Here is a 55,059-nt window from a genome sequence, read left to right as displayed (position 1 = left end):
GGTTGGTGGGTGGGTGTGCGGCGTATGTGATGTATACGTCGGGGTCGACGGGGCGTCCGAAGGGGGTGGTGGTGACGCATGGGGGGTTGGCGAATTTGGTTGAGGAGGTGCGGGTTCGGTTTGGTTTGTGGTCGGGGTGTCGGGTGTCGCATGTGGCGTCGCCGAGTTTTGATGCGTCGGTGTACGAGTGGTTGATGGCGTTTTCGGTGGGGGCGCGGTTGGTGGTGGCGCCGCCGGGGGTGTTCGGGGGTGCGGCGTTGGGGGAGTGGTTGGCGGTCAATGGGGTGACGCATTGTTTTGTGACGCCGTCGGTGTTGGCGACGGTGGAGGAGGGGGCGTTGGGGTCGGTGCGGGTGTTGGTGGTGGCGGGGGAGGTGTTGGGGCCGGAGTTGGTGGCGCGGTGGGCGCCGGGGCGGGAGTTGTTCGATGCGTATGGGCCGACGGAGGTGACGGTTCAGGCGACGGTGAGTGATGCGTTGGTGGCGGGGGGTGTGGTGACGGTGGGTGGTCCGGCGGTGGGGGTGGAGGTGGTGGTGCTGGATGGGTGGTTGCGGCCGGTGCCGGTGGGTGTGGTGGGGGAGTTGTATGTGGGGGGTGCGGGGTTGGCGCGGGGGTATTTGGGGCGGGCGGGGTTGACGGCGGGGTCGTTTGTGGCGGATCCGTTCGGGGGTGTGGGTTCGCGGTTGTATCGGACGGGGGATTTGGTGCGGTGGGATGGGTTGGGGTCGTTGGTGTTTGTGGGGCGGGCTGATTTTCAGGTGAAGGTGCGGGGGCAGCGGGTGGAGTTGGGGGAGGTGGAGTCGGTGTTGGGGCGGTGTCCGGGGGTGGCGGCTGCGGTGGTGGTGGTGGGTGAGGGTGGTCGGTTGGTGGGGTATGTGGTGCCGGAGGTGGGGGTGCGGGTGGATCCGGGTGTGGTGGTGGAGTTTGCGGGGTCGGTGTTGCCGGGGGGTGTGGTGCCGTCGGTGGTGGTGGTGTTGGGGGAGTTGCCGGTGACGGCGAGTGGGAAGTTGGATCGTGCCGCACTCCCCGCACCGGACGCTCCGGTGCGCCGATTCCGTTCTCCGGCAACCCCGTTCGAGGCCGTCGTCGCCGAAGTGTACGGCGACGTCCTCGGTGTCGACCGCGTCGGTGCCGACGACGACTTCTTCCGGTTGGGCGGAGATTCGCTGTCGGCCACCCGGGTCGTCGCACGGGTCGATGCCGCTCTCGGCGTCGACGTCGGCGTGCACGCCCTGTTCGAGGCGCCCACCGTGGCCGGGTTCGCGGAGCGCGCGGCGAAAGCCGGAGTGCTGACGCACCGGCCGGAGTTGCGGGCAGCGCCGCGCCCCGAGCGTATTCCCCTGTCCCTGGCCCAGACCCGCATGTGGTTCCTCAACCAGTTCGACACCTCTTCGCCCGCCTACAACATCGCCATGGCGTTCCGGCTCACCGGCGCACTCGACCTCGACGCACTGCGGGCCGCGATGACCGATGTGGTGGAGCGCCACGAATCGCTCCGAACCCGATTCCCGATGGCCGGCGACGAACCGGTGCAGGTGATCCTCTCCGCTGCGGATTCGATGCCGGACCTGCCTGTCACGACCGTGTCGAGCGACGAGGAGTTGCGGGAACGGCTGGCGGCGGCTGTCTCGGAAGGGTTCGACGTCACCGGGCAGATCCCCTTGCGGGCAGCCGTATTCGAGACCTCCCACACCGACCGGGTGCTGTTGGTCGTGGTCCACCACATCGTCGCGGACGGCGTGTCGATGGTCCCGCTCGCACGCGACATGATGGTGGCCTACACCGCGCGGGCGGCCGGGCACGCCCCGGAGTGGCACCCGCCGACAGTCCAGTATGCCGATTTCACGCTCTGGCAGCGTCAACTCCTCGGATCGGAAGACGATCCGCAGTCGATGGTGTCGCAGCAACTGGACTACTGGCGCACCACGCTCGCCGGTCTCCCCGCCGCCCTGGACCTGCCCTCCGACCGCCCGCGGTCGATGGAACGCACACCCGACGGGAGCAGGGTCGGATTCGAGATCGAGGCCGGCCTGCACCGCCGGCTGCTGGCGACGGCGTCGGCGCACCAGTCGACCGTGTTCATGGTCGCGCACGCCGCCCTGGCCGCCTTCCTCGCGAGGATGTCCGGTACCGAGGACATCGCCGTCGGCACCCCGGTGGCCGGGCGCGGCGAGGCCGCACTCGACGACGTCGTCGGGATGTTCGTCAACACCGTGGTGCTGCGGACCGTCGTCTCCGACGCGAGCCGGTTCTCCGAACTGCTCGAACAGGTGCGCGACGTCGATCTCGGTGCGTACGCCCACGCCGAGGTGCCGTTCGAGAAGGTCGTCGAAGCGCTCGATCCGCCCCGCTCGACGGCACATTCACCGCTGTTCCAGGTGCTGCTCGAGTTCCAGAACGTCGAGCGCCCCGACCTTTCGCTGCCCGGCGTCGAGGTCGAGGGCATCGACCTCGGTGCCACGATCGCCAGGTTCGACCTGCAACTGACTTTGTCCGAGGAGTACACGGACGACGGAACGCCGGCAGGCATCACCGCCGGTTTCACCTACGCCACCGACCTTTTCGACGCCGAAACCGTCGCCGGCCTGGCCGACCGGTTCGTCCGGATGCTCGATGCGGCCGTGTCCGATTCGTCGATCAGGGTCGGCGACCTCGAGATCCTCGACGCCCTCGAACGGGACGAACTCGTGCCCATGCGAGGCTTCCCCGCGGTCGCGGAACGCACCCTCCCGGACGTCCTCACCGCGGGCGCCGCGCTCGCCCCGGGGGCCACCGCGGTGTCGTGCGACGGCGTCACCGTGTCGTACCGGGAACTCGACGAGCGGTCGAACCGGCTGGCCAGGGCGCTGATCCGTCGCGGTGCCGGCCCGGACTCCTTCGTCGCGATCGGCGTGCCGCGATCGATCGAATGGGTGCTGTCGGTGTGGGCGGTCGCGAAATCGGGGGCGGCCTACGTGCCGGTCGATCCCGCCCTGCCGCCCGCGCGCACCGGCGGCATGCTCGAGGATTCGGGTGCGGTGCTCGGGTTGACGGTGACGGAGCACCGTGACCGGTTGCCCGGGGTGGTGCCGTGGCTGCTGCTCGACGATCCCGACGTGGCGAACGGGTACTCGAGCGACCCGGTGACCGACGCCGACCGTCTGCGTCCGCTGAGAGTCGAGCACGCCGCGTTCCTGCTCTACACATCGGGATCGACGGGAACACCGAAGGGCGTCGTGATCACGCACGGCGGTCTCGCGAATCTCGCTGTGGAGGAACGGGAACGGTTCGCGTCGATGCACGGTGCCCGGGTGTCGCACCTGGCGTCGCCGAATTTCGACGCGTCCGTGTTCGAACTGCTGATGGCGTTCGCCGTCGGCGCGACTCTGGTGATCGTGCCGCCGAGAATCTTCGGGGGAAGGGAACTGGCCGAACTGCTCGAGGCCGAGCACGTCACGCACGCCTTCTTCACACCCACGATCCTGGACACCCTCCGCCCCGAGGACCTCCCCTCCCTGCGGATACTCGCGATGGGGGGCGAACGGTTCCCCCCCGAGTTGGCGGACCGCTGGACCCCGGGGCGCTTCGTCTTCAACGGGTACGGCCCGGCCGAGGCCACGGTCCAGACGACGATCAGCGAGGTGCTGTCCCCCGACGAACCGGTGAACGTCGGAGGCCCCGGGCGGGGCGTCGAGGTGATCGTGGTGAACACGTGGTTGCAGCCCGTTCCGGTGGGCGTGATCGGGGAACTGTGCGTCGCGGGGCCGGGGCTCGCGCGCGGCTACCACCGGCGGTCGGCGCTGACGGCCGCGTCCTTCGTGGCGAACCCGTTCGGCGAACCCGGCTCCCGCATGTACCGGACCGGCGACCTCGTGCGGTGGAGCGAGGTCGGCAGGCTGGAGTATGTGGGACGCAACGACTTCCAGGTGAAGATCCGGGGCCAGCGGGTGGAACTCGGCGAGATCGAATCGGTGCTGGCCCGCTGCGACGGCGTCGGCCGCGCGGCGGTCACCGTGCACAGCGGCACCGGCGACCGGCTGGTGGGATACGTGACCGCCGAAGCCGGTGCGAGCATCGACACCGCCGAGGTGCTCCGATACGCCGGATCCCATCTCGCCCCGTACATGGTGCCCACCCAGCTGGTGGTGCTCGACCGGCTGCCCGTCGGCCGCACCGGCAAGCTGGACCGGCGAGCGCTACCCGCACCGGTGCTCGCGCCCAGAGAGTTCCGGGCACCCGCCACCCCGGTCGAGGAGGCGGTGGCGGAGGTCTTCGCCGACGTCCTCGGCATCGACCGCGTCGGGGCCGACGACGACTTCTTCGAACTGGGCGGGAACTCGCTCGTCGCGACCCGGGTGGCGTCCGCGCTCCGCGACCGGCTCGGCACCGACGTCGTCCTGCAGTGGATTTTCCGCAACCCCACGCCGGAGGGCCTGGCCCGCCGCATCGTCGACCCGTCGGCGCTCGGAAGCATGCCGGCGGACGACGTGCTGAACGTCGTCGTTCCGTTCCGGTCTTCCGGTGCGCAACCCGCGCTGTTCTGCGTGCACCCGGCGGGCGGACTCGCGCTGGGATACGCCGGACTGATGAAGTACGTCTCACCCGACCGTCCGGTGTACGGGCTGCAGCTGCCGATCCTCAGCGGCGGAACGACGTTCGAGTCGATGGAGCAGCTCGCCCACCGGTACGTGGTCGAGATGCGCGCAGTGCAGCCCGAGGGGCCCTACCACCTGCTGGGCTGGTCCCTCGGCGGTGTCATCGCCCAGGCCGTCGCCGTCGAACTCCGCGAGTCCGGCGCCGAGGTCGGCACGCTCGCGATGATGGACAGCTACGTCGCGGAGGGCGAAAACTTCGGTGACCTCGAGGTGAACGCCGAGGAGTGGCTGCACGGGCTGGGTGTCGAGTTCGAGGGTGCGGGCGAGGGCGGCACGTCGTACCGCGAGCAGCTGGTCGAGGTGCTCGGACGATCCTTCGGCCGCGACCCCGCGTTCGCGTCGACCCTCCTCGGTCGCATCAGCACCGGCCTGGAGAACTCGAAGCAGATCTCCACCGGATACCGGCCGCGGGTGTTCGACGGCGACCTGGTGTTCTTCAGCGCCGCGCAGTCCGCCGACGGGGAGGAAGGCGAACGGCCGTCGCCGAGCGTCTGGCAGCCCGCGATCACCGGCGTGATCGTCGAGCACAAGGTGGAATGCGACCACCTGCGGATGACCACGCCGGAAGCCCTCGCGGTCATCGGGCCGATCCTGGAACACTCCCTGGGGTCACGCCCCGATCGCACTGCCGATGACGGGCCAGGACTCCCGTAACTCGGTCTCGAACAGCCCCCACGAATGCGTGCCCTGCGAGACGTAGGCGAACGTGGCGGGAATCCCCAGCGAGTGCAGCCGCGACTGGAACGCGGCCGCACACACGTTGGTCACCATCTCGACGACGCTGCCGCCGATCGTCTGGGGCACCACCAGCACGGGGTCGTGGTTGTCGATGCTGCCGGGAAGCCCGTTGCCGCTCGAGACGAACAATTCTGTGCCGCGCAGTCGTTCGGCATTCAGCATCGGGTCGTGTACCCGCCATCGCGGATCCATGGCGGAGCCCCACATGTTGGCCGCATTGCCGCCGCCCCGCAGTTCCACCATCGACCGCACCATCGCCTGACCCAGCAGTCCGCTCGTCGCGGCACACCCGCTGTACGAGCCGACGGCCCGATAGAAACCCGGAGCCTGAATGGCGAGGTCGAGTACCGCGCCGCCCGCCATCGACACCCCGCCGATGGCGTTCGCCCCGGTGGTCTCGAATCGGCTGTCGATGGCTGCGGGGAGTTCACTCGTCAGGTACGTCTGCCACTTGTTCCGGCCGAGGACCGGGTCGTCGGCATCCCAGTCGGTGTACATGCTGTACTGGCCGCCGATCGGCATTACCACGTTGACGTGCTTGTCGGCGAAGAAGTCCCGCACACCGGTGTTGTTGAACCAGGAGATCCCGTCCGACCCGCCACCGATACCGGTGAGCAGGTAGAAGGTCGGCGCCGGACCGCCCGATGCGGGAGAGATGACGTCGTTGGCCACCCACCGGCCCATCGACTCCGAATACACGTCCACCCTGGTGATGCGGGGCTCCGCCGAAACCGACGGCGGGCCGAGCGCCGCCCACCCGGAAACGACCAGCAACATCACCGCCAGCACACGCAGAGAGAACGCGGATCGCAGAGCTTCGAACGGTCGCATGGACGCCCCCTGGCTGTGGCCTGCCCTTCCAATCTAGAACTGCGGGGGACCTGCTTGGTGCGGTTCCCGTGAACCGGTGTAAAGATGATTCGGTGACCGACAACGACCGGCCCGACGAACGTTTCACCCTCGCAAGCGAGCGGACATTCCTCGCCTGGATGCGGAGTTCGCTCGCACTCCTGGCCGGTGGCATCGCGATGATCCACCTGGTCCCCGAATTCAGCACCGGGTGGGTGCGGACGACCCTCGGCCTGATCCTGATCGGCCTCGCCGCGGCAGCCGCCCTCGTCGGCATGCGGCGGTGGTCGCAGGTCGAGAAGGCCCTGCGCGACGGCGCACCGATGCCGCCGCCTCACGAGTTGTGGCTGTTCGCGGTGACACTGACGGTGGTGGCACTGGGAGCGGCGCTCGCCAGCCTGGTGGCCGCGCTCTAACCTGCAGAAGAGGTTTGCATCTCGCGAACCGGACGTGAAGACGAAGGAGTACACGGTGGCCCACGAACTCAAGCTCGGTTACAAGGCGTCCGCGGAGCAGTTCGGTCCGCGGGAGTTGGTGGAGCTGGGTGTTCTGGCGGAGGCACACGGTATGGATTCGGCGACCGTGTCGGATCATTTCCAGCCGTGGCGGCACGAGGGCGGTCATGCGCCGTTCTCGTTGGCGTGGATGACGGCGGTGGGGGAGCGCACGGAGCGGTTGCAGTTGGGGACGTCGGTGATGACGCCGACGTTCCGGTACAACCCGGCGGTGGTAGCGCAGGCGTTCGCGACGATGGGGTGTCTGTACCCGGGGCGGATCATGCTCGGCGTGGGTACCGGTGAGGCGCTCAACGAGATCGCGACAGGCTTTGCGGGGGAGTGGCCGGAGTTCAAGGAGCGGTTCGCGCGGCTGCGGGAGGCGGTCCGGTTGATGCGTGAGCTGTGGCTCGGCGACCGGGTCGACTTCGAGGGTGAGTACTACACCACGAAGGGGGCGTCGATCTACGACGTGCCCGAGGGTGGGATTCCGGTGTACATCGCGGCCGGTGGTCCGGTGGTGGCCCGATACGCCGGTCGGAGCGGCGACGGGTTCATCTGCACGTCCGGTAAGGGCATGGAGTTGTACACGGAAAAGTTGATGCCAGCGGTCGCGGAGGGGGCGGCGAAGGCCGGCCGTGATGTGGCGGAGATCGACAAGATGATCGAGATCAAGATTTCGTACGACACGGATCCGGAGTTGGCGCTGGAGAACACGCGGTTCTGGGCGCCGTTGTCGTTGACGCCGGAGCAGAAGCATTCGATCGATGATCCGATCGAGATGGAGAAGGCGGCGGATGCGTTGCCGATCGAGCAGGTGGCGAAGCGGTGGATCGTGGCGTCGGATCCGGATGAGGCGGTGGCGCAGATCCGCCCGTATCTCGATGCCGGGTTGAACCACCTGGTCTTCCACGCTCCGGGCCACGACCAGAAGCGGTTCCTGGAACTCTTCGAGCGGGATCTGGCGCCGCGGTTGCGGGGGTAGGCGGCTTCGCCGCCCGTGCGCCTTTTTGGTAGTGGGTGCTACCAGAAAGGCGCACGGGTGCGGAGCGCCTCAGAGCATGTTCACACGCTTGTAGAGGTGCCGGGAAGGACCGCCCAGCAGGTCGGCGTCGTCCAGGAACCGCATGAGCGGCTGCGAACTCTCGCGAATCTTCTCGGCCCGGAATCGGTTGTTCTTCGCCTCGCGGAGCGCGCGTTCGGTGTCAAGTCCGGCTGCCGCGTAGACGGCGGGATTGATCATGCTGGAGACGATCAGATTGGACGCGATCGCGATGCAGGCGCGGCTCGCAGCACGGTGCGCCTTGCTCATGCCCTGGGCCCGTCGCAGGGTCTCCTCCCGGGCGAAGCGCATGTGCCGGGCTTCTTCGACCACGTGAATCTTGCTGGTGACGCGGACGATCGGCTGGACGCGTGTGTCCTTCATCCAGTCGCGCTGCATGACGTCGAGGATCTCCTCGGCGACGAGAATGCCGGCGTACGCGACCTCCCCCGAGGCGAGCGCCTTGAACCCGCGACCCAGCGTGACCACCGACTTGCGTGGAACGTAGGAGGGGCAACCGAACTTCTCGGCGGTGCGAGCGAACATCACCGAGTGCCTGCACTCGTCGGCTACCTCGGTCAGCGCGAACTGGAAGTGGGCCTGCGACGCGTCCTTGGCGTACATGTCCCGGATGACCATCTGCTGGAGGATCATCTCGAACCAGATTCCGGTGCCCATGATCGAGGACACCTCATGCTTCGTCAGCGTGATCTGCTGCTCGAACGTCATCTCGTCCCACATCGGCGTGCCGTACAGCGAGGACCACTCGGGGGTGAGGCCGTACAGGTCGTCGGGGACGGGCGCGTCCCAGTCCACCTCGACCGTCGGGTCGTACGACATGCGGGCGGAGGACTGGAGGAGCCGGGCGCCGGTGTCCTGGCGATCCGTGATCTTCGGATTGCGGATATCGAGCGTCGAGCGTGCCATGAAATTCCTCCATGTCAGTGTGACCGGCAGTTACACCTAATCATGTCGAAGAAGTCTCTTGACGTCAATGCCTCTGGTGTACAAACAGTGGACAAAAGTCGGGTCGTTCTGCGTACGTCAAGGCCTCGGTGATGATCCCCACAACTCCGACGCAAGGCTTGCTCAAAATTTGCCGATCGTCTGTAGTGAGTTCTCGGCAGCGGGCCCGGATGATCCCTTGCCCCGGCATCACCCTGCAGAAAGCGGAATGAACCCATGTCTGATCAGAAGAGTGCCGCCCAGCCCCACAGCCCCGACGTCGTCGTCGGCGCTCGCGTCCGGGTCCGCCGCGACTCCGATGCTCCCGCGCCCGGTGTCGTGATCGAGGATTTCGCGGACCTGTCCCAGTCGGAGGGACTGCTCGGACGTGATTGGGCGCCCGTGCACCGCTGGGCCGTCGCTCTCGACGACGGACGCCTCGTATTCGCCGACGACGGCGAACTCGACCTCGAAGCACCGCAGGCGGCGCGCGGCTGATTCAGCCGAGTCCGTCGGCGACATCCTGAAGTTGCTCGACGGTGCCTGCGGCGATGGTCCGCACATGTTCGGTAACGATGGAGATCGGCCAGTCCCACCACGCGATCCGCACCAGCGCGGCGATCTCGGTTTTCGAATAGCGGTCCTTGATGTGGACGGCCGGATTCCCGCCCACGACCGCATAGTCCGGCACGTCCCGCGTCACTACCGAACCGGTCGACACGATCGCACCGTGCCCGATGCGGACGCCGGGCATGATCGTCGCGTTGCCTCCGATCCACACGTCGTTGCCGACGACGGTGTCGCCGCGCGACGGTAGGTCGGCGAGTAGATCGGAATGCTCGGCCCACGACCCTCCGATGATCGGAAACGGGAAGGTCGAGACTCCGCTCATTCGATGATTCGCGCCGTTCATGATGAACGTCGTCCCGGTCGCGAATGCGCAGAACTTGCCGATGATCAGCCGGTCCGGCCCGTAATGGTGCAGGACATTGCGCGTTTCGAACTCGTCCGCGAACTCGGGGTCGTCGTAGTAGCTGTACTCCCCGACCACGATCAGCGGGTTCTCGATCAGAGGTTTGAGCAGGACCACCCGAGGCTGACCCGAAACAGGGTGCAGGGTCATCGGATCCGGTGCGGCATTCGTGGGCAACTACTTCTCCATTCCTCGGCGCAGGCGTGCGCGATCTCTTGTATAGCGCCGTACGGTCCTGTGCTGCACGCACTTTTATCGGCGTGCGGCTATTGCCATTGTTCACGAACTGTTGCTAGAGTCGAACATGCATTCGAACGACCTTGGGGGAGGATTGGTTGTGGGGGAATCGATGGCGCCGGATCTGGATGAGGTGCGTGCGTTCGCGGCGCGGTTGCCGGTGGTGTCTGCTGACGGGGATGCGGGGTTGGGGATCGAGTGGCTCGATGCGCTCGAGGTGTTGAAGTCGGTCGGGTGTGCGGTGCAGGCGGTGATCACCGATGGCGTCGCCACGTGTATCCGTGCGGATCGCAGGGCTCGGGGGTTGCCGCGGGTGGAGTGGGACCGCGGCATTGCCTCGCAGATTGCGTTGGCGCGCAAGGAGTCCCCGAACCGTGGTGGTCGGCATCTGGGTTTCGCGCAGGCGTTGGTGCACGAGATGCCGCACACCCTGGCGATGTTGCGGACCGGCCGGCGAGCGACGTTGTTGGTGCGCGAAACGGCCTGCCTGTCGGCTGCGGATCGGGCGATCGTGGACCGCCGGTTGTGTTCGGACCCGGCCACTCTCGACGGGGTCGGCGACCGCGGTCTGATCGCACGCGCGAAAGCGTTGGCCGTCGAACTCGATGCCGCAGCGGTCGTGGCCCGGCACCGCAAGGCGGTGTCGGAGCGTCGGGTCACGACACGGCTGGCGCCGGACTCGATGGCCTACCTGAGTGTGTTGATGCCGGTGGAGCAAGCGGTGTGTGTGCAGGCCACGCTGGGTCGGGATGCCGACAGTCTGATCGCCACCGGCAACAGCGGCGGCCGCACCCGCGGGAATTGCCCGGCAGTTGGTGGCCGCCGCCGTCGACAGTGACACCGAGACGACGCTTCAGCGGGTGTACGCGTGCCCACAGTCGGGGGCGTTGACGGCGATGGAGTCGCAGTCGCGCACGTTCCCGAAGAGCCTGCGAAAGCTGATCGACCTCCGGGACCGCACCTGCCGCACGCCGTGGTGCGATGCGCCGATCCGGCACCACGACCACATCCGCTCACACCGAGAATCCGGTGCCACGACGGCGGACAACGGGTCCGGCCTTTGCGAGGCATGCAACCACGCGAATGAAGGCGACGGATGGTCCGCCCGCCCCGTACGCAACCCCGGCCGCACCCACCTCATCGACCTCGGCACCCCGACCGGGCACCATTACCGGTCGGCGGCCCCACCGCTCCCGGCCCCGGCACGGCGCTCGGCTCACGACGCGGTGAGAGCGAACACCCGCATCGTGCGGTTCGTTCGGTGCTCGTAGACGCCGTAGACGCGCACCATCTCGTCGAATTCGCGGTAGATCCGTGTCCGCTCCGGTTCGGCGAGGAGGGTCGCGGTGACGGGGATGTCCTTCCCTCCGATTGTGACCTTCGCGTCCGGCTGGGCGAGGAGGTTCCCCGACCACGCCGGGTGGTGATCCTGCCCGAAGTTGCTGCCCACGACGAAGATCTGCTGTCCCTCGCGGTAGTACAGGAGCGGGCTCGTCCGCGGTGCGCCCGACTTACGACCCGTCGTCGTCAGCAGGACCACCGGTGCGGCGATCGGACCGAGGATCGTGAAGCGTCCTCTGCTCTTCTGGAGGAGCCGGCGGTCGACTCCGGCGAGATTCCGGATCACCCACGATCCGGGTCGGGTGGCGGCAAATTTCGCGGCGGGTTCGCGGAGGAAGCTGTTCTCGCTGCCCCACCGGACGTCGGGGAAGGGTGATTCGGCCATAGGTCATCTGACCGCCGGGCGGGTGCGGTGTCAATCGCCGGGCGGCGGCGGCCGGATACGCTATGGCCATGGCTGCGCCAGCGACACCCTCACCCGTGAATCCGCCCGCACGTCCCCAGCCGTCGAGCGTCTACATCGCCTCACCGGAGGGGGACACCGGCAAGTCCACCATCGCGCTGGGTGTCCTGCAGATGCTGTGTGCGTCCGCGGCGAGGGTGGGCGTCTTCCGTCCCATCGCCCGATCGACGCAGGAACCCGATTACATCCTCGAGCTGCTCCTCGAACACACGACGGCCGACGTCGGCTACGAGGAGTCCCTGGGGGTCACGTACGAGCAGGTCCACGCCGATCCCGACGGAGCGCTCAGCGAGATCGTCTCCCGGTATCACCAGGTGGCGGCGCAGTGTGACGCCGTCGTGGTGATCGGCAGCGATTACACCGACGTAGCGAGCCCGAGCGAACTCGGCTACAACGCGAGGATCGCCGCCAACCTGGGCGCACCCGTGCTGCTCGCCGTGAAGGGAGCCCGGCGCACCCCCGAGGAGGTCGCGCAACTCGCCCATCTCGCGATCGGTGAACTGACTTCTCACCACGCCCATCCGCTCGCTGTGGTCGCGAACCGCTGCGACCCGGATCAGCTCGATGCGGTCACCGCCGCGTTGGCGTCCACCGGTGTGCCCGCGTGGAGCCTGCCCGAGATCCCGCTGCTGGTCGCACCGACCATGGCCGAACTCCTCGAGTCGATCGACGGCAGCCTGTTCAGCGGCGACCCCGAGCTTCTCCACCGCGAGGCGCTGCGGGTGATGGTGGGCGGAATGACGGCGGAGCACATTCTCGAACGGTTGACCGAGGGCACGGTGGTGATCGCCCCGGCCGACCGTTCCGACGTGCTACTGGCGATGGTGAATGCGCATGAGGCCGAAGGTTTCCCGTCGCTGGCGGGCATCATCATGAACGGTGGCCTGATGCCGCACCCGGCGATCGCGAAGCTGATGGCCGGCCTGAAGCCGCGGTTGCCGATCCTCACCACCGGACTGGGCACGTTCGACACGGCCAGTGCGGCCGCGCAGACCCGTGGCCGGGTGGCGGTCGGTTCGCAGCGCAAGATCGACACCGCCCTGAGCGTCATGGAACTGCGGGTGGACGCACCCACCCTGCTGGAGCGGTTGAAGTTGCCGATCCCCTCGGTGGTGACTCCGCAGATGTTCGAATACCAGCTGATCGACCGTGCCCGCCGCGACCGCAAGCACATCGTGCTCCCGGAAGGCGACGACGACCGCATCCTCCGCGCGGCTGGGAGACTGTTGCAGCGGCAGGTGGCGGCTCTGACCATTCTCGGCGACGAGGTGCAGGTGCGGCGCCGCGCGGCGGAACTCGGCGTCGACCTCGGTGACGCACAGGTTCTCGACCCCCGGACGTCCGACCATGCGGGGCCGTTCGCCGAGGAGTACGCGCGGCTCCGCGCCCACAAGGGCATGACCGTGGAGCGGGCCCGCGAGGTGATGGGCGACATCTCGTACTTCGGAACCATGATGGTGCACTTGGGAATCGCGGACGGCATGGTTTCCGGTGCCGCGCACACCACGGCGCACACCATCCGGCCGTCGTTCGAGATCATCAAGACGCAACCGGGGGTGTCCACGGTGTCGAGTGTCTTCCTGATGTGCCTGTCCGATCGGGTGCTCGCGTACGGGGACTGCGCGGTGGTGCCCGACCCCACCGCCGAACAGTTGGCCGACATCGCGATCTCCTCGGCGCAGACGGCGGCTCAGTTCGGCATCGATCCGCGCATCGCGATGCTGTCGTATTCGACCGGCGACTCCGGCAGCGGCGCGGACGTCGACAAGGTGCGCTCCGCGACGAAACTCGTCCGCGAGCGTCGCCCGGACCTGCTGGTGGAGGGCCCCATTCAGTACGACGCCGCCATCGAGCAGAGCGTGGCCGACAAGAAGATGCCCGATTCGGCGGTGGCCGGGAAGGCGACGGTCTTCATCTTCCCCGACCTCAACACCGGGAACAACACGTACAAGGCCGTGCAGCGCAGCGCCGGCGCGATCGCCGTCGGACCGGTGTTGCAGGGCCTCGACAAACCCGTCAACGACCTGTCGCGAGGGGCGCTGGTCGAGGACATCGTGAACACCGTGGCCATCACCGCGATCCAGGCGCAGGGAGCAGAGCAGTGACCGAGGGGTCCGTACTGGTAGTCAATTCCGGTTCGTCGTCGATCAAGTTCCAGCTGATCCACCCGGACACCGGTAAGGCCTCGGCGTCCGGGCTCATCGAGAGGATCGGGGAACCCGAGGGGCGCATCGTCTACCACCACCGCACCGGATTGGCGGAGCGCCACGTTCACATCGCCGACCACCGGGTTGGGCTGAAGATGGTGTCGGACATCGTCGCCGAGGTGGGCCGACCGCTGAGGGAGGCCGGGATCGTCGCGGTCGGTCATCGCATAGTCCACGGCGGCGACGTGTTCTTCGAACCCACGATCATCGACGACGCGGTGGTGCAGTCCATTTCGGATCTCTCGAACCTTGCACCGCTGCACAATCCGGCGAATGTGATCGGGATCGAGGTGGCGCGGGAGGAGCTGCCGGACATCCCGCACGTCGCGGTGTTCGACACCGCGTTCTTCCACACCCTGCCCGCGGAGGCGTCGACGTATGCGATCGACCTGCAGGTCGCGAAGGAGCACTCCATCCGGCGGTACGGCTTCCACGGCACGTCGCACCAGTACGTGTCGGCGCGCGCGGCCGAGTTCCTCGGCAGGGACCTGTCCGAGCTGAACCAGATCGTGTTGCACCTGGGGAACGGCGCCTCGGCGTCCGCGATCCGCGGGGGGCGGGCCGTCGACACGAGCATGGGGCTGACCCCGCTCGAGGGGCTCGTCATGGGCACCCGGTCCGGGGACGTCGATCCCGGTGTCATCCTGCACCTGCACCGCAGCGGGATGGGTGTCGATCAGATCGACGACCTCCTGAACCGGCACTCCGGACTCAAGGGCCTGTCGGGGGTCAACGACTTCCGGGCGCTCCTGACGCTCGTCGGTGAGGGTGACGAGGCCGCGGCGTTGGCGTACGACGTGTACGTGCACCGACTCCGCAAGTACATCGGCGCCTACCTGGTGGAACTGGGTGATGTCGACGTCATCACGTTCACCGGGGGAGTCGGTGAGAACAATGTCGACGTCCGCTGCGACAGCCTGGCCGGGCTGGGGCGGCTCGGCATCGTCGTCGACGACGACCGCAATCGGGCGGATTCCCGGGACGCACGCCGTATCTCGGCGGACGAGTCCGACGTGCAGGTGCTGGTCGTGCCCACCAACGAGGAGTTCGCGATCGCCCGTGCCGCGGCGGACCTGATCGGGGCCTGAGCGTTACAGCAGGCTCTTGGGCCGGATGGCGTTGGCCAGATCCACCAGCGTGTACCGGTGAGTGCGCTCGGGGGCGTTGCGGGCCAGCGCCCGCAGGCCGGCCTCGGCGCCCTTGCGGAGGCCCCGTTCGGTGAACGGCACACCGAGGATCTGTTCGCGTTCGGTCGCCGACGTGTGACCGGCACGCATCCAGTCCAGTGCGGTGCCCAGTACGAGCGTGCGCATCTGCAGTGCCCGGCTCTCCTCGGGTGCGAGCGCGGCGACACGGAGTGCAGCCTCCCGGAGGGCTGCTTCGTCGATCTCCTCGATCGGCTTGCCGGACAACAGCATCAACACACTCGTCATCCGGGCCATGGTGAAGTGCCGGGAGGTCGCGGGAACCTGATCGAGGGCGGCGATGGCACCGGGCAGGTCGCCGCGTTGGGTGAGTTGCCGCGCCAGCCCGAATGCCGCACTCACCATGCTGTGGTCGGTCCGCCACACCGTCCGGTAGTACTTCTCGGCGAACGTCCGCCACTGATGGGGATCGGAACTCTCCCAGTGCTGCAGAATCAGTTCGGCGGTGGCGGCCAGCGCAAGCTTGGGAGCCGTCTCCCCGGGCATCGCCTTCAGCACGGATTCGAAGCGGGAGAACGCCGTCTCGTACTCGCCGGCGATGAGCGTCGCGAGTCCGGCGTACCAGTCGGCGCGCCAGTTCCCGCCCATGTCTCCCGCCACGTTGCGGAGGAGTTCGGTGGCGGTGGCGGCGTCACCGAGATCGAGGTGCGCCTTGATCTCGGCGAGCGTGAGTTCCCGGGAGAACGACACGTCCAGCTCACCGACGACTCGTTCGATACCGTTCTCGCGCGCGTGCCGAATGGACTCCAGTGTCTGCTGCGGTTCGCTGTGCACCGCGGCGGCCAGGAGTGGGGCGTTGGGATCGGTCGGGTCGATCAGGGGCACCGCCAACGCCTGCGCCACGGACTGCGGATCGAGATTCTCGTCCCGTTCGACGCCGTCGACGTACACGTCGGTCTGCTCGACGGCCTCGTTCGTGCCGAACGTCGTTCTCTGCTTGCTGAACACGGTCGACAGTCCGGGATGCTCCTCGCCGGTCTGCTGCGCGAGCACCTCCCGCAGTACTGCCGTGAGCTGCCCCGCCATCTCCTCGGCGGACGCGAAACGCCGATTCGGATCGGGGTCGGTGGCGCGCAACAGGAGTCGGTGGAAGAACTCGTATTCCGCGAGGAGCGGCGCCTGCTCGGGGGACGGGATCCCGTCGAGGTACCGGCCCTTGTCGGACGGCATGTCGAGCGTCAGGACGGCGAGTGTGCGCCCCACCGTGTAGATGTCGGACGCCACGGTCGGGCCCGTCTTGACGATCTCCGGCGCCTGAAACCCGGGTGTGCCGTACAGGTAGCCGTAGTCCTCGATGCCCGCGACGGCCCCGAGGTCGATCAATTTGAGGGCGTCCTCGGTGACCATCACGTTGTCCGGTTTGAGGTCGTTGTATACCAGGCCGGTGGAATGCAGATACGCCAGTGCGGGAAGGATTTCGAGCACGTAGGCGATGGCCTGCTCGACCGGCATCCGCTCGGGCTTCTCGTGCGTCGACAGGACGTCCCGCAGCGAGTGACCGCCCACGTACTCCATGACGATGTACCCCATCGGGGTCCCGTCCGACCGGGGATGCTCCACGAAGTTGAAGATCTTCACGATGCTCGGGTGGGCCACCTCGGCGAGGAACTGGCGTTCGGCGACCGCCACGGCCTGAGCCTCGGCGTCGCCGAAGTGCAACAGGCCCTTGAGAACCACCCACCGGTCGCTGACGTTGCGATCGATGGCCAGGTAGATCCAGCCGAGGCCGCCGTGCGCGATGCAGCCCTGCACCTCGTACTGGCCGCCGATCAGCTCGTTCGGGCCGAGAAGCGGCCGGAAGTCGTAGGTGGCTCCGCACGAGGGGCACAGACCGTACTCGGAGCCCTCCGATGTGGCACTGGTGCGGCCGACCGGTTTGTTGCATTTCCAGCAGAAGCGCTTGCTCTCGGGGACTTTCGGGTCGGTCATCACGGCGGACGCCGGGTCGAGCGTCTTCACGACGGGAACCTCGACGAGACCGCCACCGAGTCGCAGGCGCCGCCCGGACCGGGTGCGCGGTGAGCGCGTCGAGCGGCCGGTGCCGGACGCGCCGGACGGCCGGGACGTCGGCGTCGCCTGGGTGGCCGGACCCTCGTCCGGTTCTTCCCGGACCGCGGCCTGCGTGGCCTCCTCTTCCGGCTCCCGGACGGCGGCCTGGGTGGCGATGTCCGGGTCGGTGGACTCCGGGTTCTTCGAATGTTGCGGCATGTGTCCCCTCAGTCCTGGTACACGGCGGACGGCGGGGCGGGGGACGGCCCCAGCATCGACAGCCACTGGTCGTACATCCCGGTCCAGGTACCGTCGCGGCGGATCCGTTCGAGCGTGCCGTTGACGAACCGCACCAGGTCCTCGTTCGCCTTGGTGATGCCGACGCCGTACGGCTCGGCGCCCATGCTGTCTCCGACGATCTCGAGATACGGGTCCTGGGACGCCAGGCCGGCGAGGATCGTGTCGTCGGTGCTCACCGCATCGACCTGCCGTTGTTGCAGGACCACCAGGCAATCCGACCACATGGGCACCGTCAGGATGTCCGCGGTGGGCGCCACCTGCTGCAGCCGTGTCAGCGACGTCGTGCCGCGGACGACGCAGACCCGCTTGCCGTCCAGGTCGGCGGCTCTGCGGATCGGGGAGCCCTTCACGACGAGGACCCGCTGCTGCGCCTCGAAGTACTCGGAGGAGAACGCCACCCGTTCCTTCCGATCGCAGGTGATGGTCATCGTCTTGGCCACGATGTCGACCATCGACTCCTGCAGTGCCTTCTCACGATTCGCCGACGTGAGGATGCGGTACTCGAGCCGGTCGGGATCGCCGAACAGGTCCCGCGCGATCTCGCGGGCGATGTCGACGTCGAAGCCCTGGATGGCGCCGGTCGCCGGGTCGCGGAAACTCATCAGGTTGCTGCCCGTATCGAGGCCGACGACGAGACGGCCCCGCGCGCGGATGGCGTCGACCGTCGGCATCGGCGGTGCGGCGTCGGCGTCGGCGTCGGGGAACGGGCGCAGGCTCGCGGTGGGATCGCCGCAGTCCTTCTCCGGAGTCGGCGGCGCAGCGCTGGTCTCGGGCGCCGGCGTCGCGGCCGCGGGTAGCGGGGGCTCGGTGTACGACACGCTCGGCGATCCGACGTGCTCCGGACTCGACTCGGCGCACCCGCCGATCAGCAACGTGGCCGCCACCAGCGCCAGCGCGATCCTGCGCCCCCTCACTGGTATTCCCGCAACCGAGGCCACAATCCGATGATAATTCCGCCGAACGCGATGAGCGTCAGGACGAGGGCACCGGAACCGAGCGCGGTCAGCACGCGGGCCGCGGATTCGACATGCGACCGCAGACGGTCGCGGGCGGTGCCGATTCCGTCGGTGAGCGCGTCGTCGACGGCGGTGAACTGCGCCGCGGAATCCGACGGTCCCGGTCCGATGGCGACTGTTGCCGCCGAGGCGAAGTCGCCCTCGGCGAGGATCTCGTTCATGCGGTCGTGCGCCGAGGACCAGAGCGTCCACGCCTCCTGCGCCCGCGCCACCTCGTCGTGGCCGACCGCGCGGTCGCCGTCGTGGGGGTAGCTCGACAGCAGGGTGTCGAGCTGACCGGACTTGTCCTCGAAGACGGCGTCGTAGTCACCGTTCGAGTCGCGGCGGACCAGTTTGAGGGTCTCCTCGGTGCGCGCCTGCTGGGCCAGGATGCGGGCGGCGGTCAACTCGTGCATCGGGCGGGCGCCCTCGGTCAGTGCCCGCTTGGTGTCGACGGAGGAGACCAGACCGGCGACCAGCATCCACACCAGGAGGATCGCGGTGCACGACGACGCCACGATCAGCCCGAGATTGAACGTGCGCCGGCTGAGTCTCGCGATGACGATCTGCGCGACGAGCAGCGCGACGAGCGCGACGAGAATCAGGATCAGCGCCAGCCAGGGCGGGCGAGAGTAGTCCCGCTGCGTGTCCGCGACGTCAGCCTCCTGCTGGGCGTGCAACTGCTGCGCCATCGGCAGCATGCTCGTCTGCATCAGCGTGGACGCCTCGCTGAGGTAGGCCGCGCCGACGGGATGGCCGGTGCGATTGTTGGCCCGCGCGGTCTCGACGAGACCGGCGTAGACGCTGAGGTCGCTGGAGATGGAGGCCAGCAGACGGCGGCTGTCCACGTCGCTCGCCGCGAGACCGCCCGACGCGTACACCAGGTCGGCGGAGGCCGTGCCGATCGCCTGCGCGTAGGTGTCGCGGAGTTCGGGAGGTTCGAGACCGCCGGAGATGAACGCCGTCGTGGCCGCGGCATCCGCCACGGACAGGGCGCTGTAGAGGTTCTGCGCCGAGAACGACAACGGTTCGGTCTCCGCGAGGACACTGTCGAGGGTGGCCTCCCTGCTGTTCGCCGTCGAGGCGGCCACCAACCCGGCCGCGAGTGTGAGCAGGACCAGGAGGGCTCCGAGGGCGGTGAGCTTGGCGGGAGTCGATGCCAGGAACGCGCGCAGTTCCTTGCGGCGCGCCACCGCGGGGTCGACGTCGTCGTCCGCGGCGGCAGACAATGCGCGGCTGCCGTGGGGTTCGATCGACGGTGCCTCACGCAGAACCACCTCGCACCCCTCCCGTGTCATGGCCGCACCTTGTGGGGAGCATATAAGCAGCGGTCGGTTCACGACTGCCGACGGGCAGTTCCGGAAGAAACCGTTAGTGTGAGGGAACTGCAGGGAGACCCATCAGGTCGGACAGGGGTAGTCGATGCGTGGTGACGGTGACGGTTGGGCAACCGGGCCGGACGGCAGTCGTCATTGGGGCAAGCACGGTGCGGCCGGGTTGTTGCTGCGTGCGCCGCTCCCCGACGAGACGCCGGCCGTGCTGCTGCAGCACCGTGCGGTCTGGAGTCACCAGGGCGGTACGTGGGCGTTGCCCGGCGGTGCCCGGGACAGCCACGAGACCACCACCCACGCCGCGGTGCGCGAGGCCCACGAGGAAGCCGGCATCGAGAGCGCGGCCATCCGCGTCCGCACCGAGGTCGTCACGATGAAGGCCGCGAGCGGCTGGAGTTACACCACGGTGATCGCCGACGCCGAGCGCCCACTGCCCACCGTCGCGAACGGCGAGAGCACCGAACTGCGCTGGGTGCGGGAAACCGACGTCGCCGGGTTGCCGCTGCACCCGGGATTCGAAGCGGGGTGGCCGCAACTGCGCACCACCGAGGTGCGATTGCTGCTCGACCGGCACGACGTGCTGGGCGAACGCGGCGCGCTGGCGCAGTTGTCGAAGGCACTGCCCCGCACGGTGCACCTGCCCGACGGCACCTACGGGTGGTTGCCGCGCGTCGAGGTGCTCGAAGCCCTGGACGCGGTCGGCAGCCTCGCCGAACCGGCCGGCCACGGCACCACGCTCGGAACGGTGACGGCATTCGTCACCACCGACCCCGACCTGATCGAACAGTTGCCGGCCACAGTCGTGGTCCTGCCGCCCGCTACGGTGCTGGACTGGCTGGACCAGCCGTAACTACGCGTTCTGCTGCAACAGGGCGGACAGCGAGCGCGCGGCGGCCTGCGGGTCGCGGGCCTCGGTGACGGCCCGCACGACGACGATGCGGGAGGCCCCCGCGGCGAGGATCTCCGGAACGCGGGACTCGTCGATGCCGCCGATCGCGAACCACGGGCGGTTCGGCTCCGAGTCGGCGGTCGATCGCACCAGATCGATGCCCGACGCGGTCCGCCCCGGCTTGGTGGGGGTGGCCCACACCGGACCGGTGCAGAAGTAGTCGACGCCGTCCTCGATCGCCGCGAGACTGGCCTGCGCGCGACTGTGGGTGGAGCGGCCGATCAGGACGTCGGAACCCACCACGGTCCGTGCGTACGGGACGGGCAGGTCGCCCTGGCCGAGGTGCAGCACGTCGGCCCCGGCCGCCAGCGCCATGTCGGCGCGGTCGTTGACCGCGAGCAGCGCTCCGTGCCGCCTGGCCGCGGCCGCGAGCACCGACAGCGCCGCCAGTTCGTCCCGGGCGTCCATCGTGCCGAACTTCTTCTCTCCGGCCGAGCCCTTGTCGCGGAGCTGGATGATGTCGACGCCGCCGGACAGTGCGGCCTCGGCGAACTGCGCCAGGTCGCCCTTCTCGCGCCGAGCATCGGTGCACAGGTACAAACGTGCTGTTCCGAGGCGGCGCCGACGGTCCGTGAGGTTGCTGTGATGCGAGGTGGTCACGGCATGACGGTAGCCTCTACGGTGAAAGTGCAACACGGGAGTCCCGGGGAACGTGGGGCTGAGAGGGGCTCACGCCGAGCCCGACCGTCATACCTGACCCGGATCATGCCGGCGCAGGAAGTGAGGTGGAGTTCAATGGCGAGATCGGTATCCGTCGTCGGAGGCGGAGTGATCGGCCTGTCCATTGCGTGGCGCGCAGCCCGCAACGGGTGGTCGGTACGGCTGTACGACCCGTCGATCGGTTCGGGAGCGTCCTGGGTGGCGGGCGGCATGCTCGCCCCGTTGTCCGAGGGCTGGCCCGGCGAGGAGAGCGTCCTCGAACTGGGAAGCGCGTCCCTCGACCGGTGGCCCGAATTCGGGAAGGAACTCGAGGCCGGGGCCGGCGTCGAGCTGTTCACGTCGGAGAGTTCGCTCACCGTCGCGCTGGACGGCGCCGACGCGGAGGACCTGCGGACCATCGCCGAATGGGTGGGTGCGCAGGGGCGGGAACTGCAGATCCTGGGTCGCGCCGAAGTCCGGGCGCTCGAGCCGATGCTGGGTCGCGGAGTCCGGTTGGGACTCTTGGCCGTCGACGAACTGGCCGTGGACAACAGGCTGCTGTTGAAGGCGTTGCAGCGGTGCGCCGTCGACGCCGGAGTGGAGCTGATCGGGGAGGCCGTGCACAGCCTCGACCGGCTGAGCACGGACCAGATCGTCGTCACCGCGGGCATCGCGTCACCGGCCCTGTGGCCCGGGCTTCCGGTTCGCCCCGTGAAGGGCGAGATCCTGCGGTTGCGCTCGCGTCCCGGGGTGACCCCCGCGCCCGGCCGCACCATCCGCGGCAGCGTGCACGGCAGGCCCGCCTACCTGGTGCCGCGGGCCGACGGCATCGTCGTCGGTGCCACCCAGTACGAGTCGGGCAACGACACGCAGGTCACGGTGGCCGGCGTGCGGGACCTGATCGCGGACGCCGAGGCGCTGATGCCCGCCATCGGCGAGTACGAACTGCGCGAGACCTCGGCGGGTCTGCGCCCGATGACCCCGGACAACCTGCCGCTGATCGGCCGGGTGTCCGATCGGGTCGTGGTGGCGACGGGACACGGCCGTAACGGCATCCTGCTCACCCCGGTGACCGCCGACGCGACGGTGGCATTGTTGGAGGGCTCGGCACTGGTCGAGGCGAAAGCCGCCGACCCCGAACGTTTCGAGAAAGTAGCGAGGTAGAGATGAGTGAGCAGCAACTAGTGGTGCCGATCGGCATCAGCGTCAACGGCGAGGACCACGAGTTCACGGAACCGTTGACCGTCACCGGGCTGCTGGAGGTGCTGAACCTGCCCACCAAAGGCATCGCGGTGGCAGTGAACGGCGCCGTGTTCCCGCGCGCCCGGTGGGACGAGCTCGTGGTCCGGGGCTGGGAGATCGAGATCCTCACGGCGGTGCAGGGTGGCTGACGCGACGCCCGGCGTGCAGAAGGGCCTCACGATCGCGGGCCGCACGTTCGGTTCACGGTTGATCATGGGCACCGGCGGCGCCGCCAACCTCACGGTGCTCGAAGAGGCGCTCGTCGCGTCCGGCACCGAGCTGACCACGGTCGCGATGCGCCGCGTCGACGCCGCAGGCGGCACCGGTGTGCTGGACCTGCTGCGCCGGCTCGACATCGCGCCGCTGCCCAACACGGCCGGGTGTCGCGGTGCGGCCGAGGCGGTGCTGACGGCGCAACTCGCCCGTGAGGCGCTCGAGACCGACTGGGTGAAGCTCGAGGTCATCGCCGACGAACGCACCCTGATGCCCGACGCCATCGAGTTGGTCAGCGCTGCAGAGCAACTGGTCGACGACGGTTTCATCGTCCTGCCGTACACCACCGACGACCCGGTGCTGGCCCGCAGGCTCGAGGACGTCGGCTGCGTGGCCGTGATGCCGCTGGGTTCGCCGATCGGCACCGGGCTCGGTATCGCGAACCCGCACAACATCCAGATGATCGTGGAGGGTGCCGGGGTTCCCGTCATCCTCGACGCCGGCATCGGGACCGCCAGCGACGCGACCCTCGCGATGGAACTCGGCTGCGATGCCGTGCTGCTGGCCACGGCTGTGACCAGGGCGAAGGACCCGGCACTCATGGCTTCGGCGATGCGCGGGGCCGTGGTGGCGGGCTACGAGGCACGTCACGCGGGCCGCATTCCCAAGCGGTTCTGGGCGCAGGCGTCGTCGTAGTTCTCGGGGTCGCGTCGGGGTCTCGCTCAGGGTCCGACCGGTACCAGGGGACGAGTCAGGTGTAGACCTGCGGCCGATGCGCGCCGGCCGCAGGTTCCGGCATCCTTCTCACCATGATTGAAGTGAGGGGACTTTCAAAGACCTTCGGTGCGACGAAGGCGGTGGACAACCTGACGTTCAACGTGAAGCCGGGTATGGTCACCGGCTTCCTCGGCCCGAACGGTGCAGGCAAATCGACGACCATGCGCATGATCCTCGGGCTGGACCGCCCCACGGCGGGCACCGCGTTGATCGACGGCAAACCGTACGGAGACCTGGTGCAGCCGCTGCGGACGGTGGGGGCACTGCTCGACGCGAAATGGGTGCACCCCAACCGCTCGGCCCGCGCCCACCTGCAGTGGATGGCGGCGTCCAACTCGCTGCCCAAGAGCCGGGTCGACGAGGTGCTGCACCTCGTCGGGCTCACCGAGGTGGCCGGAAAGAAGGCAGGCGGGTTCTCACTCGGCATGTCCCAGCGACTGGGCCTGGCCGCCACGCTCCTCGGCGACCCGAAGGTGCTGCTGTTCGACGAGCCGGTGAACGGGCTCGACCCGGAGGGCATCGTCTGGATCCGGAAGTTCATGCAGCGCCTCGCCGCGGAGGGACGCACCGTGCTGGTGTCGAGCCACCTGCTGTCCGAGATGGCGCTCACCGCCGAACATCTGGTGGTCATCGGCCGGGGGCGTCTGATCGCCGACACCACCGTGTCCGAGTTCGTCAGCAAGTCCTCGGAATCGACGGTGCGCGTGCGGAGCCCACAGCTGGACGCGCTGCGCAGCGCGCTCACGTCCAACGGGCTCACCGTGCGCGAGGACGGATCCGACGGGCAGCAGGCGCTCGTCGTGGTGGATTCGTCGACGGACGTCGTCGGCGGGATCGCCGGTTCGCAGGGCATCGTCCTGCACGAGTTGGCATCTCAGCGTGGATCGCTGGAGGACGCCTTCATGAAGTTGACCGGAGACGACGTGCAGTACCACGCAGAGGGCGTCGAAGATGTGATGAGGGGTGCACTGTAATGGCTGTTCTCAATGCCGAACGGATCAAGATCACGTCGACGAGGTCGCCGTGGTGGTGCACGGTCATCATCATCGTGCTGGGTCTCGGCCTCGCCGCGGTCATCGGGCTGAGCGCCAAGGCGAGCATCAACTCCTTCAAAAACCAGATCGCCGACGGTAAGCAACCGGATTTCGATCCGTTCCTGCCGCAGATGTCGGACGCGGTCGGCGGGGTCTCCGGATTCGGCGTGCTGGTCCTGATGATCCTCGCGGCGCTCGCCGTGACCAGCGAATACCGGTTCGGCGTCATCCGCACCACGTTCCAGGCCATCCCGAACCGCGCGTCCGTCCTCATCGCGAAGGCCGGCCTGATCGGCGCGTTCGGCGCCGTGCTGACGTTCGTGCTCACCTTCGGTGCGTACGCCATCGCGAAGGCGACCGCGGGTGACGAGGCCGGAGCGGCGCTCACCTTGTCGGGTGACGACGCGTGGCGGTCGATCTACGGCGTCCCGATCTACGCGTTCCTGTGCGTGGTTCTCGCCGTCGGTGTCGGCACGCTGCTGCGTCAGTCGGCGGGCGCGATCGCACTGCTGCTGCTGTGGCCGCTGCTGATCGAGAGCCTGTTCAACCTGTTCGGCTCGTTCGGCGAGAAGATCATGCCCTTCCTGCCGTTCCTCAACGCCAACAACTTCCTGGGGGCGCCGCAGGGGGTCGAATTCCACTGGGGCCCGTGGGGCAGCCTGGTGTACTTCGCGGTGTTCGTCTTCGTGATCTTCGGGGCCGGCCTGGTGGTCGTCAACAAGCGCGACGCCTGACACCCGATACAGTACTTTCGCCCCGCTCCTCCGCCAGGTGATCGTCGGGAGACCTGGCTGAGGGTGACGGTGGGGCGGGAGCCTGTGGGCCGGTGCGAAATCCATTCGCGCCGGCCCACCGGTGCTTCTGCGTTAGGCTCCCGACATGCGACTACGGGGAGCCTTCACAGTCGGAGTGGCCGGTGCGATGATCTTGGCCGGGTGCTCGTCGACGAGCGAACCCGATTCGCCGCCGGTCGACGCGAGCGCTCTCGCGGCCTCGGTCACCGAGGGCGGTGTGGTGGCACACCTGGAGCAACTGCAGACGATCGCCGAGAACAACAACGGCAACCGCGCGGCCGGAACCTCCGGCTACGACGCCAGCGTCGACTACGTCGCACAGGTGCTGGAAGACAAGGGCTTCGACGTCGAGACGCCCGAATTCGAGTTCCACAAGTTCGACGTCCGGACGGAGGCACTCAGGTCCGGCGACCGTGACTTCGAGGTGCGTGCGCTGTCGTATTCACCGTCGACCGGTCCGGAGGGGATCACCGCCCGCCTGGTACCCGCCCCCAAGGACGAGAGTCCGGGATGCGAGGTCACCGATTACGACGGCCTCGACGTCACCGGGGCGATCGTCCTCGTCAACCGCGGGGTGTGCCCGTTCGCGGCCAAGCAGCAGTTCGCGTCCGAGCGCGGCGCCGCAGGCGTGATCGTCGTCAACAACGAGGACGGACCGATGAACGGCGGAACCCTCGGCGACCCGGACGTGGGAAAGGTGCCCACCGGCGGAGTGAGCAAGGCGGACGGCGCCGCACTCGAGCAGGCCGGGGGCGACGTCACCCTCACCCTCGACACCACCACCGAGTCGAGCACCGCTCGTAACGTCATCGCCCAGACGAAGACCGGTTCGGCCGAGGACGTCGTGATGGTCGGCGCCCACCTGGACAGCGTCCCGGACGGTCCCGGCATCAACGACAACGGCACCGGCGTCGCCGCGACCCTCGAAACGGCGGTGCAGCTCGGCGGTTCGCCCGACGTCGACAACGCGGTGCGCTTCGCGTTCTGGGGCGCCGAGGAATTGGGTCTGCTCGGTTCGGAGGCCTACGTGAACAGCCTCAGCGAGGACCAGCGGAACGACATCGCGCTGTACCTGAACTTCGACATGCTCGGTTCCGAGAACGCCGGCTACCTGGCGTACGACGGCGACAACTCCGACAACGTCGGCGAGGGGCCCGGACCGGAGGGTTCCGCGGGCATCGAGCGCACGTTCATCGAGTTCCTTAAGGGCAACGGGGTCGCCGCCGACGGCACGGACTTCGACGGCCGATCCGACTACGGTCCGTTCATCGAGCACGGCATCCCCTCGGGCGGCGTGTTCAGCGGCGCCGACGAGACGAAGACCCCCGAGCAGGCACAGAAGTGGGGCGGCACCCCGGATGTGGTGTACGACGAGAACTACCACAGCGCGACCGACACTCTCGAGAACGTGAACCGGGCCGCGCTCGCCAAGAATGCCGCCGCGGTCGCGTATGCCGTCGGGGTCTATGCGGAGTCGCTCGCCGGGCCGAACGGTGTCCCCACCGGCGCGGACCGGGAGAAGGCGCGGGCGGCGGAGTGATGTCCGATTCGACACGGGTTTGTGCATGTGACGCTGGGTTACCCTTACTCTCGTGAGCGACGACCCGGCCGAAGAGGACAGTGCCGAACTCGACGCTGCGCAGACACCGAAACGAGGCGACAAGGTTCTGGGCTGGATGGGATCGGTGAACCGGCAGCCACAGCTGATCGAAGGGCTGCGGAGGGTTCGTCGTGCGCTACCCGGCGATCCGGCGTTCGGCGATCCACTGTCGACGGCAGGCCCCGGCAGCGCACGGGCCATCGCCCGCGTCGCCGATCGCTTCCTCGACCACCAGCCGGGCGCGTCCCGTGAGATGAGCCTCGGCGCGCTGCAGGTGTGGCAGGCGCTGCTCGAGCGCACCGGACGCGGCCGGGGAACGCAGGAAGTGACCATTGTGTTCACCGACCTGGTGGGGTTCTCCAGTTGGTCGCTGCCCGCCGGTGACAGCGCCACCCTCGCCCTGCTGCGTGACGTCGCCCGAGCCGTCGAGACCCCCATCGTCGACCGCGGAGGACACGTGGTGAAACGCCTGGGGGACGGCGTGATGGCCGTCTTCCCGAGCCCGGACCGCGCGATCGACGCCGTCTTCGCCGCGCAGGAGGCGCTCGCGGAGGTGGAGGTGGACGGCTACCGCCCCCGCATGCGCGTCGGCATGCACACCGGTGTGCCCCGGCAGATCGGCAGCGACTGGCTCGGCGTGGACGTGACGATCGCGGCACGCATGATGGAACTGGGCGGCGACGGCAACGTGATGGCGTCGTCCGCCACGCTGGAGAGTCTGCAGCCGGGCACCCTCGACGAACTGGGTGTCGGCGTCAAACCGTGGCGACGCGCCTTCTTCGCCCCCGCGCCGAGCGGGGTGCCCTCCGACCTCGGTATCTGGCGGTTGCGGCTCCGCCGCCCGTGAGTACTTCTCAACCGCCGGACGTTAATAAGTACTCACGGGTGACGGAGTCGCCACAGTGGAGAGACGGGGCCGTGACCGGCACCCAGGTCGTACGACGCCTCCAGGCACTTGGTGACCCATTCCTTACCGAACGCCACCGCATCGGGCACGGACCACCCGTGGGCGAGCGCGCTCGCGATGGCGGCCGCGAGGGTGTCACCGCCGCCGTGGTCGTTGCCGGTGTCGATGCGGGGACTGCTGAACTCGAGGAACCTGTCGCCGTCGAACAGCAGATCGGTGCTCGACGCCGACGTCCGGAGATGCCCGCCCTTCACGATCGACCACTGCGCCCCGAGCGCGTGCAGCGCTTCGGCGGCGCGGCGTGCGGTCGCGTCGTCCACCACCTCGATGCCGGTGATCAACCGGATCTCGTCGAGGTTCGGGGTGACCACCGTGGCGATCGGGATCAGCGTGTTCCGCACGGCGTCCAGCGCCTCGGCGTGCAGGAGCGGATCGCCGTGCATCGACGCGCACACCGGGTCCACGACCAGCGGGACCGGTAGGTCGCGGCCGATCCCGACCTCGGTGCACACGGCGGCGACGGCCTCGATGATGGCCGTCGACGCCAGCATGCCCGTCTTCGCTGCCCCGACCCCGATGTCGTCGACGACGCACCGCACCTGCGCGGCCACCGTCTCCGGCGGAATCTCGTGGAAACCGCTGACGCCCACCGAGTTCTGCACCGTCACCGCGGCGACCGCGACGCATGCGTGGACGCCGCACAGCGCCATCGTCCGCGAGTCGGCCTGGATCCCGGCGCCACCGCCGGAATCGGTGCCTGCGATGGTGAGGACTCGGACGGGGGTCTGGCCGTCGGGGGTCAGGGGCAGCAGCTTCACGAAGGGGACCTTACCGATTCTCTGAGGTGACGGACTCGACGGGCAGATACACGCGACCACCTGCGTCGACGAACTCGCTCGACTTCTCGGCCATGCCCGCCTCGATGGCTTCGACCGAATCGAGTCCATGTTGCTGTGCGTACTCGCGCACGTCGGCGGAGATCCGCATCGAACAGAACTTCGGGCCGCACATCGAGCAGAAGTGGGCCGTCTTTGCCGGCTCGGCGGGCAGCGTCTCGTCGTGGAACTCCCGCGCGGTATCCGGGTCGAGGGACAGCGCGAACTGGTCGTGCCAGCGGAATTCGAACCGGGCCTTCGACAGCGCGTCGTCCCGCTCCTGCGCCCGCGGATGCTGCTTCGCGAGATCCGCCGCGTGCGCCGCGATCTTGTACGTGATGACCCCGGTCTTGACGTCGTCCCGATTCGGCAGTCCCAGGTGTTCCTTGGGTGTCACGTAGCAGAGCATCGCGGTGCCGGCCTGCGCGATCATCGCCGCGCCGATCGCGGACGTGATGTGGTCGTACGCCGGCGCGATGTCGGTGGCGAGCGGCCCGAGCGTGTAGAACGGCGCCTCCTCGCACAACTCTTCCTCGAGGCGCACGTTCTCCACGATCTTGTGCATCGGGACGTGCCCGGGACCTTCGATCATCACCTGCACCCCATGGGATTTCGCGATCCGCGTGAGCTCCCCGAGGGTGCGCAGTTCCGCGAACTGGGCTTCGTCGTTGGCATCCGCGATGGAGCCGGGGCGCAGACCGTCACCGAGCGAGAACGTGACGTCGTAGCGGTGGAGGATCTCGCACAGTTCGCCGAAGTGGGTGTACAGGAATGACTCTCGATGGTGGGCCAGGCACCAGGCCGCCATGATCGACCCGCCGCGGGAGACGATTCCGGTGACCCGACGTGCTGTCAGCGGGATGTAGCGAAGCAGTACACCGGCGTGGACCGTCATGTAGTCGACGCCCTGCTCGCACTGTTCGATCACGGTGTCGCGGTAGATCTCCCATGTGAGCGCGGTCGGGTCGCCGCCGACCTTTTCGAGCGCCTGGTAGATCGGCACGGTTCCCACGGGCACGGGCGAATTGCGCAGGATCCATTCTCGTGTCTCGTGGATGTTCTTGCCGGTGGACAGGTCCATGATGGTGTCTGCACCCCACCGCGTCGCCCACACCATCTTCTCGACCTCTTCCGCGATCGACGACGTGACCGCGCTGTTGCCGATGTTCGCGTTGATCTTCACCGCGAACGCCTTGCCGATGATCATCGGCTCGAGTTCGGGATGGCAGCGGTTGGCCGGGATCACGGCGCGTCCCGCCGCGACCTCGGTGCGCACCGTCTCGGGTGAAACACCCTCGCGTGCAGCGCAATACTGCATCTCGGCGGTGACGACGCCGGCGCGAGCGGCATCGAGTTGGGTGCCCTCCCGGCCGGCGATCCACGGTGCGCGCAGATGCGGCAATCCCGCTCCCAGGTCGATCGTGGCGTCCGCGTCGGTGTACGGACCCGACGTGTCGTACACGTCGAGGTGTTCACCGTTGGTGAGGTGTACGCGCCGGACCGGCACCCGGATGTCGTCGCCCGACAGCAGGTACTGCTTGGTGCTGCCCTCGATCGGCCCCGTCGTGACGGACGTGGCTGTAGATACGTGTGTGCTCATCGATGATGCTCCCTACGCCGGCATTACCCGGACAGGTTCGACGGTCGACGGCCCTAGCCGTCCTCTCAGCCCGCTGGTGCGAGCCCCCGTGGATGTGTAGTTGTCACACAAACTGTAACCGAGATCTCTGTGATCAATCATTCGGGTGAAACTTGGACAGCGGTTCCCGGCATCGGTATAAAGGGTGATGAACATCACATTTCGATTACGACACATACCCCCAGGAGATAGCCATGCTGACAGACGCGCAGGTTGTGGACGTGATCGACAACGCCGATCAGAACCGATTCGAGCTACGCCTGAGTGGTGATCTGGTCGGCATCCTCGGGTATTTCGACCTCGCGGACACCCCGCCCGGCGCCGGTGCCGGCGAGGGCGTTGTGGCCGCTCGGCCGCCGGGCCCGAAGAGTCGAGGGCGGCAGGCGCCCGTGGTCTCGTTCATGCACACCGTGATCGTGGAGGACTTCGGCCACCGCGGACTCGCCGCCCTCATGGTGGGTCGCTCCCTCGACCTCGCCCGCGGGTACGGCTGGAAGGTCCGGCCCGTGTGCACGTACGTGCAGCGCTTCGTTTCGGCGCATCCCGAGTACCGCGACCTCGTCGTTCCGGTGGACGGCTGACTGCGGCGGGCCACGAATCGGGCACTCGTCGGCAACGAAACGGTTCCGGGAGCGGCGATTCCGCTCGCGAGGATGCCGCCTTACTGATTCCATGAGTGGCATGGATCACATTTCGAACAGTTCCGAGTCGTCGGGGAACATCACGGCCGCTGATGCTCGCGTGCTCGACAACCCTGCCCATGAACGATTCGATCTGTGGCTGGGGGACGAGTTGGTCGGCATCCTCGGCTACCGGGACGAGGACGACATTCCCGGATTCACCGCGAAGCCGGGCGAGGTGGTCGCGTTCATGCACACGGTCGTCAAGGAAGAGTTCGGTGGGCGCGGGCTGGCCGCGGTCCTCGTGGGCGAGGCGCTCGGCTCGGCGCGTCGGCGTGGCTGGAAAGTGCGTCCCATCTGCACGTATGTCCAGCGCTACTTGGCGCTATATCCTGAGCACCTCGACGTCCTGGTTGCCGAGTAGCCCCACTCGCGAGAGCACTGCTCTTGCCATCTGCGACTCTGCTGTGAATACTGCTCTGCATAGAGAGCGGTGCTCACAATGGAGGAGTCGTCATGACCGTGTCGGATCGGATCGAGAGTCGTACCGGGGTCGCACGGATCTGCGCCGCGGCGCTGTTCGCCCTCGCCGGCGTCCTGTTCGTCGTGTACCCCTTGGTGCGTCCCTACGCAGCGGGCGGGGCGCCGGACGGGCGGGCCGAGTTCGCCTCACCGTCGTGGCTCGTCGCACACCTCGCCGCGGTCGGCGGATTCATCGCGTTCGGGCTTGCGCTCGTCGCGCTCAGCGGACTGCTGAAAGGGACGGGCGGTGAACGGGCGGCGGTGGTCGCGGTGGCGGCGTCGTGGATCGGGACAGGGCTGACGCTGCCCTATTACGGGGCCGAAACGTTCGCGCTGCACGCCCTGGGCGGCAGCGACCTCGACGAGAATGCGGTCACAACCCTCACCGAAAGCGTGCGGATGGGGGCGGCGCAGGCGACGCTGTTCGCCACCGGTCTGCTCCTCGTCGCGGTCGGCGCAGCCGCTGCCGCCGTGGCGATCGCCCGGTCCCGGCTACTCGCCGGGTGGGCGGGGATCCCGATGGCAGTGGGGTTCGCGCTGTTCATCCCGCAGTTCTACGTCGACGCCCCACTGCGCATCGGGCACGGAGTGCTCATCGGATTCGGGTGCGCGGTTGTGGCGCTCGGTGTGCTGCGTTCTCAGTCGCCGAGGTCGACGATGACCGGCGCATGATCGCTGGCGCCCTTGCCCTTGCGTTCGTTGCGGTCGATCTCGGCCTTGTCGACGCGGCCGGCGAGGGCGGGCGAACCCAGCACGAAGTCGATGCGCATTCCCTGCTTCTTCGGGAACCGCAACTGGGTGTAATCCCAGTAGGTGTAGACACCGGGGCCAGGGGTGTGCGGCCGGACGACGTCGGCGAATCCGGATTCGACGAATGCCTGGAACGCCTCACGCTCGGGTGCGGACATGTGCGTCTTGCCTTCGAACAGCGCCGGATCCCAGACGTCCTCGTCGGTGGGGGCCACGTTCCAGTCGCCGACCAACGCGATCTGCGCGTCCGGGTTCTGCCCCAGCCACCCGACCGCGTCGGTGTGCAACTTCGCCAGCCAGTCGAGCTTGTACGTGTAGTGCGGATCGGCCAGCTCACGACCGTTGGGGACGTACAGGCTCCAGATGCGGACGCCGTTGCACGTGGCGCCGATGGCGCGGGCTTCCTGCGCGGGCGCGACCTCCGGGTCCTTGTGGAAACCGGGCTGATCCTCGAACCCGATCTGTACGTCGTCGAGACCCACGCGGGACGCGATCGCGACGCCGTTCCACTGGCTGAGGCCCACGTGCGCGACCTCGTAGCCCAGTTCACGGAAACGCTCGTACGGGAACTGCTCATCCTTGCACTTGGTTTCCTGCATCGCCAGCACGTCGACGTCGGACCGCTGGAGCCAGTCCAGGATCCGGTCGGTACGGGCACGAACAGAGTTCACGTTCCAGGTTGCGATGCGCACGGCAGCCACCCTAGCGGCACTCTCCGACAGGTCGTCAGCCGCCAGGTTCGGTGGCGTAGCGGTACCGGTGGTGCGCCACGAAGCCGAGGTTGCGGTACATCGCCTGGGCGCCCTCGTTCTCGACGGCGACCTGCAGACACGCGTGGGTCGCGCCGTGTTCGCGTCCCCAGTTGATCATGTCGCCGCAGATGAGGCTGCCGATTCCGTGGCGGCGGTGGGCCTCCGCGACCTCGACCGCGGTGAGCCCGACCCACCGGCGGTCGTCGGGCGCGGACGTGACGGATCCGCGGGCGACGGCCAGCAGCGTCGAGTCGGCGGCGCCGATCCGGCCGAACCCGAGGGTGCCGCCGCGGACCGAGTCCAGCACGTCGACGGCGAAGTCGGGGAGCGCGGACCCGCGGTAGCGGTAGAGGGCGAGCCAGTCCGGATCGGGGTGATCGGTGACGGTGGTGGTTCGGGGGCCCTCGGGCAGTGCCAGGTTGTCGATGTCCGCCGCCATGACGACCACTTCGTCGCTGACGTTCCAGCCGAGCGGTACCTCGCCCAGCCGGTCGGGGATCAGCAACCGCAAGGGGCGGTCGCGCTCGGCGTACCACTCGCGCAGACGGTCGAGCGTGCCGCCGGGGGAGGCGTCGTCCAGGCTGCCGACCGACCCACGGTCGCCGAGCGGGGCCGCCGAGTTGGCGCGTCCGGTGAAGCCGTGACCGTAGCGGGCGAGCCACCCGTCGATCCACGTGTGCTCGACACCCGGCCAGCCGTCGGCGGAGGCCAGTTCGAGGGATCGGATCTCGCTCGCGCGCACCGGTCGTGCGGGGACGGCCTTCAGCGCGACCACCCGCTCCGGATCCACCTCGACGACCGAGCCGTCCGCGGCGCGGACGATCACCACCGGGTCGACGCACTCCAGCACCCCGATGACGTCGGTCATCGGATGGCTGTGGCCGGGTGGCAGCTGGTATCGCAGCACCACCCGGCTTCCGAGCGGAATGTCAGTCGTCATGCCCGAACGGGTCTTCGACCGTTCCCGGCACCCAGCTGAGGCCGGGAACGCCCCAGCCGGCGCGCTTGATGGTCTTCTTGGCGGCGCGCGCGTTGCGGCCGACCAGCATGTCGACGTAGAGGAAGCCGTCGAGGTGACCGACCTCGTGCTGGAGCATGCGTGCGAAGAAGCCATGCCCCTCGATCTCGACGGCGTTGCCGTCGGCGTCGGTGCCCGTGACCTTCGCCCACTCGGCCCGCCCGGTGGGGAACTGCTCGCCCGGCACCGACAGGCAGCCCTCGACGTCGTCGTCCGGATCCGGCATGGTCTCGGGTCGTTCCGACGTTTCGAGGACCGGGTTGACGACGCAACCCCGGCGGCGCAGCGCCGTGCCGTCTCCGTCGACGTCCGGGCAGTCGTAGACGAACAACCGCAGCGGCAGGCCGACCTGGTTGGCGGCGAGCCCGACGCCGTTGGCGGCGTCCATCGTGTCGTACATGTCGGCGATGATCTCAGCGAGTTCCGCAGGTGACTGGGACACTGCCTCGGTCGGTTCGTGCAATACCGGGTCGCCCACGATCCGGATGGGGAGGATGGCCATGGTCGTCAAGGATAGTGCGGCGCGCCCGAGCCGTTCGCACTGCCCGCGGCCTTCGTCGTGGTTGAATAGTCGCTGAAGTACAGCGGTGTAATTCGTTGCTCGGTCGGCCACGCGATCGAGGAGCCGGGGGAACGTGGTTTCGCTGAGGTCGAGCGAGAGCTAGTAGTCGAGGAGTGAGATGGACGGCGCAACAGCGCGTAGTCGGACCCAGTCCGAGCGCATCGACGGCGACAACTCGGCGGGGGTCAAGGACGTCGGCGACGACGGCCTCTCGCGTCGGGAGCACGACATCCTGTCCTTCGAGCGCCAATGGTGGAAGTACGCCGGCGCGAAGGAAGAAGCGATCAAAGAGCTGTTCGACATGTCCGCCACCCGGTATTACCAGGTTCTCAACGCACTGGTGGACCGGCCGGAGGCACTCGCGGCCGACCCGATGCTCGTGAAGCGGCTGCGACGGCTGCGCGCGAGCAGGCAGAAGGCCCGCGCCGCCCGTCGCCTCGGGTTCGACGTCACGTAGCACCCGGTCGCTAAGGTCGACATCGTGAGTACTCCGAAACCCGAATCGTCCGGCCCGCCGTTACGTGCCCTCGCGATGGTGCTGATCGCCCTCGCGATTCTCTTCGCGGGTCTCGGGTTCGCCTCCCTGGGAGGCTCGGACTCGGAGGAGACCGCCGCCACCGTCACGACCACGGCGGCCGCCACGACCACTCCCGCCGCGCGCCCGACGACGGCTGCCGGAGCGGCGGGCGCCACCTCGACGTCCGCGGCGAGCACCACGTCCGGTGCCTCGAGCACCTCGAAGTCCGCCGCCGCGGCGTCGGTCCCGGTGCGGGTGCTCAACAACAGCAACGTCACCGGTCTCGCGAGCCAGACGGCCACCGAACTGATGTCCTCGGGGTGGACGGTGTCGGAAACCGGCAACTACAGCGACGGCACCATCTCCGAAACCACGGTGTACTACGGCACTTCCGCCGCCGAGAAGGAAGCGGCGACGGAGATCGCCGCGCAGCTCGGGGTGTCGGCCCAGCCGCGGTTCCCGGGTATCGCCGATTCGTCCGCCGGTGTGATCGTCATCGTCACCTCCGCGCAGTAGACCGGACGGTCGGTGCACCGTCGCCGCGGTTATGATCAGATGCACTTCTTCGCCACCTCAAAGGAGCGGTTTGATGGCCTCGAGTTCTACCCGTCGGATGTCCTGGCGCATTGTCACCCCGGTGGTGGCCATTGCAGCACTCGGACTGACCGCCTGCAGTAACAACGAGGAGCCGACCGACGTTCCCGGCACCACTCCTCCCGTCTGGACCGGCGCCGCCGATCCCAGCGCCGCAGGCGTTCCCGGCGATGCCGAGAGCGGTTCCGGTGAAGCCGCGGAGAGCGGCGTGGTCAGCGCGGCGCTGAAGAACGCCGAGGGCGAAGACGTGGGCACCGCCACGTTCAAGCAGGCAGGCAGCCACGTCGAGGTCACCGTTTCCGTCAAGGATCAGACACCCGGATTCCACGGTTTCCACGTGCACTCCGTCGGCAAGTGTGAGACGAACTCCGTGGCACCGACCGGGGGTGCGCCCGGAAACTTCCTGTCCGCCGGCGGGCACTTCCAGGCCGAAGGCCACTCGGGGCACCCCGCGAGCGGTGACCTCACCTCGCTGCAGGTTCTGGCCGACGGCACGGCCGAATTGGTCACCACCACCGACGCCTTCACGGTCGAGGACCTGAAGAACGGCGACAGCGGCACCGCCGTCATGATCCATTCGGGTTCCGACAATTTCGCCAACATCCCCACCCGTTACGCACCCGCCCCCGATCAGGAAACCCTGAACACCGGGGACGCAGGTTCCCGGGTGGCCTGCGGTGTCATCGGCGCCAGCTGAGTCGCGTGACATCCCGGCTTCGGCCGGGATGTCGGTGCGCTGCCGTGCACTGCGGCCTGTGGTTGGATCGAAACCGTGGTAGTTCCTTTTCCCGGTTCGCCGCGGCCGACACTGGGCGTCGAGTGGGAGATCGCGCTGGTCGACAGGGTCACGCGGGATCTCTCCAACACGGCCGCGGAGGTATTCGACGCGGTGGCGAATCTCGCCGGTCCCGAGGATCCGCGGATCACCAAGGAGTTGCTGCGCAACACCGTCGAACTCGTCACCGGTATCCACTCCACCGTCGGTGAGGCGATGGACGACCTCGACGAGTCGCTCGACCTGTTGCGGCGGGCGGCGAACCCGCTCGGCGTGGATCTGATCTGCGCGGGAACGCACCCGTTTGCACAGTGGTCGACCCAATTAGTCACGCGCACACCGGATTACGACGAGCTGATCGAACGCACCCAATGGTGGGGCCGTCAGATGCTCATCTGGGGTGTGCACGTCCACGTCGGTGTGTCCTCGCCGCAGAAGGTGTTCCCGATCCTCAACGCGCTGCTGCAGCGGTACCCGCATCTGCTCGCGCTGTCGGCGTCCTCACCGATGTGGGCCGGCGTCAACACGGGGTACGCGAGTAATCGTGCGCTGATGTTCCAGCAACTTCCCACCGCTGGACTGCCGTACCAGTTCGCGAACTGGGGGCAGTACGAGGATTTCATCAGCGACCAGATGAAGACCGGGGTGATCACCAAGATCGGCGGGATGCACTGGGACATCCGGCCGGCGCCGCGGTGGGGCACCATCGAGGTCCGCGTCTTCGACGGCATCTCCACCCGCGCCGAACTCAGTTCCCTCGTCGCGCTCGTGCACTGCCTGATCGTCGACCTGGACCGGCGTTTCGAGGCGGGTGAGAACCTGCCCAACTTGCAGCCGTGGCACGTTAAGGAGAACAAGTGGCGGGCCGCGCGGTACGGGCTCGACGCCGAAATCATTCTCGACGAGGACAGCAACGAGCGACTCGTCACCGACGACCTGAACGACCTGCTCGAGAAGCTGGCCCCGACCGCCGTGCGACTCGGCTGCGCGGACGAATTGGCCGCCGTCGCCGAGATTCCCCGTCGCGGGGCGTCCTACCAGCGGCAACGTCAGGTCGCGGAGGCGACCGGCGGTGACCTTGTGGCCGTGGTCGATGCGTTGGTAAAGGAGCTCGGGACCTGAAAGACGGTCTCGGGCAGGACACTCGTCCACTTCCCGTTCACGTGTTGTTTACACTTGGCGGGTGTCGATCGACGATGTTGCCGTTGTACGGCCGGGTGGGTCCGTCGATCGTTCCCGCATGTTCGTGGCGGGCGGGGCGCTCGGGGTGGCGATCCTGCTGGTGGTCGTCCAATCGGTCGCGTCCATACAGGGTTTCCAGGGTCCCCTCGAAAGCCTTTTCCACGACTACGTCCTGACCCCCAAGTCGGCGTCGGTCCCGTGGGCCGGCCTCGCGCTGGCGATGGTCGGGCTCACCAATCGCCAGCGCGTCGTGGCACTCGCCGCCGCGGCCGGCATCGATATCGTGGTCGCCGCGGTGCGCTATCTGTCCGGTGGACCGCTGACCGTCGGAAACGGCGCGACCTGGGTACTCACCGGGGTGGGCGTGTATGCGGCGGTCCGCTGGACCGGCGACCACCGGCGCAGCGCCCTCAAGGGTGTCGGCCTCGGTGCGCTGCTGATTCTCGCGACCAAATTCGGCGACGCCTGGCTGCAGGTCACGATCATGGCCGGGCCGATGGTCCTCGACGAATACGCCCAGCTGGCCGACCACGCGCTGGGCAGCCCGTCGTGGCACCTGGGGCAGTTCGTCGACGCCCTCGGACCCGTCGGCTACGGCATCCTCCACTGGGTCTACATCGAACTGCCGGTCGCGGCCATCGCGGTGGCCGTCTACCAGCTGCGGAACGGCTGGCCGTCGCACTACCTGGTGCGCACGTTCCTGCTGATCGGTCTCATCGGTCCCGTGTTCTACGTGCTGTTCCCGGTGGTCGGACCGATCTTCGCGTTCGGCACCGAAGGGCTGGGGTTCCAGGTCAGCGACTACTGGCCCAACGTCGTCCCGACACCCGACTTCGCGCCCGAACCGATGTCGTTCGATTCGACGACCCCCCGCAACTGCATGCCGAGCCTGCACACGGCGTGGGCCCTCGCCCTGTTCATCCACTCCCGGCAGGGCGCCTGGTGGCTGCGCCTCGGCGGCACGTTCTGGCTGGTGTGCACGCTGACGGCGACCCTCGGGTTCGGCTACCACTACGGCGTCGACCTGGTCGCCGGCGCCGTTCTGTGCCTCACCATCGAATCCGCGTTGCGCGACCCCGAACGGGGGTGGGGCTGGTTCCGGGTCCGTCTCGTCGGAGGCGGCGCGCTGGTGCTGGCCGGACTGCTCCTCAGCTACCGCTACCTCGCGGTGCCGATGGGCCGATTCCCCGAGGTGTCCGGACCGCTCGTCCTCGGTGCCCTCGCCGCGATGAGCCTCGGGTTCTACGCGACGTTCTTCGCCCGGCCCGACACCGCACTCGCGCGGTGGGGAAGTTGCGCGAAGGCAGCGGTCACTGATGTTCTGGCGGCTCCAACTCGTTGATCATCAACAGCCCGTCCTGATCTCGCTGCTCCCGGTACGCCACCCGTCCGACGCTGTGCGCGATGACCGGCGCGGTGAACAGGGTGAAGATGCCGACGAGGATCAGCATCCAGATGTCGACGTTGCCACGCAGTTCGAGGACAGCGCCCGCGAGAACCATGATGAGACCGACCACCTGCGGTTTGGTGGCGGCGTGCATGCGGCGCAGGGTGTCCGGGAATCGCACGATGGCGATGGCGGCCGTCAGTGCGAGCAGGGAGCCGCACAGCATGAGCGTGGCCCCGATGACGTTCAGCACGGTGGTCACGACTTGTCACTCACCCGGAACCGGGCCACCGACACCGAACCGATGAACCCCACCAGCGACAACGCGACGATGGCGGGCACGATCGTCGTGTCGCCGGTGTACGCGGCCCACACGGCGAGCCCGCACATGGCGAGCGCGATCAGGGTGTCGAGAGCGACGAGGCGGTCCAGCGAGTTGGGCCCGTCGAGCAGCCGGAACGTCGTCAGGACCCCGGCGACGACCAGGATGATTCCGGATATGACCGAGACGACTGTCATGAGCTGCCCTCCTGAGTGGGGTCGTCGTACTGCAGGTCGCGGTTGTGCCAGGGGCTCGGTTTCCAGTCGGAGTCGCGTTCGAACGCCTCGATGAACAATCGTTCCAACTGCGCGACCGTGCGGTAGAACTGGCTGACCGCCTTCTGCGAGCCCATGTCCAGGACGTGCACGTAGACGATCCGCCGCACCTGGTCGATCTCGAGAACCATGGTGCCCGGAATGAGGTTCAGGACGTCGATGCACAGCGTCAGGACGAGGTCCGACTTGATCCCCAGCTGGTAGCGCAGGACCCCGGTGACGGGCGGCGGCCCGGGCCGGAGCGCGAGGTACGCGATCTGGAGGCTCGACTGGAGCGAGTAGTACACGAACATCATCGCCAGCCGGAGCAGCGGCAGGACGTGCACCCGGCCCTCCACGGGCACCCGCGGCAGCGGCATGAGCACCATGATGAGCGCACCGACGGCGAGCCCGCCGAGAATGTTGCCCCAGCTGACGTTGCCCCACAACAGGATCCACACCGCCATCAGCCACAGCAGCGCGCCGAACTGGAGAAGTCTCTCGCGTTTCATCGCGGTGCCTCCTGCGCTTCGCCGCCGGGGTGCCCGCCGAGGACGGCGTCGATGTAGATGGACCGGTTCTGCAGATCGCTCGCCGCGCGATCGCTGATCTGGATGATCTGGCCGGCGAACACCGTCATCGCCAGCCCCACGGCGACGAGGGCGACGGTGGGGATGAGCATCATCGCGGGGATACGGCCCACGTCGGCGCGGTCGTCGAACGAGATGTCGGCCTCGGACTCGTCGAGCAGCGCCGACGGGCTGACGTCCGCGAGGTCACCCTCGGGGGCGTCGGCGCGGGCCCGCCAGAACGCCTTGGTCCACACGCGGGCGACGACGTACAGCGTGAGGAGGCTGGTGAGGGTGCCGCCCGCGACGAGGATCCACGCCAGCACGCTCGCATCCGCCGAGCCGGCTTGCAGCAGCGCGACCTTGCCGATGAACCCGGAGAACGGGGGAATGCCGCCGAGGTTGAGGGCCGGGACGAGGAACACGATGGCCAGGACGGGGCTCGCCGCGGCGAGCCCGCCCAGACGTCGCAACGACGACGACCCGGCCTGGCGTTCGATCAGACCGACCACCAGGAACAGTGTGGTCTGCACCAGAATGTGGTGGGCCACGTAGTAGATGGCGCCCGACAGCCCCGACTGGGTGGACAGCGCGACACCGAACACCATGTACCCGATGTGGCTGACCAGGGTGAAGGACAGTAGTCGTTTGATGTCGCTCTGCGCGATCGCACCGAGGATGCCGACGAGCATCGTCAGGAGGCCGCACACCATCAGCACGTTGTCGAGTTCGCCCTCCGGGAAGAGCAACGTGTGCGCGCGGATGATCGCGTACACACCCACCTTGGTGAGGAGGCCGGCGAACACGGCGGTGACCGGGGCGGGCGCGGTGGGGTAGGAGTCGGGCAGCCACGTCGACAGCGGGAACACCGCCGCCTTGATGCCGAACGCCACGAGCAGCACACCGAAGATGGCGGTGCGCGTGCCAGACGGGATGCCGTCGAGGCGGGTGGCCATGTCGGCGAGGTTGAGGGTTCCGGTGGCCGCGTAGGCGAACGCAATACCCGCCAGGAAGATCAGCGACGACACCATCGACACCATCACGTACGACACACCCGCACGGACGCGGTCGGCGCTCGCACCGAGCGTCAGCAGCACGAAGCTGGCGGCGAGGAGCACCTCGAAGCCGACGTACAGATTGAACAGGTCGCCCGCCAGGAACGCGTTGGAGATGCCCGCCGTCAGCGCCAGATACGTCGGCAGGAAGATCGAGACGGGCTGGTCCTCACTGCCGTCGCGGATACCCTGACCCACGGCGTACGCCATGACGGCGAGCAACACGATCGACGAGACCACCAGCATCATCGCGGACAGCCGGTCGACCACCAGCGTGATGCCGATCGGCGAATCCCAGCCACCCACCTGAATGGCCGTCGTCCCGTCGCGGTCGGCCAGGAACAGCAGCAGTCCGGACACGACGAGGACGCCGATCAACGCGACGAGCGTGATGATCCGCTGGGCCCGCGGACGACGGCCGAGCACCAGCGTGGCCGCGGCGGCGAGCATCGGGACGAGGACAGGCAGCGGCGCGAGGGCCGTGATCATGTGCGGGGAAATGGTCACGACTTCTCCCCGATCCCGGCCTTGTCGGAGTCCTCTTCGTCGTCGAAGTCACCCTCGTGCAGGTCTTCGTAGCATTCGAGGTCTTCGAGGTTCTTCAGCTCTTCCAGGGGAATGGGGTTTCCGTCCTTGTCGAATGCGTCGCCGCTGAAACTCGGCTCGCCGGTGACCGGGTCGTCGGAGCGGTCGCGGTCGGGTGCCTCGGCGGGCGACCGGCGCCGCAGGACCTTGGTGTCCTCGGGGTCGTTCTCGACGGCGTCCTGCGTGGTGATCTTGAACGACCGGTACGCGAGCGCGAGCACGAAGCCGGCGATGCCCATCGTGATGACGATCGCCGTCAGGATCATCGCCTGAGCCAGCGGGTCGGCCATCGACTCGTGAATGGACTCGCGGCCGACAATGGGCGGATTGCCGTCCGTACCGCCGGACGTGAGGATCAGGAGATTGATGCCGTTGCCGAACAGCAGCAGTCCCAGCAGCATGCGGGTGATGCTGCGTTCGATGAGCAGGTAGACGCCGGCCGACACCAGGACGCCGATGATGACGAGAAATCCGATGTTCGCGCTCACCGCTGGTTCACCTCGATCTGTGCGTCGAGACGCGCCCCGAGACTGCGGAGCACGTCGAGTACGAGACCGACCACGATGAGATACACACCCAGGTCGAAGAACAGGGCGGTGACCATCTTGACGTGGCCGACCAGCGGCAGCGTCACCTCGAACACCGCGGAGGAGAGCGCCGGGGCGCCGAGGAACAGCGACGCCAGCGCGGTGCCCGCGGCAAGCGTGAGCCCGAGGCCCAGGATCTTGCCCGCGTCGATCGGGACAGTTTCGCCGAGTTCGTACCGTCCGCCGGCGAGGTACCGCAGGACCAGCGCGAGACCGGCCGTGAGGCCGCCGGCGAACCCGCCGCCGGGCGCGTTGTGACCGGCGAAGAAGAAATAGACCGACAACACCATGATGGTCGGGAAGATCAGCCGGGTCGTCACCTCGAGGACCAGGGACCGGTGTTTCGGATCGATGAGGTCGCCGCCGAGTAGCCACGTGGTCTCGGAATGCGACGCCGACGAATCGGCCGTGACCGCGGGAGCGTCGGACACCCGGGGGGCGCTGCCGAAGCGGCGGTTGCGGAACACCAGGCTCGCGACACCCGTGGCCGCCACCAGCAGCACCGAGATCTCACCGAGCGTGTCCCAGGCACGGATGTCGACGAGCAGGACGTTGACGACGTTCTTGCCGTTGCCGAGGTAGTACGCCGCGTCGGGGAGTCGCTCGTAGATCGGCACCGAGTTCCGGGCATTGATGGCGTACGCGCCGATCGTGGTGATGGTGGCACCGACCGCGACCGCCAGCAGTGCCCGCGGAATCTTGAATCCGATGGCCCGGCGCTCGTCGACCTCGGCGGGCAGCTTCCGGAACACGAGCACGAAGATGACGAGCGTCAGCGTCTCCACCAGGAACTGGGTGAGTGCGAGGTCGGGGGCACCGTGGAGGGCGAACAGCACACCGCAGCCGTAACCGCTGAGACCGACGAGGATCACGCTGGCCAGACGGTTGCGCATCACCGTGGCGGCGAGCGCGGCCGCGACCATCATCAGCCCGATCACGAACTGCACCGGCGAATCCCACAACCGGACGTCGGCGCCCGTATTCGTGCCGACGACGAGCAGGACCAGCGGCACCACCACGAGGGTGCCGAGGATGGTCGCCTGGGTCAGCGGCAGCGAACCGCGCTGGGTGGCGCCGGTCAGCCGCATCGACAGCGCGTCCATGCCGCGCAGCGTCGCGTCGTAGATGCGGTCGGCGTTGCCGAGCGGAGGATGCTCGAACCGCAACCGGTTGACCCAGCGCTGCGCCACGAAGAGCGCGGTGCCGACGGCGAACACCAGCAGGGTGAGCGCCAGCGCGGTGTTCATGCCGTGCCACAGCGCGAGGTGGTAGTCGGAGACGCCCTCGGCGGGCAGGGTCTGCGAGTACGGCGTCAGCAGCTTCTCGAGCTGCGACGCCGCGAGTCCCGCCGCCAGGCTCAGTACCGAGAGAACGGCGGGCGCGCCGAGGAACAACGGTCCGGGTGCGTGCATGCCCTGCACGGCCGGGCTCGGCCGCGCGAGCCGCTTGCGACCGAAGGCTCCCCACATGAAGCGCACGCTGTAGGCGAGCGTCAGGATCGAACCGAACACCACGACGCCGACGGTGACGATCCGTGCCGGGTCGGCCAGGACGGTCGTGCTCAGCAGGGAGTCGAATGCGGCTTCCTTGCCGACGAACCCGAGGAACGGGGGAAGCCCGGCCATGCTCGCCGCGGCCAGTGCGGCGACGACCGCGAGCGCGGGCGCACGGTCGCCGAGGTGCGCGAGCTTGCGGATGTCGCGGGTGCCCGTCGTGTGGTCGATGATGCCGACCACCATGAACAGCGCGGCCTTGAACATCGCGTGCGCGACCACCATCGTCATGCCGGCGAGCGCGGCGTCGCGGGTGCCGAGGCCGACCAGCACCATCATGAAACCGAGCTGGCTGACGGTGCCGAACGCGAGCACCAGTTTGAGGTCGAAGGCGCGCATCGCCCGCCACCCGGCGAGGACCATCGTCAGCAGGCCGAGCGTGATGATCGTGAACCGCCAGGGCGCCGAGTCGGCGAAACCGGGCGACAGTCTGGCCACGAGAAAGATGCCGGCCTTCACCATGGCCGCGGCGTGCAGATAGCCGCTGACCGGGGTCGGGGCGGCCATCGCTCCGGGCAGCCAGAAGTGCAGCGGCACGATCGCGGACTTCGACAGCGCGCCGATGAGGACCAGCACGACGGCGACACCGGCGAGCCAGCCGCGAGGTGCGACCTCGATCAGTTCGGACAGGTTGTACGTGCCGCTCACCTGGCCGAGGATGATGATGCCGACCAGCATGGCCAGACCACCCGCGGTGGTGACGAGCAGCGCCTGCGTTGCCGCCCGGCGACTCGACGCGCGTTCGGCGTAATGCCCGACCAGCAGGAACGACAGGACCGTCGTCAGTTCCCAGAATATGTACAGCAGCAACATGTTGTCGCTGGCGACGAGGCCGAACATGGCGCCGGCGAAGGCCACCATCTCGGCGGCGAAGATGCCGAGACGAGGTTCGTCGTCGGTGAAGTAACGCGCACAGTAGACCAGGATCAGCGTGCCGATGCCCAGCACCAGCACCGACATGATCGCGGCCAGCGGATCGAACCAGAAGTCGAGGTCCATCGACAGGCCCGGAGCCCACACGATGGACACAGTCTGCTCCGTGCCCCAGTTCGCGATCACCCAACCGAGCGACGCCAGCGGGACGAGGGAGAGAGGGTAGAAACCGTTGCGGCCGAACTTGCGCACCACAAGCGGAGCCAGAACGGCGGCAACGGCATGGGCGAGCAGAACAGCAAGCAAAAGGCACTCCGTCGGGGGTCAGCGGGCGGCGGGGTGTCGGAACGAAACGAACCGAGTCGTGTAGACCGTTCGCTTAGCTAGCGAACTGGGCTACGGGGTACATCCTACTGGGTCGGTTATTCGGACTCGCAATCGCGGCAAATCGGACTATTGGGGCGCGTGTGTTATGGGCGGCCGACCGGACTGTTCTATCTTGTGACGGTGCCCGCCGAGATCCGAACCGCCGCGCTCGCCCACATCCGCGACCGAAAACTCCTCCAGACCCGATCGGTGGGGAAGACCGCGTTCTACATGGCAGGCGGAAAGATCGATCCCGGCGAGAACGCCGAACAGGCTCTGCACCGCGAGATCCGGGAGGAACTCGACGCCCGAATCGTCGATGGGACGCTCGAACATCTGGGGGTCTTCGAGGCGCCCGCGTACGGACATCCCGAGGGCACCGACCTGCACATGACCTGCTTCCTCGCCGAACTGAGCGCCGAGCCGCGGCCGACGAGCGAGATCGCCGAACTCCGGTACTTCACCGTCGACGAATACGCGGCCATGCCCGACGTCGCGCCCGGCTCGATGCTCGTGTTCCGCCGGCTTCAGTCGCTCGGCCTCCTCGACTAGCTGCCTTCCGGGGTACTGCGCCGCTCGTGCACCGAGTAGACGCAGAACGCCACGACGAGCAGCATCACGAAGCCGACGAGATGGTCGGACGCAGCGGTCGAGGCAGGCGACGACGGCAGACGGTGTTCGCTGCTCGCGCCCGAGTAGACCACCCGGCTGCGGGGAACGGTGGTCGCCGCCACGAACACCAGCGACGCGAACGGCAACGCGAAACCGAGTACCGCGACCGGCGCCGACCCCGGCAAAGCGGTGGCGAGCGCGAAACCCGTGCCGCAACCCAGCACGGCCAGCCGGATCAGCAGTGCGACGCCGTCGTCGCCGAAGTCGGGCCACACGGCGGCGAGCAGCGGAACGACGGCGGCCAGGCAGAGTCCCCACTGCGGGCGCCGCCACTTCGGCGGGACCCGGACCGCCACCGCGATTCCCGCGGCGAGAGCGACGACGCCGACCGCCAGCAACGCCGGCGCGGGCGTCGTCACCCGCGGAGTGCGGAGGTCGTCGAGGACGAGCACGGCCGCCGCGGTGACACCGGTCGCGGCGAGCAGGAAGCGTCCGTCGATCCCCGGGAACCGGCGTGCGATCAGCACCGTGGCCGTCAGAATCACGGCGAGCGAGAACGCGACGATCAGCCAGACCGTCAGGGGCTCGCCGAATTCCTGATCGTCGATCCACGCCCCGAACAACCGGTTGAGCAGGGCGAGAGCCACGGCGCCGACCAGCGCGGTCAGCAGGGTCCTCCGGTCCGGACGCTGCACCCGGAACTGCGACCGCGCCACCAACGCCGACGCGAGCGCGAGCACGAGAACTCCCAGCAGCAGCCACTGCGGGGGTTCGCCGATCGCGGAGGTGCTCATACTCGCGGGCTCGACGTACGCGGTGTCACTACGCGGCAGTCGCTGCACACTCGCGAGAAGGAACGCGCTCGCGACACCGAGAGTCAGCGCCAGATGCGAAACCCAGCGACCCCACACCGCGGCGACCGCCGCGCCCAGCAGGAACCCGGCAGTCGCGGTCTTCGCGAAGTGCAGGGCGATCAGCGTGTCGACCCCGCCGGCATTCGGCACCGCCCAGCGCGCGCCGATCAGGGCGAGCGCGCACGCCGCCGCCAGGATCCACGACACCCGCCGGGAGCCGGACCGTTGCAGACCGGCCACCGCGACGACAGCGAGAACGAGAGCCACCACGACACCCGTCGGCTGGCTGCTGAGCCACCGCTCGATCTCCCGGTCGGACGCGTTGATCGTCCAGGCCCGGTTGCGGGGATTGGTGAGGACGAAACCGGCCAGTGCGCCGGACGCGAGAGCAGCCGCGGCCGACAGAGGTTCCCGGAAGTCCATTCGCTCACGGTACTCGAGCGGGAAGGAATGGAAATGGCGAACCCGGCGTTGGCACCGAAGGCGTGCCCGAGAACGACTTCGATCGAATACAACCGAGGCGAGGAGCCCACCTATGACGTCGATCAACGAGAAGGCCACCACCCTGCTGGGGCTGCACCAGCCCGGCAACCCGGTCATCCTTCCCACCGTGTGGGATGCCTGGTCCGCGAATCTGGCTGTGTCCGATGGGTTTCAGGCGCTGACCGTCGGGAGCCACCCGGTATCCGACTCGATCGGCAAGCCCGACAACGAGGGGATCACGTTCGACGAGCTGCTGCACCGCATCTCGCAGATCACCGCGGCGGTGGAGTTGCCGCTGTCGGTCGACATCGAATCGGGATACGGGCTCGAGCCCGCCCGGCTGATCGAAGGTCTGATCGGCGCGGGAGCCGTGGGCCTGAACATCGAGGACACGGTCCACAGCGAGGGCGGGCGGCTCCGCGAACCGCAGGAGCACGCCGACTTCGTCGGAGGGCTGCGGCAAGCGGCCGACGCTGCCGGCGTCCACGTGGTCGTGAATGCGCGCACCGACCTGTTCGTGAAGCAGGTGGGCGACGAGTCCGACCGTGTCGACCGCGCGATCGCTCGGCTGAAGCTCGCCGCCGAGGCCGGCGCCGACGTGCTGTACCCCGTGGGCCGTCACGACGACGCCACCCAGAAGCGGCTCACGTCGGAGCTCCCGCTGCCCGTCAACGCCATCGGCCTGCCCGATCAGGACGATCCGGCGAGCTTCGGGCCGCTCGGCGTCGCGCGGGTGAGCTTCGGGCCTTTCTTCCAGGCCGCCCTCGCCGCACACGCGGCTACGCTGCTCGGCCGCTGGTCCTGACCCGTGAGTACTTGTTAACCGCGGGCGGTTGACAAGTACTCACGGGCGCGACAGCGCATAGGACTCGAGGTGCGCCACTTGCTCGGGATCGAGTGAGGGGCGCACCTTTTCGCGTGCCTCGGCCACGTCGGCCGCGGTGACGTCGGCGGCGTCGATGTTCCGGCGCATGGCGGCCAGCGCGGCTTCCCGCAGCAGCGCCGAGCAGTCGGCGGCCGAGTAGCCGTCGAGGTCGTCGGCAAGGGCGTCGAGGTCGACGTCGTCGGCGAGGGGCACCGACTTCCCGGATGTCCGCAGGATCGCGCGGCGGGCCTCGCCGTCCGGCGGCGGCACGAACACCAGCCGCTCCAGGCGGCCGGGGCGCAGCAACGCCGGGTCGATGAGGTCGGGCCGATTGGTGGCGCCGACGACCACCACGTCGCGCAGCGGTTCGACGCCGTCGAGTTCGGTGAGCAGGGCGGCCACCACCCGATCGGACACCCCGGAGTCGGAGCTCTGGCCGCGCCGCGGCGCGAGGGCGTCCACCTCGTCGAGGAAGATCAGTGACGGGGCCGAATCCCGCGCCCGCTGGAACAGTTCGCGGACGGCCTTCTCGGACGCGCCCACCCACTTGTCCATCAGCTCGGCGCCCTTGACGGCGTGCACACTCAGGTGCCCCGAACTTGCCAGCGCCCGAACGAGATAGGTCTTGCCGCAACCGGGCGGACCGTACAGCAGCACTCCGCGCGGGGGATCGACGCCGAGGCGGGCGAACGAATCCGGATGCTGCAACGGCCACAGGACCGCCTCGGTCAGCGCCTGCTTGGTCTCCACCATGTCCCCGACGTCGTCGAGGGTGAGGGTGCCGATCGCGAGTTCCTCGCTGCCCGACCGCGACAGCGGGCGGATGACGTCGAGCGCGCCGAGCAGGTCGTCCTGTGTGAGTGCGGGGTCGACGGGTTTCCTGGTGGCGCGTGAGGCGGCCCGCAGGGCCGCTTCCCGGCACAGCGCGGCGAGGTCGGCGACGACGAACCCCGGTGTGCGGGCCGCGATCGCGTCGAGGGCGATGCCGTCGGTGGGGACCTTCCGCAGAAGCAGTTCCAGCAGCGCCCGGCGGGTGGAGCCGTCGGGCAGGGTCAGGGTGAGTTCGCGGTCGCACAGGTCCTGCCCGCGCAACCTGGTGTCGACCGACTCGGGGTGCGCCGACGTCGCGACGAACGCGACCCCGACGGTGTCGACTGCGCGGCGGAGTTGTTCGACGATCAGCGCGGACACCGGCTCCGGGGTGGCGGGCAGCAGGGCATCGATGTCGGTGATCAGCAGGACGCCGCCGCTGCGGATCGCGTCGACCGCCGCGGTGACCCGCTGCAACCGTGAGTCGGCTTCCAGCGCGCCGGCACTCGGCCCGTCGAGTTCGACGAGTCGCCGGGAGGCGAGCACCGCGCGGGCGAGCGTCGCCTTCCCGACACCGGCGGGCCCGGTCACCAGGACGCCCAGATGGGGTGAGGCCCCGAGCTTGCGGAGCAGTTCGGGTTCGTCGAGTGCCAGTCCGAGCCACTCGGTGAGTTTGGCTGCCTGGGTGTGGGCACCCACCAGGTCCTCGACCGGAACCGGGGGAACCTCCTCGGCGGGCCGGACGGGCGGCGCGGGCAGCCGGGTCGGGGCCGTGGACACCGTTGCGCGCACACCCTCGCCCCACCCGACCGCGGTGTTGGGCTGCACGCTCACCGGACCACCGGCCGGGTCGACCCCGGTGACGGTGAGCAACTCGGACGTCCAGGCGACACCGAACGTCCGGGACAGTGCCTGCGTCGCGGGGGCGGTGCTGGTGCCGGGGCCCAGATCGCGGGGGAGCAGCGACACCGTGTCGCCGACCGTGAGGACCTTGCCGAGCAGGGCGTGACGCAGGGTGACGTCGGAGACGGAGTTGACGGCCAGATTCGACCCGCTGACCGTCACCGTCTTCCCGCCGTACACCGTCACCGGTGTCACGACAACCGTGCTGTTCTCGGTCAGCCCGGCGTTGGACAGCGTCACGTCGTCGAGGAGTGCAGTCCCGGTGGGGGTTCCGGACGGCGCGCGACCTGCCACCGCGGCGGTGCGGCGCGCGCCGACGAGGGCGATCGCGTCCCACTCGCGGAGGCCGAGCGCGGCCAGGGCTTCCGGATGCAGCCGGACCACGCCGCGCCGGGTGTCGGCGGCCGAGGTGTTCAGTCGGACTGTGAGCGCAAGTTCCGGGGAGGTCACGCCGTCGAGCCTACGTGCGGGAGCGAACTATCGGGCCCGGGGACGACGCAGTCCGAGCCGTGCGGCGGATCGCCTGCCACGGGCGTCGGGCTGACGCCGGATGGCCCGCCGCTCGGACGGCTTGATGTCCCACGTCTCGGGTCGCGCGGCCACCCACCGCTTTGAGTGGACCGCGAACGGAATGTGCCCGAGGTACACCGCGACGAGCGCGATCAGCAGGATGTACGGGTAGGTGACCAGAGCCGCCGCCGCGAGCGCCACGAGGACGAGCAGACCGGCCGCCATGTGCGGGGGCACCGACACCGTCTTCAGTGCGAGCGTGGGGATCCGGCTGACGATCAGCGCCGCGGAGATCACGGTCCACGCCACGACGACGGGATACGACGACCACCAGCCGTCGCCCCACTGCGCCGCGGCTGCCAGCGGGGTCAGCGCGACCAGGGCACCCGCGGGCGCCGGGACACCCGTGAAGTACTCGTTGGCGTAACCCGGCATGTCGTCCTCGTCGAGGAGCGTGTTGAACCGGGCCAGCCGCAGCACGATGCTCACCGCGTAGATCAGGGCGATGATCCAGCCGAAACTCTGGCCGTCCAGCAGCGTGACGTAGAGGACCAGGGCCGGGGCGACGCCGAACGAGATGGAATCGGCGAGCGAATCCAGTTCGGCACCCATCTTGCTGGTGGCGTCGAGCATGCGCGCGATCCGACCGTCGAGCGAGTCGAGGACCGCGGCCGCACCGATCATGGCCAACGCCGTTCCCAGGTCGCCGTCGAGCGCGAACTTGACGGCGGACAGCCCCGCACACAGCGCGAGGATCGTGACCACGCTCGGCAGGAGCCGGACCGCCTGCTGGGGTCGACCCCTCCGCTGCTGCTTCGCGTTGGCGATCACGGCAGTTGAGCGATGACGGTCTCGGCACCGATCGTCCGCTGTCCTCGCTCGGCGAGCAATGTGGTGCCCGCCGGGAAGTACGTGTCGACGCGGGAGCCGAACCGGATCAGGCCGTACGTGTCTCCGATCGGGAGGGTGTCGCCGACCTTGGCGTCGCAGACGATCCGGCGAGCGAGCAGACCGGCGATCTGCACGACGGCGACGTCGTGGCCCTCCGGGGTGTGCAGCAGCATGCTGTTGCGTTCGTTGACCTCGCTGGCGTCGGCGAGGTCGGCGGAGAGGAACTGACCCGGCCGGTGGACGACCTTCGTGACCTCACCGCCGACAGGACTGCGCTGGACGTGCACGTCGAGCACGGACAGGAAGATGCTGACCCGGGGGAGCGGCTCGGTGCCCATGTCGAGTTCGGACGGCGGGACCGCGGAGTCGACGAGCGCGACCTCGCCGTCGGCGGGTGCGACCACGACGCCGACACGGTTCGGCGGAACACGGTGCGGATGCCGGAAGAACGCGGCGCACGCTGCGGCGGAGGTCAGCGCTCCACGCCGGACCCACTTGCGCTTGCGGCCGAGGACGGCCACACCGAGTGGCGCGAGGACGAAGGGCAGCCCGGCCGGGTGCAGGGGCGGAACTGCTCCGCGGACGAGGTCGACGATGTGCCCGACGCTCGTGGATTGCGGGGTTCCGGGGGGTGTGGGCTTGCGTGCCACGGGCTCCTCTAACTGTGTCGGACGGACGTGCTGCCTGCGCGCCATCGCGCCGCACCCACAGATTACGTGAGCGCTACCGGCTGCAACGGCATCAGGAGAGAGTACGCACTCGCGGGGTCCGATGTGTGAACGGATCGTGGCCGGATGGCGAGCGGGGTGATGGGTCCACCCACCTGGAATGTCAACTGCTCACCCGGCAGCGCGTCGACGGCTTCGAGGAGAAAACCGGTGTTCACCTGCACCTGGAAGCGCACGGGCTGCTCCGTCCCCTGTCTGCCGACGACGATCTCGCCCGACTCGAGAACGCCGAGATCCACTCGGTCGCCGGCGTCGGCGAGGAGTGCACGCAGGTCCGCCGAGGAGAAGGTGTGTTCGATTCCGCGGTCGAGGGGCGACAGACTGCGATGGTCGGGAAACGCACCGTCGACGAGGCGGGTGCCGAGCTGTTCGGCGCCGCAGCGGAGGGTGATGCTGTCGGCGCCGACGACGACGGTCACCGTGTCGTGGCGACCCAGCAACCCGGCCGCGTCGTCCAGGAACGTGCACGGGACGACGGCGGAGATCGGTGCGTCCGGCGGTTCGAGGAGGGGCACCGTTCCCACCGCCAGCCGGTAGCGGTCGGTGGTGACGAGCCGCAGCACGTCGTGGTCCGTTTCCAGGAGGCAGCCGCGCAACACCGGGAACGCCGAGTCCGGGTCGGCGGCGAACCGCACCGAGCCGAACGCGGTGAGGAGGTCGGTGGTGCGGAGGACGACAGTGCACTCCCGCGCCGCTCGCGCGTCGAGCAGGCGGTGAATCCTTGCCAGTTCGCGCCGGGCGTCGTCGAGCCCCTTCACGAGCCGGCTGAGATGCCGGTCGAGGAGCCCGTGAGCGTCCGTCCCGCTCAGCACGGCCGCCATGTCCTTCACCGGCACACCCACCCGGCGCATCGCGGCGACGAGGACCGCTGAATCCACGTGCCGGTCGGCGTACCAGCGGTAACCCGTGCGCGGGTCGACCACGTGTGGGGTGAGCACACCCGCCTTGTCGTAGAACCGCAGCGCGCTGACCGACAGACCGGACGCCCGGGCGAGTTCACCGATGCTGAGCACGGTGCTCACTCTGCCCCTGCGGTCCGACAGCCTCGGCGTCGAGTTCTGCGCGGAGCCGCTCGACGGCCCCGCGGATCATCCGGCCATATCCGTTGTCGGTGAGGTGTTCGCAGCTCTGCGTGGCCCGATCGAGATGGTGGCGTGCCTCGGACGACTGGCCGAGCGCGTGATGAGCGGCCGCGACGTTGAGGTGCAGCGACGGGTAGAACCCCGCGACCCGGAGCGAGGAGTGATGCTGCCGGGCTCGGTCGTCGGTCAGCGAGTCGGCGGCGGCGAGGGCCCGCAGATCCCAGCGCAGTTCCTCGGCGGGGTCGGTCTGGACGTCCGCCATGTAGTGGGCCAGCGTGACGACGTGCAGCGGATCCGGTGTGTCGTCGCCGGGACCGGCGAGGGCGTCCCACACCTCCTCGAAGATGCGTCGGGCGCCCTCCCGGTCACCCGCTACTGCCAGTTCCTGTCCCTGCGCGATCCTCGCCATGACGGCGTCGGGTGTGTCCATGCGGACCACGCTGAGGCCTCGACCAGGTCGAGGGTCAACCGGACTACGTGCGTTCGGCGGCCGACTTGATGCGGGCGAGAGTGGTGTTCATGCCGTTCACGAGCTCGACCTCGAAGTCCTCGTTGCCGCCGAGAACGGTCTTGACCAGGAACTGCGACACCTTCGACGTCCCGGTCGGGGCTTCACGGCGCTCGGTGACCTTGGTTCCGCCTGCCGTCGGCTCGAGTTCGTACGACCAGATGGTGCGGTTCTCGAGGATCCGGAACGCGATGGTCTTGTTCGGCTGGAACTTCACGACCTTCGACGTGGTCGGCCACACGAGAAAGCCCTTGCGGTTGATGTTGACGGTTTTGGTGCCCTCTTCGACGACGCCGCCGAGGACGCGCATCGTGCGGCACTGGGGGCTCCATTCGCCCATCCGATTCAGATCCGACACGACGGCCCACACGTCTTGCGGGGTCGCGTCGATGTCGATGCTTGCTTCGAGGGTGTTTGCCATCGGCTGTCTCCAGTCAGGGAAGGTGGTACGTAAGGTAACAATTACTTTGACGTCATGGTAGGCGCTCGTGCCGGAGAGGTGTGCGGTAGGTCACTGAATTCTCGTCCCGACCGCAGTTTTCCAGCACTTCCGCGCGCCTCATCGAAACCGTGTAACCAAAGGGGCACGATGGGCGATGAGTCAAGAGCGCGACGAAATGTCGCCGGTGCAATGGCGCAAATGGAAAGTTGTCGAGTCGGTGTTCGGAAGTGATCGGTAGTGAATGTTCATTCGATCCTGCGGTGGGACCGCAGCCCTCTCCCTCTACTCGAATCAGCCCGATTGCAAGGACGTCCGTCCTCGTGGCCGAGTGAAAAACTCGAACGTCTGATGACGCCACGCGAAATCGAGGAAGCTCTCCGCGGCCGGTTGTAGACGCCGTCGTCGCTCCCGCAATCCCGTCACTCTCCGCCCGGCCCCGGGGGAGACTGGGGGTTGTGGGAGCCGAAGAGTCTGTCGTGGTCGGAACCGGAGCGGTCTCCGCCGAAGAAGTGATCCGGGTGGCGCGTCTCGGCGCGCCGGTACGGATCTCGCGGGACGCGATGTCGGCCATGGCGGAAACCCGGAAGCGCATCGAGGCGCTGGCCGAGGACCCGAAGCCCGTGTACGGGATCTCGACGGGTTTCGGGGCCCTCGCCACCCGGCACATCCCCTCTGCGCTCCGGACGCAACTGCAGCGCAGTCTGGTGCGCTCGCATGCCGCCGGAAACGGCCCCGAGGTGGAACGCGAGGTCGTGCGTGCTCTGATGCTGCTGCGGTTGTCGACCCTGGCCACCGGCAGGACCGGCGCGCGGCCGGAAGTCGCGCAGATCTACGCGTCGCTCCTGTCGGCGGGGATCACGCCGGTGGTCCACGAGTACGGCAGCCTCGGATGCTCCGGCGATCTGGCGCCGCTGGCGCACGTCGCGCTCGCGGTGATCGGTGAGGGCACGGTGCGGGATGCGGACGGCGAACTCGTGCCCGCGGCGACGGCACTGTCCGCCGCCGGTATCGCACCGGTGATCCTCGAGGAGAAGGAGGGGCTGGCCCTCATCAACGGCACCGACGGCATGCTCGGCATGCTGGTGCTGGCGTGCGAGGACCTGCACGGGCTGCTGC

The 55,059-nt window shown here is 68.3% G+C and carries 51 protein-coding genes, 1 pseudogene and 2 riboswitches; of the genes and pseudogenes, 26 read left to right on the top strand and 26 right to left on the bottom strand.

The annotated features are described in order from the left end of the window. Positions 1-5,288 (top strand): non-ribosomal peptide synthetase (locus QM693_RS31710; RefSeq protein ID WP_349307529.1); only part of this gene is annotated, 5,288 nt, incomplete at its 5' end. Here QM693_RS31710 and QM693_RS31705 read toward each other — a convergent pair. Continuing rightward, on the bottom strand, positions 5,244-6,203 hold the full coding sequence (locus QM693_RS31705; protein WP_283354309.1) for an alpha/beta hydrolase: 960 nt from the start codon (positions 6,201-6,203) through the stop codon (positions 5,244-5,246). The two genes, QM693_RS31710 and QM693_RS31705, sit on opposite strands and share 45 nt — an antisense overlap. A gap of 92 nt (positions 6,204-6,295) precedes the next feature. Between QM693_RS31705 and QM693_RS31700 the strand changes: the two genes are divergently transcribed. After that, positions 6,296-6,637, top strand: coding sequence for a YidH family protein (locus tag QM693_RS31700; protein WP_005264833.1), 342 nt, complete (start codon positions 6,296-6,298; stop codon positions 6,635-6,637). Between the two features lie 55 nt (positions 6,638-6,692). After that, entirely contained in the window at positions 6,693-7,700 is a 1,008-nt protein-coding gene (gene fgd / locus QM693_RS31695; protein WP_283354308.1) for a glucose-6-phosphate dehydrogenase (coenzyme-F420), read from the top strand. Between the two features lie 69 nt (positions 7,701-7,769). On the opposite strand, the gene QM693_RS31690 is transcribed toward fgd, so the two are convergent. Beyond that, entirely contained in the window at positions 7,770-8,684 is a 915-nt protein-coding gene (locus QM693_RS31690; protein WP_283336664.1) for an AurF N-oxygenase family protein, read from the bottom strand. A gap of 255 nt (positions 8,685-8,939) precedes the next feature. Here QM693_RS31690 and QM693_RS31685 point away from each other — a divergent pair, with 255 nt between their 5' ends. After that, positions 8,940-9,200, top strand: a complete 261-nt coding sequence (locus QM693_RS31685; RefSeq protein WP_283336665.1) for a hypothetical protein — start codon at positions 8,940-8,942, stop codon at positions 9,198-9,200. Between the two features lies 1 nt (position 9,201). Here the strand turns inward: QM693_RS31685 and QM693_RS31680 are convergent, their stop codons facing one another. After that, positions 9,202-9,825 carry a CatB-related O-acetyltransferase gene (locus QM693_RS31680; RefSeq protein ID WP_502942689.1) on the bottom strand — a complete coding sequence of 208 codons (624 nt, stop codon included), beginning with the start codon at positions 9,823-9,825 and terminating at the stop codon, positions 9,202-9,204. Positions 9,826-10,012: 187 nt separating this feature from the next. Between QM693_RS31680 and QM693_RS31675 the strand changes: the two are divergent. After that, positions 10,013-11,183: pseudogene (locus tag QM693_RS31675) on the top strand (HNH endonuclease). Here the strand turns inward: QM693_RS31675 and QM693_RS31670 are convergent. Beyond that, positions 11,129-11,638 (bottom strand): nitroreductase/quinone reductase family protein, encoded by a 510-nt coding sequence (locus QM693_RS31670; protein WP_283354306.1) that lies wholly within the window; start codon positions 11,636-11,638, stop codon positions 11,129-11,131. The pseudogene QM693_RS31675 and the gene QM693_RS31670 overlap by 55 nt on opposite strands. A gap of 62 nt (positions 11,639-11,700) precedes the next feature. Between QM693_RS31670 and pta the strand changes: the two genes are divergently transcribed. Next, positions 11,701-13,821 carry a phosphate acetyltransferase gene (gene pta, locus QM693_RS31665; protein ID WP_283336668.1) on the top strand — a complete coding sequence of 707 codons (2,121 nt, stop codon included), beginning with the start codon at positions 11,701-11,703 and terminating at the stop codon, positions 13,819-13,821. Beyond that, positions 13,818-15,011: an acetate kinase gene (locus QM693_RS31660; RefSeq protein ID WP_283354305.1), complete on the top strand. Its 1,194-nt coding sequence runs from the start codon at positions 13,818-13,820 to the stop codon at positions 15,009-15,011. Before pta ends, QM693_RS31660 begins: the two co-directional genes overlap by 4 nt. A gap of 3 nt (positions 15,012-15,014) precedes the next feature. Here QM693_RS31660 and QM693_RS31655 read toward each other — a convergent pair whose 3' ends face one another. Genes QM693_RS31655 through QM693_RS31645 form a run of 3 tightly spaced genes read right to left on the bottom strand, consistent with a single transcriptional unit; the run spans position 15,015 to position 19,689 of the window. Continuing rightward, on the bottom strand, positions 15,015-17,336 hold the full coding sequence (locus QM693_RS31655; RefSeq protein WP_283354304.1) for a serine/threonine-protein kinase: 2,322 nt from the start codon (positions 17,334-17,336) through the stop codon (positions 15,015-15,017). Between the two features lie 8 nt (positions 17,337-17,344). Continuing rightward, the gene (locus QM693_RS31650) at positions 17,345-18,331 is read right to left on the bottom strand and encodes a glutamate ABC transporter substrate-binding protein (RefSeq protein WP_283354303.1); all 987 of its coding nucleotides are present in this window, start codon (positions 18,329-18,331) and stop codon (positions 17,345-17,347) included. After that, a complete protein-coding gene (locus QM693_RS31645; RefSeq protein ID WP_502942688.1) occupies positions 18,328-19,689 on the bottom strand; it encodes a GlnX family signal transduction membrane protein in 1,362 nt (453 codons plus the stop codon). The genes QM693_RS31650 and QM693_RS31645 overlap by 4 nt, the downstream gene beginning before the upstream one ends. A 145-nt stretch (positions 19,690-19,834) precedes the next feature. Between QM693_RS31645 and QM693_RS31640 the strand changes: the two genes are divergently transcribed. Further along, positions 19,835-20,593: an NUDIX hydrolase gene (locus QM693_RS31640; RefSeq protein WP_280779799.1), complete on the top strand. Its 759-nt coding sequence runs from the start codon at positions 19,835-19,837 to the stop codon at positions 20,591-20,593. On the opposite strand, the gene thiE is transcribed toward QM693_RS31640, so the two are convergent. Next, positions 20,594-21,292 carry a thiamine phosphate synthase gene (gene thiE / locus QM693_RS31635; RefSeq protein WP_144287983.1) on the bottom strand — a complete coding sequence of 233 codons (699 nt, stop codon included), beginning with the start codon at positions 21,290-21,292 and terminating at the stop codon, positions 20,594-20,596. It lies immediately after the preceding gene. A 24-nt stretch (positions 21,293-21,316) separates the two neighbouring features. Beyond that, positions 21,317-21,429: riboswitch (TPP riboswitch) on the top strand. Here thiE and thiO point away from each other — a divergent pair. The 7 genes from thiO (at position 21,428) to QM693_RS31600 (ending at position 27,838) form a co-directional block, all read left to right on the top strand. Next, complete coding sequence (gene thiO, locus QM693_RS31630) at positions 21,428-22,495, top strand: glycine oxidase ThiO (RefSeq protein ID WP_283336674.1); 1,068 nt, start codon at positions 21,428-21,430, stop codon at positions 22,493-22,495. It overlaps the preceding riboswitch by 2 nt. A gap of 2 nt (positions 22,496-22,497) precedes the next feature. Continuing rightward, the gene (gene thiS, locus QM693_RS31625; RefSeq protein ID WP_280779801.1) at positions 22,498-22,722 is read left to right on the top strand and encodes a sulfur carrier protein ThiS; all 225 of its coding nucleotides are present in this window, start codon (positions 22,498-22,500) and stop codon (positions 22,720-22,722) included. Further along, complete coding sequence (locus QM693_RS31620; protein ID WP_280779802.1) at positions 22,715-23,482, top strand: thiazole synthase; 768 nt, start codon at positions 22,715-22,717, stop codon at positions 23,480-23,482. The genes thiS and QM693_RS31620 overlap by 8 nt, the downstream gene beginning before the upstream one ends. 113 nt (positions 23,483-23,595) lie before the next feature. Then, entirely contained in the window at positions 23,596-24,537 is a 942-nt protein-coding gene (locus QM693_RS31615; RefSeq protein WP_280779803.1) for an ABC transporter ATP-binding protein, read from the top strand. Beyond that, the gene (locus QM693_RS31610; RefSeq protein ID WP_283336675.1) at positions 24,537-25,331 is read left to right on the top strand and encodes an ABC transporter permease; all 795 of its coding nucleotides are present in this window, start codon (positions 24,537-24,539) and stop codon (positions 25,329-25,331) included. Before QM693_RS31615 ends, QM693_RS31610 begins: the two co-directional genes overlap by 1 nt. A gap of 145 nt (positions 25,332-25,476) precedes the next feature. Beyond that, positions 25,477-26,931 carry a M20/M25/M40 family metallo-hydrolase gene (locus tag QM693_RS31605; RefSeq protein ID WP_283354301.1) on the top strand — a complete coding sequence of 485 codons (1,455 nt, stop codon included), beginning with the start codon at positions 25,477-25,479 and terminating at the stop codon, positions 26,929-26,931. 52 nt (positions 26,932-26,983) lie between these two features. Continuing rightward, positions 26,984-27,838 (top strand): adenylate/guanylate cyclase domain-containing protein, encoded by an 855-nt coding sequence (locus QM693_RS31600; RefSeq protein WP_005563843.1) that lies wholly within the window; start codon positions 26,984-26,986, stop codon positions 27,836-27,838. 32 nt (positions 27,839-27,870) lie between these two features. On the opposite strand, the gene thiD is transcribed toward QM693_RS31600, so the two are convergent. Beyond that, on the bottom strand, positions 27,871-28,716 hold the full coding sequence (gene thiD, locus QM693_RS31595; protein WP_105421232.1) for a bifunctional hydroxymethylpyrimidine kinase/phosphomethylpyrimidine kinase: 846 nt from the start codon (positions 28,714-28,716) through the stop codon (positions 27,871-27,873). A gap of 10 nt (positions 28,717-28,726) precedes the next feature. After that, positions 28,727-30,373 carry a phosphomethylpyrimidine synthase ThiC gene (gene thiC / locus QM693_RS31590; RefSeq protein WP_283354300.1) on the bottom strand — a complete coding sequence of 549 codons (1,647 nt, stop codon included), beginning with the start codon at positions 30,371-30,373 and terminating at the stop codon, positions 28,727-28,729. Next, a riboswitch (TPP riboswitch) is annotated at positions 30,366-30,473 on the bottom strand. (Overlaps the previous gene by 8 nt.) 133 nt (positions 30,474-30,606) lie before the next feature. Between thiC and QM693_RS31585 the strand changes: the two genes are divergently transcribed. The 3 genes from QM693_RS31585 (at position 30,607) to QM693_RS31575 (ending at position 32,226) form a co-directional block, all read left to right on the top strand. Then, on the top strand, positions 30,607-30,993 hold the full coding sequence (locus QM693_RS31585; RefSeq protein WP_283354299.1) for a GNAT family N-acetyltransferase: 387 nt from the start codon (positions 30,607-30,609) through the stop codon (positions 30,991-30,993). A gap of 100 nt (positions 30,994-31,093) precedes the next feature. Beyond that, positions 31,094-31,456, top strand: coding sequence for a GNAT family N-acetyltransferase (locus QM693_RS31580; protein WP_283354298.1), 363 nt, complete (start codon positions 31,094-31,096; stop codon positions 31,454-31,456). A 92-nt stretch (positions 31,457-31,548) separates the two neighbouring features. Then, positions 31,549-32,226, top strand: a complete 678-nt coding sequence (locus tag QM693_RS31575) for a hypothetical protein (protein WP_283336512.1) — start codon at positions 31,549-31,551, stop codon at positions 32,224-32,226. On the opposite strand, the gene QM693_RS31570 is transcribed toward QM693_RS31575, so the two are convergent. From QM693_RS31570 to QM693_RS31560, 3 genes are read right to left on the bottom strand one after another with little or no spacing between them, the layout of a single operon-like run. After that, positions 32,193-32,996: an exodeoxyribonuclease III gene (locus tag QM693_RS31570; protein ID WP_283354297.1), complete on the bottom strand. Its 804-nt coding sequence runs from the start codon at positions 32,994-32,996 to the stop codon at positions 32,193-32,195. The genes QM693_RS31575 and QM693_RS31570 overlap by 34 nt on opposite strands. A 34-nt stretch (positions 32,997-33,030) precedes the next feature. Continuing rightward, the gene (locus QM693_RS31565; protein WP_283354296.1) at positions 33,031-33,996 is read right to left on the bottom strand and encodes an N-acetylglutamate synthase, CG3035 family; all 966 of its coding nucleotides are present in this window, start codon (positions 33,994-33,996) and stop codon (positions 33,031-33,033) included. Next, a complete protein-coding gene (locus tag QM693_RS31560) occupies positions 33,986-34,576 on the bottom strand; it encodes a peptide deformylase (protein ID WP_280779812.1) in 591 nt (196 codons plus the stop codon). Before QM693_RS31560 ends, QM693_RS31565 begins: the two co-directional genes overlap by 11 nt. Positions 34,577-34,754: 178 nt before the next feature. Here QM693_RS31560 and napA point away from each other — a divergent pair, with 178 nt between their 5' ends. From napA to QM693_RS31535, 5 genes are all read left to right on the top strand, one after another. Next, positions 34,755-35,093: a nucleoid-associated protein NapA gene (gene napA / locus QM693_RS31555; protein ID WP_144287974.1), complete on the top strand. Its 339-nt coding sequence runs from the start codon at positions 34,755-34,757 to the stop codon at positions 35,091-35,093. A 24-nt stretch (positions 35,094-35,117) separates the two neighbouring features. Next, positions 35,118-35,669, top strand: a complete 552-nt coding sequence (locus tag QM693_RS31550; RefSeq protein ID WP_283336514.1) for a LytR C-terminal domain-containing protein — start codon at positions 35,118-35,120, stop codon at positions 35,667-35,669. A gap of 73 nt (positions 35,670-35,742) precedes the next feature. Beyond that, complete coding sequence (gene sodC / locus QM693_RS31545; protein WP_283354295.1) at positions 35,743-36,444, top strand: superoxide dismutase[Cu-Zn]; 702 nt, start codon at positions 35,743-35,745, stop codon at positions 36,442-36,444. 75 nt (positions 36,445-36,519) lie between these two features. Continuing rightward, on the top strand, positions 36,520-37,644 hold the full coding sequence (locus QM693_RS31540) for a glutamate--cysteine ligase (RefSeq protein ID WP_007301315.1): 1,125 nt from the start codon (positions 36,520-36,522) through the stop codon (positions 37,642-37,644). A gap of 118 nt (positions 37,645-37,762) precedes the next feature. Further along, positions 37,763-39,046 carry a phosphatase PAP2 family protein gene (locus QM693_RS31535; protein ID WP_283354311.1) on the top strand — a complete coding sequence of 428 codons (1,284 nt, stop codon included), beginning with the start codon at positions 37,763-37,765 and terminating at the stop codon, positions 39,044-39,046. On the opposite strand, the gene mnhG is transcribed toward QM693_RS31535, so the two are convergent. Genes mnhG through QM693_RS31505 form a run of 6 tightly spaced genes read right to left on the bottom strand, consistent with a single transcriptional unit; the run spans position 39,015 to position 45,195 of the window. Next, positions 39,015-39,353, bottom strand: a complete 339-nt coding sequence (mnhG, locus tag QM693_RS31530) for a monovalent cation/H(+) antiporter subunit G (protein ID WP_005251747.1) — start codon at positions 39,351-39,353, stop codon at positions 39,015-39,017. The genes QM693_RS31535 and mnhG overlap by 32 nt on opposite strands. Next, complete coding sequence (locus QM693_RS31525) at positions 39,350-39,610, bottom strand: monovalent cation/H+ antiporter complex subunit F (RefSeq protein ID WP_005251754.1); 261 nt, start codon at positions 39,608-39,610, stop codon at positions 39,350-39,352. The genes mnhG and QM693_RS31525 overlap by 4 nt, the downstream gene beginning before the upstream one ends. Further along, a complete protein-coding gene (locus tag QM693_RS31520; protein WP_280779815.1) occupies positions 39,607-40,179 on the bottom strand; it encodes a Na+/H+ antiporter subunit E in 573 nt (190 codons plus the stop codon). Before QM693_RS31520 ends, QM693_RS31525 begins: the two co-directional genes overlap by 4 nt. Further along, positions 40,176-41,798, bottom strand: a complete 1,623-nt coding sequence (locus QM693_RS31515) for a Na+/H+ antiporter subunit D (RefSeq protein ID WP_283336515.1) — start codon at positions 41,796-41,798, stop codon at positions 40,176-40,178. Before QM693_RS31515 ends, QM693_RS31520 begins: the two co-directional genes overlap by 4 nt. Beyond that, a complete protein-coding gene (locus QM693_RS31510; protein WP_007301319.1) occupies positions 41,795-42,364 on the bottom strand; it encodes a Na(+)/H(+) antiporter subunit C in 570 nt (189 codons plus the stop codon). Before QM693_RS31510 ends, QM693_RS31515 begins: the two co-directional genes overlap by 4 nt. Next, positions 42,361-45,195 (bottom strand): Na+/H+ antiporter subunit A, encoded by a 2,835-nt coding sequence (locus tag QM693_RS31505; RefSeq protein WP_283354294.1) that lies wholly within the window; start codon positions 45,193-45,195, stop codon positions 42,361-42,363. The genes QM693_RS31510 and QM693_RS31505 overlap by 4 nt, the downstream gene beginning before the upstream one ends. A gap of 195 nt (positions 45,196-45,390) precedes the next feature. Here QM693_RS31505 and QM693_RS31500 point away from each other — a divergent pair, with 195 nt between their 5' ends. Then, a complete protein-coding gene (locus QM693_RS31500) occupies positions 45,391-45,807 on the top strand; it encodes an NUDIX hydrolase (RefSeq protein ID WP_280780017.1) in 417 nt (138 codons plus the stop codon). Here QM693_RS31500 and QM693_RS31495 read toward each other — a convergent pair. Beyond that, positions 45,804-47,144, bottom strand: a complete 1,341-nt coding sequence (locus tag QM693_RS31495) for a hypothetical protein (RefSeq protein WP_283354293.1) — start codon at positions 47,142-47,144, stop codon at positions 45,804-45,806. The two genes, QM693_RS31500 and QM693_RS31495, sit on opposite strands and share 4 nt — an antisense overlap. Before the next feature lie 112 nt (positions 47,145-47,256). On the opposite strand from QM693_RS31495, the gene QM693_RS31490 reads away from it, so the two are divergent. Next, a complete protein-coding gene (locus QM693_RS31490; RefSeq protein WP_283354292.1) occupies positions 47,257-48,009 on the top strand; it encodes an isocitrate lyase/PEP mutase family protein in 753 nt (250 codons plus the stop codon). Positions 48,010-48,048: 39 nt separating this feature from the next. On the opposite strand, the gene QM693_RS31485 is transcribed toward QM693_RS31490, so the two are convergent. From QM693_RS31485 to QM693_RS31460, 6 genes are all read right to left on the bottom strand, one after another. Next, complete coding sequence (locus QM693_RS31485; protein WP_283354291.1) at positions 48,049-50,232, bottom strand: AAA family ATPase; 2,184 nt, start codon at positions 50,230-50,232, stop codon at positions 48,049-48,051. Between the two features lie 27 nt (positions 50,233-50,259). Next, on the bottom strand, positions 50,260-51,123 hold the full coding sequence (gene pssA, locus QM693_RS31480; RefSeq protein ID WP_005251763.1) for a CDP-diacylglycerol--serine O-phosphatidyltransferase: 864 nt from the start codon (positions 51,121-51,123) through the stop codon (positions 50,260-50,262). Next, positions 51,120-51,833, bottom strand: a complete 714-nt coding sequence (locus QM693_RS31475) for a phosphatidylserine decarboxylase (RefSeq protein ID WP_005251765.1) — start codon at positions 51,831-51,833, stop codon at positions 51,120-51,122. The genes pssA and QM693_RS31475 overlap by 4 nt, the downstream gene beginning before the upstream one ends. A gap of 62 nt (positions 51,834-51,895) precedes the next feature. Beyond that, positions 51,896-52,933, bottom strand: a complete 1,038-nt coding sequence (locus tag QM693_RS31470; RefSeq protein ID WP_283354290.1) for a DNA polymerase III subunit beta family protein — start codon at positions 52,931-52,933, stop codon at positions 51,896-51,898. Continuing rightward, positions 52,908-53,432 (bottom strand): hypothetical protein, encoded by a 525-nt coding sequence (locus tag QM693_RS31465; protein ID WP_283354289.1) that lies wholly within the window; start codon positions 53,430-53,432, stop codon positions 52,908-52,910. Before QM693_RS31465 ends, QM693_RS31470 begins: the two co-directional genes overlap by 26 nt. A 34-nt stretch (positions 53,433-53,466) precedes the next feature. Further along, positions 53,467-53,922 (bottom strand): SRPBCC family protein, encoded by a 456-nt coding sequence (locus QM693_RS31460; protein ID WP_283354288.1) that lies wholly within the window; start codon positions 53,920-53,922, stop codon positions 53,467-53,469. Positions 53,923-54,398: 476 nt separating this feature from the next. On the opposite strand from QM693_RS31460, the gene QM693_RS31455 reads away from it, so the two are divergent. Then, a partial coding sequence (locus tag QM693_RS31455) for an aromatic amino acid lyase (RefSeq protein ID WP_283354287.1) occupies positions 54,399-55,059 on the top strand: 661 nt, incomplete at its 3' end.

It is taken from the genome of Rhodococcus sp. IEGM 1305 (assembly GCF_030058635.1).
Lineage (GTDB): Bacteria > Actinomycetota > Actinomycetes > Mycobacteriales > Mycobacteriaceae > Rhodococcus_F > Rhodococcus_F opacus_D.
This window is presented reverse-complemented; position numbering and strand designations above follow the sequence as displayed.

Bases quoted from the DNA above. Each gene is read 5' to 3' on its own strand.
- QM693_RS31705 (WP_283354309.1), bottom strand. From the start codon at position 6,203: ATGCGACCGTTCGAAGCTCTGCGATCCGCGTTCTCTCTGCGTGTGCTG.
- QM693_RS31690 (WP_283336664.1), bottom strand. From the start codon at position 8,684: ATGGCACGCTCGACGCTCGATATCCGCAATCCGAAGATCACGGATCGC.
- QM693_RS31685 (WP_283336665.1), top strand. From the start codon at position 8,940: ATGTCTGATCAGAAGAGTGCCGCCCAGCCCCACAGCCCCGACGTCGTC.
- QM693_RS31680 (WP_502942689.1), bottom strand. From the start codon at position 9,825: ATGACCCTGCACCCTGTTTCGGGTCAGCCTCGGGTGGTCCTGCTCAAA.
- QM693_RS31670 (WP_283354306.1), bottom strand. From the start codon at position 11,638: ATGGCCGAATCACCCTTCCCCGACGTCCGGTGGGGCAGCGAGAACAGC.
- pta (WP_283336668.1), top strand. From the start codon at position 11,701: ATGGCCATGGCTGCGCCAGCGACACCCTCACCCGTGAATCCGCCCGCA.
- QM693_RS31655 (WP_283354304.1), bottom strand. From the start codon at position 17,336: ATGCCGCAACATTCGAAGAACCCGGAGTCCACCGACCCGGACATCGCC.
- QM693_RS31640 (WP_280779799.1), top strand. From the start codon at position 19,835: ATGCGTGGTGACGGTGACGGTTGGGCAACCGGGCCGGACGGCAGTCGT.
- thiO (WP_283336674.1), top strand. From the start codon at position 21,428: ATGGCGAGATCGGTATCCGTCGTCGGAGGCGGAGTGATCGGCCTGTCC.
- thiS (WP_280779801.1), top strand. From the start codon at position 22,498: ATGAGTGAGCAGCAACTAGTGGTGCCGATCGGCATCAGCGTCAACGGC.
- QM693_RS31615 (WP_280779803.1), top strand. From the start codon at position 23,596: ATGATTGAAGTGAGGGGACTTTCAAAGACCTTCGGTGCGACGAAGGCG.
- QM693_RS31610 (WP_283336675.1), top strand. From the start codon at position 24,537: ATGGCTGTTCTCAATGCCGAACGGATCAAGATCACGTCGACGAGGTCG.
- QM693_RS31605 (WP_283354301.1), top strand. From the start codon at position 25,477: ATGCGACTACGGGGAGCCTTCACAGTCGGAGTGGCCGGTGCGATGATC.
- thiC (WP_283354300.1), bottom strand. From the start codon at position 30,373: ATGAGCACACACGTATCTACAGCCACGTCCGTCACGACGGGGCCGATC.
- QM693_RS31585 (WP_283354299.1), top strand. From the start codon at position 30,607: ATGCTGACAGACGCGCAGGTTGTGGACGTGATCGACAACGCCGATCAG.
- QM693_RS31580 (WP_283354298.1), top strand. From the start codon at position 31,094: ATGGATCACATTTCGAACAGTTCCGAGTCGTCGGGGAACATCACGGCC.
- QM693_RS31575 (WP_283336512.1), top strand. From the start codon at position 31,549: ATGACCGTGTCGGATCGGATCGAGAGTCGTACCGGGGTCGCACGGATC.
- QM693_RS31565 (WP_283354296.1), bottom strand. From the start codon at position 33,996: ATGACGACTGACATTCCGCTCGGAAGCCGGGTGGTGCTGCGATACCAG.
- QM693_RS31560 (WP_280779812.1), bottom strand. From the start codon at position 34,576: ATGGCCATCCTCCCCATCCGGATCGTGGGCGACCCGGTATTGCACGAA.
- napA (WP_144287974.1), top strand. From the start codon at position 34,755: ATGGACGGCGCAACAGCGCGTAGTCGGACCCAGTCCGAGCGCATCGAC.
- sodC (WP_283354295.1), top strand. From the start codon at position 35,743: ATGGCCTCGAGTTCTACCCGTCGGATGTCCTGGCGCATTGTCACCCCG.
- QM693_RS31535 (WP_283354311.1), top strand. From the start codon at position 37,763: ATGTTCGTGGCGGGCGGGGCGCTCGGGGTGGCGATCCTGCTGGTGGTC.
- QM693_RS31525 (WP_005251754.1), bottom strand. From the start codon at position 39,610: ATGACAGTCGTCTCGGTCATATCCGGAATCATCCTGGTCGTCGCCGGG.
- QM693_RS31520 (WP_280779815.1), bottom strand. From the start codon at position 40,179: ATGAAACGCGAGAGACTTCTCCAGTTCGGCGCGCTGCTGTGGCTGATG.
- QM693_RS31495 (WP_283354293.1), bottom strand. From the start codon at position 47,144: ATGGACTTCCGGGAACCTCTGTCGGCCGCGGCTGCTCTCGCGTCCGGC.
- QM693_RS31490 (WP_283354292.1), top strand. From the start codon at position 47,257: ATGACGTCGATCAACGAGAAGGCCACCACCCTGCTGGGGCTGCACCAG.
- QM693_RS31460 (WP_283354288.1), bottom strand. From the start codon at position 53,922: ATGGCAAACACCCTCGAAGCAAGCATCGACATCGACGCGACCCCGCAA.